The following is a 57,070-nucleotide window of genomic DNA, read 5'->3' on the forward strand; positions in this document are numbered from 1 at the left end:
GCGGTTTCAGTCCAGGCCATGTGATCCTCCGTAGTCTTGGTAAACCACAGAGAATCATAAACTCCTGAAATCGCTCAACTTAATTTTCGGTTCGGCTCTAAAAGCTATTGCGGTCGATCAAACACATTCGCTGTTTTGAAATATCGTGAGAAGCGATCCGTATACAACGAATTCAATAGTCCGTATCCGACAGGGAGCGACGCGATGTCTATTCGTACCTTCACAGCCATGGCCGGCACCGCAATGATTTTGGGCGCATCTGCCTTCGTTTTCTCATCCCCGGCAAGCGCACTGACCATGAAAGAGTGTAGCGCGAAGTATCAGGCTGCCAAAGATGCTGGAACGCTTGGCGGTGTAAAATGGAATGATTTCCGTAAATCGCAGTGTGGTGACGATGCAGCTGCAGCGCCCGCTGCTCCGGTTGTTCCGGCGAATAAAGCCGCAGCCCCTGCCAAAAATGCAGCCGCTCCTGCTGCAGATGATGCTGGCAAAGGCCTTAGCATGAAGCAGTGCAGCACAAAATATCAGGCAGCAAAAGATGCCGGTACCGATGGCGGTGTCAAGTGGAACGACTTCCGTAAGTCGGAATGTGGACCGGGTGCGGATCCGGTTGCGCTGACCACCGATGGCAATTCAGAGCCTCCTGCGCCAACTGTTGCTGCACCGCGTGGTGTGAAATTCCCGACAGCTGTTTCTGCCAAGTTCTCAAATGAATCTCCGGGCAAGGCGCGCATGCATACTTGCCTTGAGCAGTATCATGCGGCCAAGGATGCAAATGCGCTTGGCGGACTTAAGTGGGTCCAGAAGGGCGGCGGCTACTACAGCCTTTGCAATGCACGCCTGAAGGGCAATTCGTAAGTTCAGAGCTGTTCCCGCACGTTACAAACGGCGGGGACAGCCCTGTTTTTGCTCTACGCATTATTCAACGCAAAGGTTTTTCGCACTTTTGCTGGGGATACTTTATCTTAAACGGCTTTAAGTCGGTTTGAACTTGCACCGTTTTAGATGGAAGGGCCTTGCTGATCGGCAAGGCCCTTTTTTATTCGGGTGGCTGTTGCTCAGCCTCTTTTAAACCAGCCGCTCACTCCCACCACGAGCCAGCCCAGAATCAGGAGGCTCCCGCCGGTAGGCGCCGCCATCGGAAATAGCCTGTTCCCGATCATATCCCGCATAAACAGATCGCCACAGAACAGCGCCAGCCCCGCCACCAGCAATGCCGCGCCAATATTTGCGACACGGCTGTTTGGAATAATCAGTGACAAAACCAGCAGGGCAGGGGCGTGGCCGAGCAATATCGGAGCGATGGCACTTAGATGATTCTCCCCGCCATGTGCTGCACCGGCATAGGCCGCTATGGCCAGAGCACCACAAAGGCCTGCAAGTGTGCCAAACAGAATATTGCGGGGTTGGCTGCTGTTTTGGATCGACATATCATTACTCCGCTCTCAGGCTTTGTTTAAAGCGTTTCGGGCACTTGCAAGTGCAGCGGGCAATGCTGCTTCAAACATATCCAGTTGTTCATTCACCCCAACACTCACGCGAATGCAGCGATCAAGGACAGGCGCGCCGGGTTTGCGGACAAAAATGTCCCGTTCAATCAGACCATTGAGAACAGCGGTCGCAAAAGCTCCGTCATGTCCGCAATCAATGGTGACGAAATTCGTGGCTGAAGGAATAGGTTTTAGCCCCTGCTGTTCTGCGATTTTCGCTACTCGATCCCGGCCCGCATGAATCTTCCCTACGATCGCGTGCAGATAATCCTGATCTTTCAATGCAGCAATTGCAGCCGCCTGTGCAATCCGGCTGACCGCAAAATGGTCGCGGATTTTGTCAAATGACTTGATCGCATCTGCACAGCCTACAGCATAGCCGACGCGAATCCCTGCAAGTCCGTAAGCCTTGGAAAAAGTGCGCATGCGCAGGATGTTTGTGCGGTCGGTCTCAAAGGCCGGGAATGCTGAGGCTGGTCCGGTTTCGCAGTAAGCTTCATCGAGAATTAGCATTGTTGTTTCTGGGATGCGCTCGATAAATGCCTGAATATCCGCCCCGTCATGCCATGTCCCCATCGGATTGTCCGGATTGGAAATATAAAGCAGCGCCGGCTTTTCCTGATGCGCTTTATCAATAAGAGCGTCGAGGTCAGGCTTGTCAGCATTGTAAGGGACAGTCAGCAGATTTCCGCCAAAGCCCGCTACATGATAATTAAAGGTAGGATAACCACCGAGTGAATTGATGACTTTATCACCTTGTTGAACATATAGCCTGACAACAAGCCCCAGCAGCGCATCGACGCCTGCACCCGGCATGATGTTTTCAGGCTTTACCCGGTGATGAGCGGCAATTGCCTGACGAAGCGCATAGTTTTCCGGATCGCCATACTTCCAGACCTCTGAGGCTTCTTCCTGCATGGCCTGAATGACGGATGGAGCGGGGCCAAAGCTGCTTTCATTTGCACCGATGCGCGCTGTGAAAGGCTTTCCGCGCTGTAATTCCAGCGTTTCAGGCCCGGTGAAAGGAACGGTGGAGGGGAGGCTTTCAACAAGCGGCGTAAGTCGAGGCGATGCCATTTTGCTTCCGATTGATTTCTTTGTAAGTCTAAGAACGACAGAAGATGGAAACCTGTGTTCACAAACTCACGAATAATGACTTTTCCCTAGCCATATCAACTTGGATCAGTTTCTGCCAGTTGCAGACGGAAGCACAGCCGAATTATTGCAATATTTTGTCTTCGGCTTATCGGCTCTGCCAGAGCAACGAATATGCACCGCATATGATCGCTGTTTTGCTCTTCGAAAAAAAGCGCGTCATATCGCTGATACTGCGATCACAGCGCTTAAAGAATATCGCAACGCAACGGGGTCGAGCCTTTTTAACACAGTAGCCGGGCGGCTGGGCCACATCCTTCGGGCACCAAAATGAACAGGCGATCTGCTGCGTCAAGCCGTTGAGATGGGGACAGGTCCCATTCTTCGCGTCTTTCCTTGCATAGCTGGCCGTTATAGGTGTCATTTTCATTCAATGAATAGGCGTGAGCCTAACGATCAAGCTGTGATGATAACCAGAAAGAGCCTGACGCCGTTTCTAAGGCCAATGAGTGGATATCAACAGGGGGGGGCGGTTTTCGGATAGGATACGCGTTGTACTTACCCCGTTTCGTGCGTGAACCGCACCGCAGTGAGATGAGGATCGATAAGATTATGCTTGGAGCGCCGATCTGATCCAATCAAATCACCGCTCTAAGCATTTGTTTTAACGCGCATCTTTCCCGAAAGCCGTTTCACACTTTTCGGGATGCGCTCTAAAATGAAATTGGGCAGAGCACAGATCTGATTTAATCAGATCAAACCGCGCTTAGATGGTAGAAATAACTGACAAAATCGGTGCCAGTGCTTGTATCCCGACAGCCCTGAGTAAGAGCATTTCCTGTTTTGACTGAAGGGTTGGAAATGCTCTCCCTGTTTGTTTTTACGCATTATCCCACGCAGAACCGCTTCGCGCTTTTGCTGGAAACGCTCTACTGAATCTCCAGAACCTTCACACACGAATCGAGATCATGGGTTGCGAGATGGGCGTAACGCATTGTCATCTGCAAAGTTTGATGACCCAGCCACATTTGAACACGTCGAATATCGATCCCTCCGCGCACGAGACGCGATGCGCAGGTATGGCGCAAAATATGCGGAACGACCTGATCATCCGCCCCAAGGCCAACTTCAATTTTGGCATCGTTCCATACCTGGCGGAAACGAACCTGATTGAGCATCGAGAAAGGCCCTTTAAGGCGCTGTCGTTCAATCGTAGTCGCTTTGCGTGCACGGCGGGTCAAAGGAACTGTGCGGCTTCTGTTGGATTTTGTCAGCCAGAAGGTAACACGCTGATCCTGCAGGTCATTCCAGGTCAGCCCTATGGCTTCTCCGAGGCGACAGCCAGTATCGACAAGAAAAACGGCTAATCTGTAACTTTCTTCACATCGATATTTGATGGCAGCGAATAGTCGCTTTTCTTCCTCATATTCGAGAAATCGAATCCGTCCCACGCGCTCTTTTTGTCGGACAAATTCCGGCAGACTGTAAATATCCCCCATCTTGTTCGCCTTTCGCAGCAGCTTGCTCAAAGCAGCCATCTTTCTATTGATGGTTGCATTGCTGTTACCGCGCTCACGAAGCGAACCAATGACAAAGTCGAGCATTTCCTGATCGAAACCCGAAAAGCGGGTGCCTTTCAAAATCTCGTCTATCTCACCGAGAAACGATTTAACATTATACTTGTGCGATCCGTCATCCCAGAGAATGTTAATATATTTTCCTGTCAGTTCAGCCAGTGAGAATTGCTCGACAATTCTGTGTTTCTGATTTCTGACAGATGTATATTCCAGATTATAATCGACAACTGGCGAATATGTATCGCCACTATCAATCGTCGTGCCCCCAACGATGATCATAGTAGGTCCCCCATATTATTATGGAGAACACACTTAGAGAAATAACAAGTAAAGCACAAGATAAGCAAGCTAACATTAGTTGGAGACATATTACGATCCTCTAAAGACCCCATTGCCCCCTTTTTATTCGTTCCCGTAACTCTTCATTTTGTTCTATCGAAATCCCCATTTCGAAAGAACACAGGTTCAAGCACCTAAGAGCGCTTGCTTGGTAGCTGACGCCAACTTCGAGTGGTTGGCGTCAGTTCTTCATATCAGGTGACTTTTAGAAAGAACGCTGGAAGCGGATAATGCCGCCGAAAGCATCCTTGTTATAGGCGCGTCCGTCCATGAGGGCAGGGTGATCGCTATCCCAACGGGTGTAATTGACTTCTGGGGTGATGGTGAAGCCTGGAACGAGCTCATATGCAACGTTCGCAGCGATTGCGGTTTTGCCCCAGTCTTCGTAAGCGGCCTGTATGTTGAAAGTTGCTTTTTCGGTTGCGTTGAACTTCGCACCGCCCCAGACAGCCCAATTACCACCCCAGTTTCCGTACATGCCGATTGCATCCTCGTAAGAGGAATAACCGCCCTGCGCCCAGATCGAGAACTGGTCTGTGATGTTCACATCGACACGAACCTTGCCAGCCCATTCTTCTAGCAGCGAATCGTAAGCAGCAACACCGGCGATCGAACCCCAGCCCTGAGCATACTTCAGACCACCCACAACATGCGGCATGTAGTCGTCGATAACATTGGATTCCAGAAAGTCGCCGTCATTATCGAAATCGTCATTGTCAATATAGCTGCCGCCGCCCTGTTCAAGCGACAGGATTGCTGAGAAACCATTGCCACCGGAGAAGGTGTAGCTGATCAGATTTGTGCGATATACGCCTGCTGCAACAACGTCATCGTTGATGATGTCGCCGAGATAACCCGTGAAGGTGTGGAATGCCGATTCATCAAGACCAAGACGAAGGCCACCGAGCTGAATGTAAGCGAAGTTCAGCGTGTGGTCACCCTGATAGCCGTTCGTGAAGTTGAAACGGTTTTCTGTGTAGGTCTTCAGGGTGCCGAGTTCGGTTTCAGAAGCGGTTGAGGTGCGCAGCGTGAAGCGCGTGTTCTTGTTCCAGGTCTTTGAGTCGTACCCATCATACGCGTCACGGCCAGCGGCTGCATCATAACGGACATAACCGTGGATGCGCAGGCAGGTTTCGGTGCCTGGGATGTAGAAGTAGCCAGCGCCGTATGCATCGCAAACGCGGACATATTCAACTGCTTCTGGCTCTGGAGCGACGATAGCGTCTGCTGCCTGAGCGCCGGAAGCTGCAACGAGAGCTGCAGCGGAGCCGAGGAGAAGGCTCTTAATGTTCATTTCTGACCTCCAGTCAAGAATCGACTGGAACTCAATAAATGTCATTAAATCAATAACTTACAAATTTTCTACTGCGAAGATACGAGAAGACAGAAAGTTATAGAGGCTGGTAAAAAGCAGCCGCTCTCAGCTTGAAAGCTGAATTATTCGTTCTGAATGGGAACACAACCTCTATGTTGATGGCGGAGAGGATGGGATTCGAACCCACGAGACCCTTCCGGGTCTACTCCCTTAGCAGGGGAGCGCCTTCGACCACTCGGCCACCTCTCCGGTAAGGGCGAGATAGCCGGTACGCTTCATCATTTCAAGCGATTTGATAGGTGAATGGCAAATTTCACAGTAAAATTTATACTTTAATATATGCAGACGTGTTCATAAGTACGAATTTCCGGACATTCATCCATCATTTCAATGCCCGTATTGCGTGGATTCAGCATGAGGGATTTGCGCGGGTGGAATTCAGATTGTGGCGGATTCGATGCTGAGAGCTGATTTGCGACAGATTTCGATATTTATGCAGGGATTCGCTGTTTCGATTTTGCGGAATTGCTAAAAAATCCATGTTTTCAAACGTTAAGACAGATTAACCGCTGTTCATAAACACTAATAAAACCTTAATTTCCGAATTAAAGTCGGGCAATTTCGTGTCATTTCTGCAACAACGAGCTGTCATAGAGTGCCTCTGAGGACTGGTTGGCAATATTCGATGTTGAATAGAAAACGATGACGAGTATCTTCACATCCAGAAGAAGGAGCGCTTCGGGGCGACTTTTTCATCAGGGGATGGGGACAGGTTGTCCTTCAGCCAAATCAGAATGCCCAGACCCATTTTTAACTTTGACTGGAGGTCAGAAATGAACATTAAGAGCCTTCTCCTCGGCTCCGCTGCAGCTCTCGTTGCAGCTTCCGGCGCTCAGGCAGCAGACGCTATCGTCGCTCCAGAGCCAGAAGCAGTTGAATATGTCCGCGTTTGCGATGCATACGGCGCTGGCTACTTCTACATCCCAGGCACCGAAACCTGCCTGCGCATCCACGGTTATGTCCGCGCTGACGTTAAGGGCGGCGACGACGTTTACTACCGTGGCGGTGGTCTTACCCGTAACCCTGACGGCAGCACTGTTTTCGCTCAATCGGGTAAAAAAGATCGTGACACTTACGACTTCTTGACACGCTTCTCGCTGCGTCTGTCGACCGCTTCGGAAACCGAACTCGGTACTCTGAAGACCTATTCGGAAGTTCGCTTCCAGTACCAGAACGGTGCAGATTCAGGTTCGACCGGTACTCTGCGTTATGGCTATATCCAGCTCGGCGGTCTGCGCGTTGGTCTTGATGAATCCGCATTCGTAACCTTCCCTGGTTACCTCGGCGATGTCATCAACGACGACGTGATCCTTGCTGGTGGCTATCGCACCAACGCAATCAGCTACACCTTCACTGGCGGCAATGGCTTCTCGGCTATCATCGCTCTTGAACAGGGCAGCAACGGCGACGTAGACTACAATGGTATCATTGATGACTACACACCACATGTTGTTGGTGGCCTGAAGTATGCTCAGGGCTGGGGTTCGATCACTGGTGTTGCAGCTTACGACGCACGTAACGAAGAATGGGCTGGTAAAGTTCGCCTCGACGTAAACGTAACTGACCAGTTCTCCGTATGGGTAATGGGTGGCTATAAGTCCAATAACGACACCTACTACGGTTTCACAGATGCTAACGGTCAGTTCCGTGGTATCCGTGCAATCGACAGCTTCTACGGCACCTGGGGTGGCGATTGGGCTGTTTGGGGTGGCGCGAAGTTCAAGGCAACCGACAAGGCTACCTTCAACCTTCAGCTCGCTTACGAAGATGCGAAGACCTTCGCAGCAACTGCAAACGTTGCTTACGAACTGGTTCCAGGCTTCACCATTACTCCTGAAGTTTCCTACACCAAGTGGGACGACAAGCTTTCTGTCCTTAAGGGCCAGGACGCTTGGCAGGGTATGGTTCGCTTCCAGCGTTCGTTCTAATCCTAACGGATTGGTTACAGGAAACCCGGCAGCTCAGCTGCCGGGTTTTTTGTTATGTCTGTCTCTTAAATCCCGCGTAGCTCTTGCTTTTTCAGGCCTGGGGGTTTCTCTTTTGCTAAAGACAAGACACAGTTTCAGCGGAGATACTGGCTCATGTTAAAATGGTTCTGGCCAGGCGTGACGTGGACCGCGGCCCTGACCGCATTGGCGCTATGGTTCGGTACGGATCGCATTGAAGCCGATATTTCGGCACGTTCGGCGCAAGCATTGTCCTCCTATAGCTGGAGCGGTTTTGATGTCGATGGCCGTAACCTTGTGCTTAAAGGTGTGGCACCGGATCCCGAAACCCAAAGGGCGGCTATCCTCGCCTTGCGCAGTGTGCCGGGCGTTGGTGACATTTCAGATTTGACAACCGTGCTTGAGGCAGCCAGCCCATACATTTTCAAACTGACCAAAAGCGGGGAGGGAATCGTTCTATCCGGCTATATTCCCGACAATTCCATGCGTGATGCGATCATGGTTGCTGCCGAGTCGGCTGTGCAGAACGGATTGGTCGATGACGAGATGGCGCTGGCGCGGGGCGCTCAGCCGGAATTCGAAGACCGTGTTCTCTTCGCTGTTGATCTCGCCAGAAAACTCTCAAATGCGGAAATCGAAATTTCCGATACGAAACTATCGCTCAAGGGGATAGCTCTGAGCAATCAGGATTATGATGCTTTGATTGCTTTGTTGAATGCGCCGCTGGCCCTTGGATTGGAGCTTGCCGGTTCAAATATTGCAAGACCCTGATTCCAGAAAACTTTATTCGCTATGATCCCCTGTTTCTTCGCCGTACATGATTGACACCGGACCTCCGAGTGCCTTTCTGTATAAAGTGGCGGGTGTTTCGAAATGAATGTTAGGCGGACTCCATATGCTTTATCTTGCTGAGATGTTTTGGCCAGTGCTCCTGATTTCATGTGCAATCGGTGTCGCTGTCGGTTGGCTTACTGCTGGCAATTGATATAGGTCTGCGTAATTCTGGAACTGAATATCTGTGCGGGGTTTTTTGATTTGCTGCTGTGGCCATTTTGGTTGTGCGCAAAAGCGTTGAGTATGAGGGAACCTACATGCCGATGTTGATCATCCAACTGGCGATTTTGATTGCCGTTGCTTTTATAATTGGCTGCATTCTCGGACGCTTTGCCAAAGGCCGAAAGACCGTGGATACAAGCCAGGAAGACACGATCATTGCGGCGGCTCTTTCAAAGCCAGCGTTGAGTGAAAAACCTGAGCCTGTTGCAACGCCCAAGGCAGTCACAGTGGAAGAGCCTGTGAAAGATCAGGTTGAAGCTGCGGCTGAACCCGTAGACGAGACCGTTCAAACGGTGGGTTCAAAAGTCCCGGAAGCGGAGGCCGCGCAGACAGAAGAGATCACGATAGAAGATGAAATTGTAGAAGTCGGAGATCCTCATCGCCCGGAATTGCTGGATGCGCCGTTGAAAGCAGTTCCTGATGATTTGACGGCTATCCATGGCATCGGAAAATCAGTGGAAACGATGCTGCAGAAGCTTGGCGTTTTTCATTACGCGCAAATCGCTCAATGGAACTTGGATCAAGCCGCATGGATTGAGCGTCACATCGGTTTCGCCGGTCGTGTGTCGCGCGAGAACTGGATTGGGCAGGCAGCCAAACTCTTGCAATCGAATCAGCGCAGTGCCGCCAAAAAACGGGCAAAGCCTAAGAAATCCGGCGTCAAATCCAAAGCTCCCGCCCGCGCCAAGAAAACGCAAGCCTAGAGCACATCCCGAAAAGTGGGAACCGGTTTTCGGCACAGGATGCGCGTGAAAACAAAGAGATAGAGCATTTCCAATAATTCAATCAAAACAGGAAATACTCTAGCGTCGGCCATAGATAAGGTCAGTGCGAATATCCGCGCTACCTGTAAGGCGGGCTTTATAAACCTCGTAGTTTTCCATCACCCGCTGTACATAGTTGCGTGTTTCGGAAAATGGGATGCGCTCAATCCAGTCGACAACGTCTTCGATGGGCTTGCCGCGTGGATCGCCATATCGGTCCATCCATTCGATTGCCCGTCTTGGACCGGCATTATATCCGGCAAAAGTCAGCACATAAGAACCGTTAAAACGGTCGAGCTGTTCGCCGAGGAAATGCGCGCCCAGCGTTGCATTATAGGCCGCGTCATTGGTCAGTCTCTGGTCGGAATAGGCCATTCCATTGCGGGTCGCGATGCTTTTTGCGGTGGCTGGCATCAATTGCAGCAGCCCACGTGCACCGGCCTTGGAAACAGCCCCGACATTAAACTCGCTTTCCTGGCGTGCAATCGCGTAGGCCAGCGCTTTGCCGGAGCCGCTGATATTAGCATTTGCCGGAATGGCACCAATCGGATGTGACAATGCACCGACATCCAGCCCACGGAAAGCCGCAGTCTTGCCCACCCGCAGCGCGAGATAATGGTTCTTGTTGTGCTCCGCCATTACCGCGAGCAGCGCCAGCTCTCCAACGCTGTTGAGTTCTTGTGAAAGCTGCATGTAAAGAGCGTTGGCGCGATTGCCATAGCCGATCTGCTCAAGGCGCTTGATCGCCTGCACGGCAGGGCGGCCAGAGAAACGCACGCGATCTGCATCGCTTGGCCGAGGATAGGCCAGTTCGGGCGCTTTTTCGCGAAGCTTGGCTGCTGAAAGCTGTCCATAAAAGGTTGTACCAAAATGTGCAGAACGCCGATAATAATGCACTGCATCGCCGCCGGCACCTGCTTCTGCCGCACGTCCCAGCCAGTAATAGGCGCGGGAGGCGGAAATCGGACGGGATGAAATTTCGGCGATCCTGGCAAAATGCGGGGCAGCAAGTTTGGGTTGGTTGAGCGCGCGCAAAGCATACCAACCCGCATGGAATTCCGCCTCTGCGGCCATCGTGGGTGATTCTGCGGCATGGGCTGCGGCAAGCTTGTAGGCAAGCTGCGGCTTGTTAATGTCGAGAAGCTCGCGCGACAGGATACGGCGCTCTACCCACCACGCATCAGGATCAAGCAGCGACGATGCATTCTTTGGTGCTTTCAGCATCAAGTTGGTTGCTTCATCAAAACGATCGGCACGGCGCAAAAAGCGGATTTGCAGAAACATATAGGCAGGATTGGCGTGCCAGGAGCGATCCACAGCAGCAATCGCTTGCGCGGTGTTGGGTGATTTCTGTGCCAGTGCTGCATAGGCATTATAAAGCGACTGCGCCTGTGCAGGGCCAGCCAGAAGCTTTGCCGATTGCATGCGATCATTATAGAGCGCGCGCAGCAGGCGGTGCTGGTGATCATCACGCGTAAGAATGTTGGAAAATTCTTTCAGCACCCGTGTTTCATCGTCTGCGGAAAGGCGTTCACTTCTCCACCAGGGTGCGAGAAGCTGATGCGCCTTGGCGTTGCTTCCAATACTGACATAGGCGCGGGCAAGCGCGATCATGCCTTCCGTTGTCTGCGGTCGCGTGTTGTTAAACGTGGCAATCACTGTCGCAGCGGGCGCATTTTCCCGAAACAAAGCGCGCTCCGAATTGCGGCGCAGCGCCGACATGCCCGGCCAGCCTGCCAGTTCAGACGCCGCTGCCGAGATTTCACTGCTCGGAATGCCCGTGATGCCGGATGTTGCAATCGACCACGTCAGAATCTGGCGATCGAGAGAGCCTTTTGTCATGCCATTGCGATAGGCAATCGCTTCGACAATATTGTGCGCGTAAAGCGCATCAAGCCCGGCTTTCAGGGTGCCACTGATCGCGGCGGGATTTTCGCCACGGCGGAATGAAGAGGTAATGACAGGGTCTGGCGGTGCGGGGCGGGCCTTGGGCGTTACCAGATTGATCGGTGATTCATGCGACGATGTTGGTGCAAAAGGACGCGCCAGCGGGGTGGGAATATCCGTTGGGAAAGCGGATTGCGCGTAAGCGGCACTGATCTGCCCTGCTAAAAGCGAGGCAACAATCATCATTCCGCCCGAAACGAGCGCCCTTTGCTTTAATGGCTTATTTAAAGTTTTTCTACGCATGACCGAATGAGAATAGAGTGCCTGATAGCGGGCAAAATATTGTGCAAATCTGGCTTTTCTAAGCCTGATCTACCGAGAGGAGATTCTGCATAAGACTATGATGGTGATGGATGAAGCATTGGTTAATAAAAGGTTATATTTTTCTTTACGACCTAGTATTGGTTGGCCGGTTATTCGTGACCAAACAGGCACAGAAAAAAGCGGCGGGATTTTCGTAAAACTGTCACTTACGCGCTGATTTACGCTTTTCCCCCGCTTGCCGGAATTGCGCTGCGAGATTATGGTGCATCACCTCGCAGGCATTCTGGCTTATATGATCGTCGGGATGGTATTGTCGGGTTATGACTTATTTCTCAGGAGTTCACAGATGCTGAAAGGCTCGATCACTGCACTTGTCACGCCATTCGATAGTGAAGGAGCGTTCGACGAGAAAGCCTTTCGTGCCTTTGTGAACTGGCAGATTGAAGAGGGCACCAAAGGGCTCGTTCCTGTCGGCACAACGGGCGAAACACCGACCTTGTCACATGACGAGCATAAGCGCGTTATTGAGGTTTGTATTGAAGTCGCCGCTGGCCGTGTGCCGGTGATTGCGGGTGCCGGTTCCAACAATACGGTTGAAGCGATTGAGCTTGCACAGCACGCTGAAAAGGCTGGTGCAGATGCGGCTCTGGTTGTCACCCCTTATTACAACAAGCCGAACCAGCGCGGTCTTTACGAGCATTTTTCGCGTGTTGCCCGTTCGATCTCCATTCCGCTGATCATTTACAACATTCCGGGTCGTTCGATCATCGATATGACGCCTGAAACCATGGGCGCACTGGCGCGCGATCACAAAAACATCGTGGGCGTTAAGGATGCCACCGGCAAGATTGAGCGTGTTTCCGAGCAGCGCGCCACCTGCGGCAAGGATTTCATCCAGCTTTCGGGCGAGGATGCGACAGCGCTTGGTTTCAATGCGCATGGCGGTGTCGGCTGCATTTCGGTTACGTCCAATATTGCGCCGCGTCTTTGTGCAGACTTTCAGGATGCTTGTGAGGCGGGTGATTATCCAAAGGCCCTTGAATTGCAGGATCGCCTGATGCCGCTGCACAAGGCATTGTTTATTGAGCCTAACCCATCCGGTCCGAAATATGCTCTGTCGCGCCTTGGTCGCGTCGAAAATGTTCTGCGCTCGCCCATGGTCACAATTGAAGCCGCGACGGCTGAAAAGATCGATCAGGCCATGAAACATGCAGGGCTTGTCAATTAAGGCTGTTCAATTTGCCTGGTTGACTGATTTTTACGCTCTCGCCCGCGCGAGAGCGTTTTCATTTCCGGCAATGAGCATTATATGGTTGTATTATGAATAAGCCGAAAAACTCTCCCGCTCGCAAAATGGTCGCTGAAAACCGTAAAGCGCGCTACAATTTCGAAATCATCTATACGCTTGAGGCCGGTCTGGTTTTGACCGGAACTGAAGTGAAGTCGTTGCGCGCCAATCAGGCCAATATTGCTGAAAGCTACGCAAGCTTTGAGAATGGTGAATTCTGGCTGATCAATTCCTATATCCCGGAATATACACAAGGCAATCGCTTCAATCATGAGCCGCGCCGGTTGCGTAAACTGCTGATAAGCCGTCGCGAAATGTCGCGGATTTTCCAGTCCGTTTCGCGCGAAGGCATGACAGTGGTGCCGTTGAAACTCTACTTCAACGATCGCGGTCGGGCGAAACTCGAAATTGGTGTGGCGCGCGGTAAGAAGAATCACGACAAGCGTGAGACTGAAAAGCAGCGCGATTGGAACCGTGAAAAGTCGCGCCTCCTGCGTGATCGTGGCTGACGTTCACAGGTGAAGCTTTCAAAAATAAAAAGCGCCTTCAGGCGCTTTTTTCATTCAGAAAAGCACGCACATTTCTAAAAATATCCCGAAACATTGGATCAGTCAGCTTGCCGGTATTGGTATTATAGCGCGAGCAGTGATAGCTCGAAAATATCCGCAAGCCATTGATATTTGTCTCTTTGCCATGCCCGAACGGATGGCGGGACACCGGTGCGCCCATCGCACGAACCGTCGACTGATGGGCAATGGTACCCAGCGTTACAACGGCGCGCAGATTTTTAAAATGCGTGAGCAGGGGGCTGAAAAACTGACGGCAATTGTTGATTTCACTGCCAACCGGTTTGTTTTCAGGTGGCACACAGCGCACCGCATTGACAATACCGGCGTCAACAAGCCGCAGACTATCATCGGGCCGTGCTTCAAACTTGCCGCTCGCAAAGCCAAATTCGCATAGGGTGCTGTAGAGAAGTTCGCCTGCATAATCGCCGGTAAAAGGGCGCCCAGTTCGATTGGCCCCGCGCAAGCCGGGAGCAAGGCCAACGATCAGAAGCTGCACGTCATCGTCATGGGCAGGCAGAAATGGCGCAACCGGTGCGTTGTGCCATTCAGGCTCTTTGTGTCGCCATTCCTGAAGAAAAGCATGCAATCGCGGACAAATCGCACAGTTCGGTGAAGGTTCTGAAATCATAACCTTGCATGAACCGGACAATTGTCCGCGTCAATAGTTCTGATCGCAGTGCATTCCGAAAACTGTGAAATGGCTTTCGGACAAGATGCACTTTCAATCAATAATCGTAATCCTGATCATCATCCTGACGACGCTGCTGCTGCGGGCGTTCAGATGGATCGCGACCAATTTCAGACTTCAGCGAAACAAGGTCGATGAAATGATCGGCCTGGCGGCGCAATTCATCGGAAATCATTGCTGGCTGGGTTGTCAGCGTGGAAACAACGGAAACTTTGCGGCCCTTGCGCTGCAACGCTTCTGCAAGCGAGCGGAAATCACCGTCGCCCGAGAAAATCACGAAGTGATCGACAGTGTCGGTAAGCTGCATAGCATCGACGGTGAGTTCGATGTCCATATTGCCCTTGACCTTGCGGCGACCCGTTGAATCCGTAAATTCTTTGGCGGCTTTGGTAACGACCTTATAGCCGTTATAGTCAAGCCAGTCGATGAGGGGACGGATCGACGAATATTCCTGATCCTCAACCAGAGCGGTGTAATAATACGCACGCAGCAAATAACCGCGTTTCTGGAAAGCCTTCAAAAGTTTCCGGTAATCAATATCGAAACCGAGTGTCTTGGAAGCTGCATATAAATTTGCACCGTCAATAAATAGCGCAATTTTTTCACGAGAATCGAACATCGTGCAATATATCCACTCTGCGACCTACAGGGAGTGGACCTGCGACCGCGTATTCAGATTTGTTTCTTAAACGACGGGGGTATTCTTTTTTTGTACCAATGACGTTTATTGGGTTCTACGGGGATATTATAGAAAAACAAGCAACTCATGGTTGTTATTTGCTGGTGCTTAATTGCTTATGCGAGATATTTGCCTTAAGCAATCGATAATTGACTAAAATCTATTGTCTCAATCGCGTCCTGCGCCTGTATTTGTCAGACAGATTTATAAACTGTGTTAAATCCGCTGGGCGTAATAAACGGCGTCGGACAGATTATCCGCTTTTGCTTGTAATTTCGGCGCATAAGCGTTATGTGCAAGAAAAATTCCGTTAAAGTTTAGGAAATGAAAGGGACCGCCCATGGCTCGCGTCACCGTTGAGGACTGCGTAGATAAGGTCGAGAACCGTTTTGAACTGGTTCTGCTGGCCGGTCACCGTGCCCGCCAGATTTCTCAGGGCGCTCAGATCACGATCGACCGCGACAATGATAAAAACCCGGTTGTTGCCCTGCGTGAAATCGCTGACGAAACTCTTTCGCCAGATGACCTGAAAGAAGATCTTATTCATTCGCTGCAGAAGCATGTTGAGGTTGACGAGCCGGAAGCAGCAGCACCTGCTCTTCTCGCCGATGCTTCCGGTGAACTGGCTGAGGGCATTGCCGAGGCTGGAGAAGAAGACATTGTTTCCTTCGACCGTATGTCGGAAGAAGAACTGCTTGCTGGTATCGAAGGCCTCGTTGCTCCAGAAAAGAACGACGACTTCTGATTGCCTTCCAGACTACCGTATTTTGCATGCGCTGTAGCCCGGCAAGGCTATGGCGCATGTTTTTATATGCATGCAGGCAATGTACAAAATGCGTTTCAGACGAATTTAAGGGCTAATTCGTCAGGAAATTAAGGTTGTTTGCAGAAAATGGGTCGGCAAGATCGCAAATTATTATATTTTTTAGCGATTTCCGTTCAAACTGGCCGCTGAATATGTGACGGGTAGGGAGTTTGCGTAGATGATGCGCCAATATGAGCTTGTGGAGCGTGTCCAGCGATACAAGCCAGACGTGAATGAGGCGCTTCTTAATAAGGCATATGTTTATGCCATGCAGAAGCACGGCAGTCAGAAGCGCGCGTCCGGAGATCCGTATTTTTCGCATCCGCTCGAAGTCGCAGCCATTCTCACAGACATGCATCTGGATGAAGCCACAATCGCCATCGCTCTCCTGCATGACACCATCGAAGATACCACTGCCACCCGTCAGGAAATCGACCAGCTTTTTGGGCCTGAAATCGGCAAGCTTGTCGAAGGACTAACGAAGCTCAAGAAACTGGATCTGGTTTCCAAGAAGGCCGTGCAGGCTGAAAACCTGCGCAAGTTGCTGCTCGCAATCTCTGAAGATGTACGCGTACTTCTGGTGAAGCTTGCAGATCGTCTGCATAATATGCGCACACTTGGCGTCATGCGCGAAGACAAGCGCTTGCGGATTGCTGAAGAAACCATGGATATTTATGCGCCGCTTGCTGGCCGCATGGGTATGCAGGATACGCGCGAAGAGCTTGAAGAACTTGCCTTTCGCTATATCAATCCCGATGCGTGGCGCGCGGTGACAGACCGTCTTGCGGAACTTCTTGAGAAGAATCGCGGCCTTCTGCAAAAGATTGAAGAAGACCTTTCTGATATTTTTCAGAAGAACGGCATCAAGGCGACTGTCAAAAGCCGCCAGAAGAAGCCATGGTCGGTTTTCCGCAAGATGGAAACCAAGGGCCTGTCATTTGAACAGCTTTCCGATATTTTCGGTTTCCGCGTCATGGTGGAATCAACACAGGATTGCTACCGCGCACTGGGTTTGATCCACACCACATGGTCGATGGTTCCCGGACGCTTCAAAGACTATATTTCTACACCAAAGCAGAACGATTATCGTTCGCTGCATACCACAATCATCGGTCCGTCCCGGCAGCGTATTGAGTTGCAGATCCGCACGCGCATGATGGATGAAATCGCGGAATTCGGTGTTGCGGCCCATTCGATTTACAAGGATCGCGGCAGCGCCAACAATCCGCACAAGATTTCCACTGAAACCAACGCCTATGCCTGGCTGCGCCAGACCATTGAGCAGCTTTCCGAAGGTGATAACCCGGAAGAATTCCTCGAGCATACCAAGCTCGAACTCTTTCAGGATCAGGTTTTCTGTTTCACGCCAAAGGGACGTTTGATTGCGCTGCCGCGTGGCGCGACGCCGATTGATTTTGCTTACGCAGTCCATACGGATATTGGCGATAGCTGCGTGGGCGCGAAGGTCAATGGCCGCATCATGCCGCTGATGACCGAGCTTAAAAACGGCGATGAAGTGGATATCATCCGCTCCAAAGCGCAGGTGCCGCCTGCTGCATGGGAATCGCTGGTTGCAACGGGCAAGGCACGCGCTGCCATTCGCCGGGCAACGCGCTCAGCAGTCCGCAAGCAATATTCGGGCCTTGGCATGCGCATTCTTGAGCGCGCATTTGAGCGGGCTGGAAAGACTTACAGCAAAGATATTCTTAAACCGCATCTGCCGCGTCTGGCGCGTAAGGAAGTCGAAGATGTTCTGGCGGCGGTTGGTCGTGGTGAATTGCCATCCACCGATGTTGTGAAGGCAGTCTATCCTGACTATCAGGACACCCGCGTAACGACACAGAACAGCCCGGCAAAGACCGGTGAAAAGGGCTGGTTCAATATTCAGAACGCGGCAGGCATGATTTTCAAGGTGCCGGAAGGTTCTGAAGGCGCGCACGAACCGGGAGAGACCGGTGACAAGCAAAAGCGCAAGGCTGTGCCAATCCGCGGCACCAATTCTGATTTGCCGGTGCGTTTTGCCCCGGAAGGCGCTGTCCCCGGTGATCGTATCGTCGGCATCATGCAGCCGGGCGCGGGCATCACCATCTATCCGATCCAGTCGCCGGCGCTGACAGCTTATGACGATCAGCCTGAGCGCTGGATTGATGTGCGCTGGGATATTGATGAGGGGATGCATGAGCGCTTCCCGGCCCGCATTAGCGTGTCTGCGATCAACTCACCCGGATCTCTGGCTGAAATTGCGCAGATCGTGGCCGCCAATGACGCCAATATTCATAACCTCTCAATGGTGCGCACTGCACCCGATTTTACTGAAATGATCATTGATGTTGAGGTCTGGGATCTTAAACACCTCAATCGTATCATTTCGCAGTTGAAAGAAAGCGCAAGCGTCAGTGGCGCAACGCGCGTGAACGGATAAGGCACTATGAAAACCGAAGACGTCCTTGCTGTCTTCCGCGAAGCGGGAGCGATCCTTGAAGGCCATTTTATTCTGACATCTGGTCTCCGCAGCCCGATCTTCTTGCAAAAGGCGCGCGTTTTCATGCATGCCGATAAAACAGAGAAGCTCTGCAAAGCCCTCGCGGAAAAGATCAGGGCGGCTGACCTTGGCCAGATTGATTATGTGGTCGGCCCTGCAATTGGGGGGCTTATCCCTTCTTATGAAACATCGCGTCATCTCGGTGTGCCGTCGGTCTGGGTCGAGCGCGAAAATGGCACTTTCCGCCTGCGCCGCTTTGATGTGCCAAAGGGCGCGCGGGTTGTGATTGTCGAAGACATTGTCACAACGGGCCTGTCGATTCGCGAAACTATAGAATGCATGACGGCGATTGGCGTTGAGGTTGTTGCCGCTGCCTGTATTGTGGATCGATCGGCAGGTAAGGCTGATGTCGGCACCAAGCTGATCGCGCTTGCCGAATATGAAGTCCCTGCTTATGCGCCTGATGATTTGCCGCCGGAACTGGCTGCAATTCCAGCAATTAAGCCGGGTAGCCGGAATATTTGATCGTTTTTGAATATAATCTTGATTGTGTTGAGCGCAATTTTGTCGTGCGGCGAAATTGCGCTTTGCGTTATTGGCCCCACCCCCCTATTTTAGGGAAAGGGCAATCCAATGCTCATATCCCCCCTGACTAGGAATTCGTCGTGGCTGTTGTGCCTCTTATATTCGACAAAAAGCCCTCTCATCGAACAGCCTGTGGCGTCTGTGTGGACTGTGACGTCCGCCGCATGGCAGTTTGCTCTGCACTCGATGATCGCGATCTTGGTGCGCTTGAAGCCATCATGACGTCGAAAAAGCTCGGCGCCAATGAAATGCTGGTGGAAGAGGGTGATCTCAAGCGCAGGGTCTTTAGTCTGACATCAGGCATGCTGCGTATTTATACATCTCTGCCCGATGGCCGTCGCCAGATTGCGGGTTTTCTGGTGCCAGGCGATTATCTGGGGCTGGCTGACGATGACGTCTATTCACAGTCTGCCGAAGCTGTTGTTCCTTCTGTTCTTTGCGCTTTCTCGGCAAAGGAAATGGATGGGCTGATGGAGAGCTTCCCGAAGCTGAAAGAGCGTCTTTACCAGATGACACGTGAGGCATTGCGTACCGCGCGTGACAATCAGCTTGTGCTGGGGCGTCTTGCGCCGGTGGAAAAGCTTGCAAGTTTTCTTCTCGTTCTGGCCGCACGGATCGAAAAGCATGGCGGCAAGGCCAATGTGGTTCATTTGTCGATGAACCGCACCGATATCGCGGATTATCTGGGCCTGACGATTGAAACAGTCAGTCGCAGTTTTACGAAGCTGAAAACGCAAGGCCTCATTCAGTTGCTTGATGCGAATACCGTGGAAATACTTTCGCGCCGGTCGCTTGCATCTGTTGCAGGCATGGACCCTGAAAATATCTGACCCCCAACTTCTTTGTTGCAGTTTCGTTGATCCAAATCAATGAAGATTGCCCGTGTGTCCATTACATCTGATCGTACAAATTGAGGCAGCTTATTGAGGCGCTGCCCGATGATAACGAGGTGAGCAGGTGTCATTGTGGCTGGCAATACCAATATCGGCTGTCATGTGTGCGGGATTCCTTGCAGACTCATGCCGACTTGCCCGGCAGAATGCCCGTCTTCTTCAAATGCGCGTAAGGGTGGGAGAATCTCACCGGATCGTCAGGAGCGGGGAGTGCAATCACCATGCATGAAGACGCGATAAGAAGATATGCGGCGCTTGCCGTTCCTCGCTACACGTCGTTCCCGACGGCCGTGGATTTCACCCCGATTACTGCTGACAGCACCAAAAGCTGGTTGCGTCAGATCGGTCCGCGAGAGAGTGTCTCGCTTTATATCCATGTGCCCTATTGCAAAGAGATTTGTCATTACTGCGGATGCCATTCCAAAATGGCCGTCCGCGAGGATGTTATTGAAAATTTCGTGATCGCTCTTTTGAGTGAGATCGAAACGGTAGGTGCAAGCCTGACGGTGCGTCCGCAGGTGGTGCATCTACATTGGGGCGGGGGCACCCCTTCAATTCTGCATGCAGACCAGTTCAAGCGCATTGTAGCTGCACTTCGTCTGTCGTTTGATTTCCACCCGGATATGGAACATGCCATTGAACTTGATCCGCGCACGGTCAATCCTGTTCTGGTCGAGGCTCTGGCCCAGATTGGTGTCAATCGTGCGAGTCTTGGCGTGCAGGATGTCAATGCAGAGGTACAAAAGGCGATCGGTCGCATCCAGCCGATAGAAACCGTTGCAAGAGCAGTAACACTTTTGCGCGAAGCTGGCATTGATCGCCTGAATTTTGATCTGATTTATGGTCTGCCACTTCAAACTGTGGAGAGCCTTCGCGAAACCTGCGAACGTGTGGCCGAGATGAAGCCGGATCGCATCGCTTGCTTTGGGTATGCACATCTGCCGCAACGTCGCGCGAACCAGAGATTGATTGACGAAAGTAGCCTGCCGGATGCGGATGAGCGCTTTGCGCAGGCAAGCGCAGTGGCCGAGAGCTTTATTGGTTTCGGTTATAAGCCAGTCGGCATTGACCATTTTGCATTGCCGGATGATGCGCTGGCCATTGCCGCAGAAAATGGCACGTTGCATCGTAATTTCCAAGGATACACGACAGACCGGTGTCAGACGCTGATTGGCTTCGGACCATCGTCGATATCCCAATATCCGGCTGGTTATACGCAGAACATCTCCGATGTTGGGCAATATAGCAAACGTGTTGTGACCGGGGGGCTTGCAACTGTGCGTGGTTATCCGATGCACGACAATGACAGACTGCGTGCAAGCATCATTACGGCACTCATGTGCAACTTCCGGGTTGATTTGAACCTTGCTGCACCGGGCGTTGAGTTCTCGGACGAAATGGCTTTGCTGCGCCCGCTCGTTGCTGACGGGCTGGTAGAAGTGCGCGATGGTGTCATCACGGCAACAGAGGATGGAAAGCCGCTGATTCGTCTGGTTGCGGCAACCTTTGATGAGTTCCGCAGAGAGAGCGTAAACGGCTTCAGCTCCGCTGTGTAAAATATTTCAGAGCTGCCGCTGTACCGGGCCGTCAGAAGGTCAGTGGCATCAGGAGCACCGTTCGTTGGGGGATGAGCGGTGCTCCATTTTTTCATAAGGGCTAAGTTTATTGAGCTCTTTGCATCTTTGGCAGGAAGATGGTCAGAAGGCCGAGAAGCGGCAGATACGAACAAATCTGATAGACAAACTCGATGCTTGTTCTATCGGCCACGATTCCGAGCAGCGCGGCGGCAATACCGGCGATACCAAAGGCAAGGCCGAAGAACAGCCCGGATACCATGCCAACACGTCCCGGAAGCAATTCCTGTGCAAAGACGATGATTGCCGGGAAAGCTGAAGCCAAAACGAAGCCGATGATGATGGTCAGAATTGCTGTGACTTCCAGGTTTGCATAAGGCAGTGCCAGCGTGAAAGGCAGAATACCGAGGATCGAAACCCAGATCACGGTCCGGGTGCCGATCCTGTCGCCGATAGGACCGCCAATGATCGTGCCTGCCGCAACTGCACCAAGAAACAGGAACAGCAAAAGCTGCGATGCCTGTACGGTCACGCCGAAATGGCTGATAGTATAGAAGGTATAATAGCTCGTCAGGCTCGCCATATAGACATATTTGGTGAAAATCAGCAGGGCGAGGATGCCAATCGAAGCAATCACCTTGTTGCGCGGCAGCGGCAGTGTCTTATCGGCCTTTGGCTTGTGCTTATTGGCCAGATTGTGCTGATTGTACCAGTTTCCAACATACCAGAGCAGGGCCATGCCGATCAGTGCTGCAATGGAAAACCACGACACGCTGGCCTGTCCGAAAGGCAGAACAACGAAGGCCGCAAGCAATGGTCCAATGGATGAGCCGAAGTTACCGCCCACCTGAAACATTGATTGTGCAAAGCCGTGGCGACCACCCGATGCAAGACGCGCGACGCGCGCAGCTTCCGGATGAAACACAGAAGAGCCAAAGCCGATAAAGGCTGCACCCAATAACAGGAATGAGAAATGGTATGCTGTTGCGAGCAGGATCAGGCCAATCAGCGTGCACCCCATGCCGAATGGCAATGAATAAGGCATTGGACGTCGATCCGTGTAAATGCCAACGATTGGCTGTAGAATGGATGCCGTTACCTGAAAGGTGAAGGTGAGTAGGCCGATCTGCCAGAAAGACAGGCTGTAGTTGTCCTTGAGCATCGGATAGATCGCCGGAAGGAGCGACTGCATCATGTCGTTGAGAAAGTGGCCCATACTCGTGGCCAGAATAATGGCGAGAACCGTATTGTTCGCGCCGGTGCTTGTTGGCTGCTCGGCAGCACTCGTGCTCATAAGTCCTACTCCGAAGGTAATTGGGAACGGGATTCGCCCGTCAATTGGCATGTTAGGGGTGGGACCCCTATTCGTCGTTCACAAATATTTCTAAACTGATCAATTCATAATTATATTGTTTCACGCCTGCTTTCGTGATTTGGTCCATTACCTTCGAGAGTGGGCCAAAGCGGATGAAGCAAAAATTGCCAGCGGGGCGAATATTGCCTCAAAGTGAGGAACTGCAACGGTTTCATGAACAGCGCATAGCCATGCTGGAGAATTTGCACGGACCAGTCATTGCTCTGCCGACAGAATACCCCGACGGTTATTTCGTGCCTCAGCACAGCCATAGTCGCGCGCAGCTGCTGTGTGCTTCACAAGGTGTCGTTCTAGTCACCACGCAGGCCGGTCGTTGGATGATTCCCAGTGACCATGCCATTTGGATTCCCGCCGGCGTCGAACATTCTGTCGAAATCGTTGGCGATGTATTGATGCGCTCAATCTACATTGCAGTTGACGTGATTTCTGGCGTGCCTGATTATCTTCATGTGGTTGGCATGACCGATCTGATGCGCTGCCTTATCATTGATGCGACCCTTGTCGATAGCATCCCCGAGCCGGGAAGCCGAGATGCTCTGGTAATCGAACTGATCTTGAAAGATCTGCGCACTTTGCCGCAAAGGCCACTTGGTCTGCCTTTCCCGACGGATATTCGTCTGCAGAAGCTTTGCCGTGAATTCGTAAAAACACCTTCAGCGCGCGCGACAATTGATGACTGGGCGAACCGTATGGCCATGAGCAGGCGCTCATTCACCCGTCATTTTCAGCGTGAAACGGGTGTAAGCCTGTCGATATGGCGGCAGCAAGCCTGTCTTTTCGCTGCTCTTCCGCGCCTGACGGAAGGCGAGCCGGTGACAAGTGTGGCGCTTGATCTTGGCTATGACAGCGTATCTGCATTTACGACAATGTTTCGCCGTATGCTGGGCGTATCGCCGAAGTTCTATTCGCCACGTATGCATGCGGCATCGGTCGAAGGGAATGGTCGGCACCCGTCCGCATCGTTATGATAATAACAATTGTTTCGGGGCGAAGAGAGCAGTATGAGAAGCCATGTTATTTCAACGCCGAAATCCGCCGACCCGCACTGAGCGTTTCCGAACGCTGGTTTGGCCGCGCCGTTCTTTTGCCCGCTCGTTTAAATATGGCGGCAAGCGCGTGCTGCGCATCACTGCGTCACCCCACGCAGTTGCTGCGGGGCTGGCCGTTGGCGTCTTTTCAGCTTTCACGCCGTTTTTCGGTTTCCATCTGATTATAGCAATTGTTCTGGCATATTTTCTGGCTGGAAATATTGCTGCCGCAGCGCTCGGCACGACGTTGGCCAACCCGCTGACGCTGCCTTTCATTTGGGGAAGCACCTATGAGCTGGGCCGTTTTGTGATCAGTGGCGATATTGAAAGCGCACCACCTCTGCATCTGGGCCACGCGCTTCAGACAATGAAATTCGGTGAAGTGTGGACGCCACTGTTAAAGCCCATGCTTTTCGGATCGACCATTCTCGGTGCAGTTTTCGCAGTGATTGCATATTTTGCCACACGCTTTGCCGTGAAGGCATTTCGCCGCCGCAGGCTTGAGCGGCTTGCTGCAAAGCAAAATTTGGCTGTTAAGCAGGAGCCGCAGAAAATATGATTGTCGGCATTGGCAGCGATCTGATCGATATTCGCCGCGTAGAAAAGACCCTCGAAAAGCATGGTGATCGCTTTATCCAGCGTGTATTTACCGAGATTGAACAGGCAAAATCGGATGGGCGCAAACAACGCGCAGCATCTTATGCAAAGCGGTTTGCGGCGAAGGAAGCTTGCTCCAAAGCTCTTGGCACTGGCCTTTCAAACGGTGTTTTCTGGCGGGATATGGGTGTGGTCAACACATCGTCGGGCAAGCCAACCATGAAGCTTACGGGTGGTGCTGCCGAACAGTTGAAAAACATACTGCCAGAAGGGATGCGCGCTGCCATACATCTGACAATTACAGATGATTTTCCTCTCGCGCAGGCCTTCGTTATTATCGAAGCTCTACCGGAAACCGACTAATCCATATTGCCGAATAACGGCATACACCAAAACAATTGCGATTGTGACAGGTAAACTCCTGCTCATAATCGTGCGAGAAGCGGGTGATTGGATTGCCTCAGGCAATCTTAGCCGTTATTAGATCGCACATCGGCAAGCGGAGATACAATGAGCGTGTCCAGCAAAAGTGAAACTAAAAAATCAGGCGGCATTCGCGAAACCGTCAGTGTTATCGTGCAGGCACTGCTGCTGGCACTGATCATTCGCAGCCTGCTTTTCCAACCGTTTAGCATTCCGTCTGGCTCAATGCGCCCGACTTTGCTGGAAGGCGATTATCTTTTCGTATCGAAATACGCCTATGGCTATTCGCGTTACTCGCTGCCCTTTGGTTTCGATCTGTTCAACGGTCGCATCTGGGGTGCAGAACCAAAACGTGGTGACGTTGTTGTCTTCAAGCTGCCAAGCGACACCAATATTGATTACATCAAACGCGTGATTGGCCTTCCGGGTGATCGCATTCAGATGCGCGGCGGCGTTCTTTATATCAATGATGTAGCCGTTAAGCGCGAGCGCGTTGGGACAATCGACAATCCCGATGTGACCGAGGTCAACCGTCCGGTGGAGGTCTATCGCGAAACGCTGCCCAATGGCGTGAGCTACGATACGCTTGATCTTGCGCCAAATTCCATTGGCGATGACACCCGCGTGTTCGAAGTGCCTGCCGGTCATTATTTCATGATGGGTGACAATCGCGATAATTCGCTCGATAGCCGTTTTGGTGTTGGCTATGTGCCGTTTGAAAATCTGGTCGGTCGGGCGAATATTATTTTCTTCTCAATTGCTGATAAGGCAAGCCCGCTCGAAATCTGGAAATGGCCGACTGATGTTCGTTTCAGCCGTCTTTTCTCATGGGTGAGCGGAAAGCCGCACACTGCCGTAACCGGAAACTGAGATGATTTCTGCAAATAAGGCAGCATCGATCCTGGAAGAGCGCACTGGACACCGTTTTCTTAATCTGAAACGGCTTGAACGGGCGCTCACCCATTCGAGTGTGCAGGGGCCATCGCGCCCAAATTATGAACGGCTGGAATTTCTCGGTGACCGTGTATTGGGTTTGGTTGTTGCGGAAATGCTTTTCGAGTCATTTCCCGACGCGCCCGAAGGTGAGCTGTCTGTTCGCCTCAACGCGCTGGTGAATGCCGAAACCTGTGCTGCAATTGCTGATGAGATCAGACTTGCAGACCTTATCCAAACAGGTTCAGACATAAAATCTTTAAATGACAAACGCCTGCTGAATGTGCGCGCAGATGTCGTGGAAGCTTTGATCGCAACGATTTATATGGATGGCGGACTTGATGCGGCCCGCCGCTTTATAAAGCGTTATTGGCAGGGCCGCTCACTTGAGACAGGTGCTGCGCGTCGCGATGCTAAAACTGAGTTGCAGGAATGGGCGCATCAGCAGGGCAATGTGCACCCATCCTATGTTATTCTGGATCGCAGCGGCCCTGATCACGATCCTTCATTTACGGTAGAAGTGACCGTGAAGGGGTTCGCGCCTGAAACGGGTGAGGGGCGATCCAAGCGGATTGCCGAGCAAAGCGCGGCCGAAGCCATGCTTTATAGGGAATCTGTCTGGAAGCGTGATGGTTCTTCTTAATGCGGCCCTCTGCTTTTTTCTGTAAAACTCGGCTATAATCAATCAAACAACAGCAGCAATAGGCTGCTGCCTGAGCAAGGCGGTGTCGGGGGACACCTTTTTGCGATTAATTTCGTCTCAAAGGATGACTAATGAACAACCCAACCGTGCCGTCAGATGGCGCAACTGAAACCTTGCAGACCCGCTCCGGCTTTGTTGCACTTATCGGCGCGCCAAATGCCGGAAAGTCCACGCTGGTCAATCAGCTCGTGGGAACCAAGGTTTCAATCGTCACACATAAAGTGCAGACCACGCGCGCGCTGGTTCGCGGTATCTTCATTGAGAATAATGCGCAGATCGTCCTTGTCGATACACCCGGCATTTTTCGTCCAAAGCGCAGGCTCGATCGTGCCATGGTCACGACCGCATGGGGTGGCGCGAAGGATGCCGACATCATTCTGGTGATCCTTGATGCGCAGGGCAGCCTCAACGAGAATGCGGAAGCTCTTCTCGAAAGCATGGCCAATGTTCGTCAGAAGAAAGTTCTTGTACTCAATAAAGTGGACCGCGTTGATCCGCCAAAGTTGCTTGAACTGGCGCAAAAGGCAAATGAGAAGGTCGCTTTCGACCGTACATTCATGATCTCGGCGCTCAACGGTTCGGGCTGTAAGGATCTGGCAAAATTCCTGGCTGAGAGCGTTCCAAACGGTCCTTGGTATTATCCGGAAGATCAGATCTCCGATATGCCGATGCGCCAGCTTGCGGCAGAAATCACCCGTGAAAAGCTTTATCTGCGCCTGCATGAAGAACTGCCTTATTCCTCGACGGTCGAGACAGAGCGTTGGGAAGAGCGTAAGGATGGCTCGGTGCGGATTGAGCAGGTGATTTATGTCGAGCGCGAAAGCCAGAAAAAGATTGTTCTTGGCCATAAGGGCGAGACGATCAAGGCAATCGGCCAATCTGCACGCAAAGAGATCAGCGAAATCCTTGAGCAGAATGTGCATCTCTTCCTGTTTGTGAAAGTGCGCGAAAATTGGGGCAATGATCCAGAGCGTTATCGCGAAATGGGTCTGGACTTCCCAACGTAAGGTGTATCAAAAAAGCCCATGGAATGGCGCGATGAAGGCATAATTCTCGGCACGCGGCGACACGGCGAAACAAGCGCCATTGTTGAAGTGATGACGCGCGAACATGGCCGTCATATGGGTATGGTGCGTGGTGGGCGATCCCGCCGCATGCAGCCGCTGCTCCAGCCCGGCAATCACGTTGATCTGACATGGTGGGCGCGGCTGGATGAACATATGGGTTCGTTCACAATTGAGCCGCTTGGCTTTGCTGCTGCCCGCCTCATTGAAACGCCTGTTGCGCTTTATGGCATCCAGCTTGTTGCCGCGCATTTGCGGCTTTTACCCGAGCGTGATCCACAACGTGCGCTTTATGAAACGCTGCGCCTCATCATCGAGCATTTTGATGACCCACTTTCATCAGGTGAGTTGCTGTTGCGTTTTGAAGTGATGATGCTGGAAGAACTGGGCTTCGGCCTTGATCTAAAAGAGTGCGCGGCGACGGGCGTTAGTGAAAACCTGATCTATGTTTCGCCCAAATCAGGACGAGCGGTTTGTGGCGATGCGGGTGCGCCATGGGCTGACAAGATGTTGCCGCTGCCTGCATTCGTCAACAGCACATCAGTGCGTCCATCCTGCTACGACGATCTTAATGATGCATTCAGGATGACGGGTTTCTTCTTCCTGCGCCATGTGTGGGAACCACGCGCACAAACTCCGCCTGACGCGCGGGGCGGCTTTCTCAATGCAGTGTCACGAAGTCTCAACCTGCAACAGGCAGGCTGAAAACATTGCCTTCAAACGCATCTTTTCCGCGGCCTATGGCGCGAATGGCCGTGACCATGCGGCCGCCGCGACCAAGCAACTGATCAGCCAGTTCGACTAATCGGATATTGGGCGTTGCAGAGGGGGAAAGCTGGCGCAGCCTTGCTGCAAGAGCCACTTCATCGAGCGCATGATTAAGCGCCATGGCAATGATATAGGCGCTGGCAGTGGAGCGCGAAATACCTGCGTAACAATGGATTAGCAGCGGCCTTTCCCGCTCCCATGTTGTCACAAATTCAAGCAACTCTTCCACATGGTTGTGTTGTGGCATCACCAAACCATCACGCGGCTCAACAATATCGTTGAAAATGAGGCTGAGCCGCTTCATTTCGCCGGGCAGGGAAGGCACATCGCCACTGCTCAGTGTTACGATATGACTTGGCTGATGCAGCGCAATTTGCGCCTCAAGCTTTGAAAGCGGGCTGACCACGATATGCGTCATGGCTTGTTTCTTTGTGCCTGTTCCAATGTTGCAAAGCGCGCCAGAAAATCATTCTGCACGTTTTGTGTCGGGCGCGGTGTCAGATCCAGCCCTGCTGGATCAAATCCGCGCGGACGCCCAAAATACTTGATCGCTTCCGTTTCGCTAAAGCCGGCAAGGCGGGTGGCCTCAAAGAAAGCTGCGACCTGATCAGCGCGCTTGATCAGCTTTTTGAGCGAAGCTGATATGGATGCGGGCAGCGAAAAACGCACATGAATGGCGCTTTCAAGCCGCGCTTCGATCAGCTTATAGTTCCCGCCCATCACTGCCTTGAATGGCGAGATCATGTCTCCAATCACATATTCAGGCGCATCATGCAGAAGGGTTAGCATCTGCTGCTCGACGCTTGCATCAGGCACAAGCCGATTGAAAATCTGTTCCACCAGCAGGGAGTGCTGGGCGACAGAATAGGCATGCTCGCCGACGGTCTGCCCATTCCAGCGCGCCACACGCGCAAGACCATGCGCAATGTCTTCAATCTCGACATCAAGCGGTGACGGATCAAGCAGGTCGAGCCTGCGGCCAGACAACATGCGTTGCCATGCGCGGTCTTTGCCAGATGAATGATCTGCGGACGCCATTAGTCTTTGTCCGTCTCGGTGGTGGGAAATGTGAAACGTACATGCGGTGGCAGCGCGAGTGTAATTTCGCTTTCACCGGCCAGAATCGGGGTGCCGGAATCAAGCGCATCCTTCACCCGATCAATACGCACCAGTGCAAGGCCAATCCGACCCGACGAGCTGCCGAGTGTTCCAACATCGCGTCCGGCCACCGTGATTGGAGTGCCCATGGCGGGCAGGGGCATATCCGATTTGGCGACAAGCACCCGGCGGCGTGGCGTGCCGCGATGATGCATACGCGAGACGACTTCTTGTCCGATGAAACAGCCTTTTGGGAAACTCACGCCGCCCGTCTGATCGAAGTTAATGTCGTGAGGAAACACGTCATTATAAGCAAAATCGGCTTCGCCTTCGGCAATGCCATATTCGGCCCGAAGCGCCACCCATGCGCTTTCATCGCTGATTTCACCGGCCTGTCCATAAATGCGGGTCACTTTCAGCTCTTCAGGAAAGCGCGTATCGCGCTTCATTGAATCACTTTCTGAGGAAGCGGAATCATTGTGCCAGCAAACGCTGACAAGGGATTCTGGCAATTGGATAATTTCCGCTTTGGCGCGCAGGCGATAAAGCGTCATCCGCTTGGCAAAATCGGCTGCGATGCTTGCTGGCATATCGAAACGAAAACCGTTTTCTATGCGTGACACGACAAAGTCGAACATGATCTTGCCTTGCGGTGCCAGCAATGCGCCCGGTTTCAATTCATCGGCGCCAAGCATGTCGAGATTGGTCGTAATCACGGCTTGTACGAATTTTTCCGCGTCTTCGCCCGTGATGTGAACCAGTGCTCTGTTGGAAAGATTGATCAATTCCGCTACCGTCGCCATCGCTTCTTCCTTGCCTTTATCACCATCGTTACGTAAGCCGCATTGAAAAGGCTCGCAAGTCCCATTCAGCCAGCAGGAGACAACAATGGCCCAAACGTTTGATACGATCCTGAAAGGTGCAACCATCGTCAATCATGACGGTATAGGAAGCCGTGATATTGGTATTCGTAACGGGCGCATAGAGGCGATTGGTTCACTCTCCACACATTCGGCTGGCGAAGTGATTGACTGCACGGGCCTGCATATTCTGCCGGGCGTGGTCGATAGTCAGGTTCATTTTCGTGAGCCGGGGCTGGAACACAAGGAAGATCTGGAGACCGGTTCACTTGCCGCTGTTCTGGGTGGTGTGACTTCGGTTTTTGAAATGCCGAACACCAAGCCGCTGACGACTTCTGCCGAAGCGCTGGAAGACAAGATTCGTCGCGGTCGTCACCGTATGCATTGCGATTTCGCATTTTGGGTCGGCGGAACACGCGACAATGCAAAAGACGTCGCCGAGCTTGAGCGCCTTCCGGGCGCTGCCGGTATCAAGGTCTTCATGGGGTCTTCGACTGGTAACCTCTTGGTTGAGGATGATGAAGGTGTCCGGTCCATCCTCAAGAACACGCGCCGCCGTGCGGCCTTCCATTCGGAAGATGAATTCCGTTTGAAGGATCGCGAAAATCTGCGGGTTGAAGGCGATCCATCGAGCCACCCTGTGTGGCGCGATGAAATTGCTGCCCTGCAATGCACGCAACGTCTCGTGCGCATCGCACGCGAAACCGGCGCGCGCATTCATGTGCTGCATATCTCGACTGCGGAAGAAATCGACTTCTTGCAGGGCCATAAAGATGTGGCAACCTGTGAAGCCACACCCCATCACCTCACATTGTCGGCAGATGAATATGCGACCCTCGGTAATCTTATTCAGATGAACCCGCCTGTGCGCGACAAGCGCCATCGTGACGGCATCTGGAAGGGAATTGATCAGGGTATTGTCGATGTGCTCGGCTCCGACCATGCGCCACATACGCTGGAAGAAAAGCAGAAGCCTTACCCGGCATCACCGTCTGGCATGACCGGCGTTCAGACGCTGGTGCCGATCATGCTCGATCACGTCAATGCTGGTAAGCTTTCGTTGGAACGCTTTGTCGATCTGTCGAGCCACGGCCCGAACCGCATTTTTGGCATGGCGCGCAAAGGCCGCATTGCTGTTGGCTATGATGCTGATCTCACTATCGTCGATATGAAACGCCGCGAAACCATTACCCATGAGCAGGCTGGCTCTAAGGCTGGCTGGACGCCTTATCACGGCAAGACTGTCACCGGCTGGCCGGTTGGTACTTTCGTGCGCGGTATCAAGGTTATGTGGGAAGCGGAAGTGGTTAATCCGAACAAGGGCGAGCCGGTCGAGTTTTTGGAAGCTTTGCCTCACCGCTAAACGCTTATCGATTGGCGCGATCTGTCCGGTCTTTGTCCGAACTCAATCTTTCGGCTTGGGTTGTGGGCGTTAATATCTCCTTGTATAAATTTGCAAGGAGCAAAAAATGTCCGCGAATGACACCGCACTGCTGGTTATCGATGTTCAGGAATCTTTTCGACATCGCCCCTATTACCGTGATGAAGAGGTTGCCGCTTACATAGAGCGGCAGCAGGCGCTCATTGATGGTGCGAAGCGCAAGGGTATTCCCGTTGTTCAAATTTTCCATGTCGAAAATGAAGGAGCGTTTTCGGAAGCCTCAGGCTTTGTGAAGGCGCTTTCACCTCTTTCGATTGAGCCGGATGTGGTTTTCCGAAAGAGCCGCCACAGTGCGCTGGTCGGAACCGGGCTTGATGTCTGGCTTGTCGATAATGGCATTCATCATATTATCATTTCTGGCATTCGAACCGAACAATGCTGCGAGAAGACGACACGTCACGCTTCTGATCTTGGTTATAAGATTGATTTCGTCGGTGAAGCGACACTGACATTTCCCATGACGGATGGGGCTGGTCGCGAATGGAGCGCGGCTGAAATTCGTGCACGCACCGAGCTGGTACTTGCGGATCGCTTTGCAAGGATAGCAACCGTGGAACAGGCTCTTGCGGGCAGCGCAGAACGGAAAGCTGCATGAACCAAGCCGCCGACAGCCATAAAACTGTGCGGGTCTTCGTTGTCGTCCCGCCGCGCACGCTTTTGCTTGACGTGGCGGGGCCGATAGAGGTTTTGCGCAAGGCCAATCTGGAGCAAAACAAGGTGCAGTTTGAGGTGAGCTTTATTGGCCCATCCGAGACCGCGTTAAGCTCCATTGGCCTCACGCTTGCCAATATCGATCCGATGCCGGAAAATCTCCCGGATAACGCGCTGGTGGTCATATCCGGCTCGGCAGATGCGCCACTTGGATCATCAGGCGTCAATCGCGACCATGACAGCGTGCTTGAAGCGCAAATTGTGCGCTGGTTGCAGCACACAATTCGCCCCGGTATCAGAATGGTTTCAATCTGCTCTGGTGCACTTCTTGCGGCACGTGCCGGACTGCTTGAGGGCTATGACTGCACCACGCATCATATGGCGATTGATGAGCTGCATCGACTTGCACCGACCGCGCATGTTCTGCAAAACCGTTTGTTTGTCGAGGATCGCGACAGGCTGACCAGTGCGGGCATCACTGCTGGTATTGATCTGATGTTGCATATTCTGGCCGAGATGGCAGGACATGCACTGGCTTTATCCGTGGCGCGTTATCTTGTGGTTTATCTGCGTCGCAGCGGTGGCGATCCGCAGCTTTCACCATGGCTTGAAGGCCGCAATCATATGCACCCTGTTGTGCATCGCGCACAGGATGCTGTGGCTGCAAATCCAGCCGAAAACTGGTCTGTTGAAAAACTCGCTGGAGCGAGCGGGGCAAGCCCACGCAATCTGTCACGCCTGTTCAATGAACATGCGGGCATGAGTGTCACGGAGTATGCCAATCGGCTGAAAATAAGCCTTGCGCGTGAAATGCTGTTGAACTCGGCTTTGGATATGGAAAGCGTTGCCGAAAAATCCGGCTTTGCTTCAACGCGACAGTTCCGCAGAGTCTGGGAGCGGGTCTATGACTTCCCGCCCAGCCATATGCGATCTTTTGCGGCAGACAGTTGCGTTTATTGAAGAACGCGATTTTGCAGGAAGGTTCCTGCAATGATCTGTTCGCGCATTTTCTCAATAAGGTCGAGCGCGCTGTCTTCGCCAGACGAACGCATCAGCTCAGTCAAGGCTGTGGTGAAAGCAGCTTCCGCCAGAATTTCCGGCTCAATCCCTTCGGAAATGCCATCCGCCCAGGCTTCGTTCTGGTACTCAATCGCCACAAGCTTCTTTTCGCGGGCGATCATCTCGTCCAGATCGGCTGGCATATATTCCATTGGTTTCATCCCGGCTTGCGCCCTTCTGGCTTCTCAAATGATCTCTCACCGCAATAGGGAGCGCGAACACTTGCGTAGCCTGCCTATCATTTAAGATAGTGTTAACAGATTAAAACGGACTTGAATGAGGCAATTTATGCCCATCCGCAAAAGACTGAATAATTGGTTAATTCCCATAGCGCGAGATCAGCTCGTTCGACAAGTTTTCTCCCTCTTTCATGTAGCGATCAATCGCCGCAAGAGCAGAAGGTGTGCAGCGGACATAATTGTCGCTGAAAACGCGGTATCCATGGTTGAAGCTTGAAACAAGGCGCACGCGCTCGGTTTCATCGGGCTTTTCGGCGGCAAGGAGGGCGTCCATCCGTTCGCGCCATTCATTGCTGGTTTCTCCGCAAAGATTACGCAGATAGTGAAGCGAGCCAAGCACTTCCGCAATTCTGAGCATTTTGCCCTCATAAGGCGCGTCCTGAGCAGAAAAGGCCGGGGACAGAATGCCCAGCCAGAATGCAATCGCCCATATGGAAAGCCGCTTTCCCTGCACTATGATCCCCCTGAATGAAACGCAGTTTTGATGAAGAATCAGGGCCACTTCAAGGCGATCATGCGTTTAGCCCTAAACCATCTTCAGCCTCAGCGACCGATCGCGCAACGTCTAACGTGCTATCTGTCACATTGGCATGCGCCATTTCATCAATGCTTAACCAGTATATCGCTGCAGCATCGTCACCGGCCTGCTCAATGCCCGAAACATCCAAAGCGCGATAGACAGAAAGAAAATAGCTCTTCGCGTAAGCTTTGCCCTCAAGCGCCAGATCAACGGTGATGACATGGCTCAAAGAGCGAACGTTCAAAGCTGTTTCTTCTTTGAGTTCCCGAATGGCCGCTTCTTCCGGCGTTTCTCCGGCCTCAATGCTGCCACCCGGAAAAGCCAGCCAACCCTTCCATGGCTCCTTGCCGCGTTCAACCAGCAGAAAGCGGCCATCGCGGCGGCAGATGAGAGAAACACCATGGATTTGAACGGGGGCGGGGATGACGGGAATTGTAACCATACACAAGCTATGATCCGGCCAGCCGCTTTTGGCAACAGCAAACCCCACTTGACCATTTCCGCAAAAGCCTGAACATGGACACCATGTGTGGACGTTTTTCTCTGACTGCCAGCCGCGAAGAAGTTGAAGCATTGCTTGGTGCAATGATTGAGGAGGATTTTCCTCCGCGTTACAATATCGCGCCAACCCAGCCGATACTCTCTATTCTTGCCGGTGAGACGCCGCCGCCGGGAAGCAATCGCCCTGACCGTATCGGCATGTTGGTGCGTTGGGGCTTTGTGCCGTCCTGGGTCAAAGATCCCAATGACTGGAATCTGGTTTTCAATATTCGCTCTGAAACGGCGGCAGAGAAGAACTCATTCCGGGCAGCTCTTCATCATCGGCGCGCACTGATTCCGGCCTCTGGCTTCTATGAATGGCGGCGTGAGGGTAAGAACAAGGCGCAGGCCTATTGGATCAGACCGCGCAACGGCGGCATTGTGGCCTTTGGTGCGCTGGTCGAAACATGGAGCAGTGCAGATGGCTCGCAAATTGACACTGCGGGTATTCTGACGACAGGCGCGAACACATATTTGCGTCCCATCCACGAGCGCATGCCGGTGGTGGTGAAGCCGGAGGATTATGCCCGTTGGCTGAATTGCAAGACGCTACTTCCACGCGAAGTGGCTGACATCATGCGGCCCGTTCAGGATGATTTTTTCGAAGCCATTCCGGTGTCGGACAAGGTCAACAAGGTCGCCAACACATCACCTGATATACAGGAGAGGGTAGACGAAAAACTTGTGGCGTCATCGTCAGCTCAATCCAAGAGCAAGAAAAAGCCTGACGATCAGCTTTCCATGTTCTGACAATTTTTTCGTCTGCCAAAAGGCAAAGCAAATCAGCCGATCTTTTTGACCGCCAGAATTGAATGGCGCGTATTGTCACCACGTTCTTCGTTTTTTCGATTTGTCTTGCTCATCAACGCTGCAACCAGCACCGCAGGCCCGATTTCACGATATTGGTCAATGAGCTTATCTTGTCGTGGCTGCAGTTCATTTTTAGACATTGGTCCATCCTCTTCCAATTCATCCTCACTATTGTGTGATTGATTGGGACAGAATGAAGGCTGTTTGGAGCCGGTTTTATGGATTCCCGGCCAACATGCACTGATCATCCCTGAAGTTGCTGAAATGTCACAGCGTTTTTAATGGAAAGCTCTTGACGGCCAAGGCTTCGATGAGGATAAGTAACGCCATGAAAACGCCGACCACGATCATTTGTACTGGTTCGATTATTATTGGCTAGCAGCTTGCTGGCCCGGCCGTTTTCGTCTCCCCATCATAAAACAGGATGATAACGCCCCGGCCAGTCGGCTGCGGTCTTTCGTACCCGTATTTCAGGTCCTTTTGGGGAATTACAATGGCTGATGCGCCGCAACTACGTCTATACAACACCGCCACCCGCATGAAGGAGGATTTCACTCCTATCGACGCGAATAATGTGCGCATGTATGTCTGCGGACCGACTGTTTATGACTTTGCCCATATCGGCAATGCACGTCCGGTTATTGTTTTTGATGTGCTGTTTCGTCTGCTGCGCCATGTCTATGGCGCGGAAAAAGTCACTTATGCGCGCAACATCACCGATGTTGACGACAAGATCAACGCGCGCGCAGCCAGCGAATATCCTGATCTGCCGCTCAATGAAGCCATTCGCCGGGTAACGGAGGGCACAAACAGCCAGTTTCAGGCGGATATCAAGGCGCTGGCCAATCTTGAGCCGTCGAGCCAGCCGCGTGCGACGGAGCATCTTGATGATATGCGCAATATCATTGAAAAGCTGGTTGAGCGCGGTGTTGCTTATGTTGCCGATGATCATGTGCTGTTTTCGCCATCTGCAATGAATGCATTGGGCGGCGCACATTATGGTGCGCTCTCGCACCGTCCGTTCGATGAAATGCTGGCAGGCGCGCGCGTTGATGTTGCTTCTTACAAGCGCGATGAAATGGATTTCGTGCTCTGGAAACCATCGCGCAATGGTGAACCGGGCTGGCCATCGCCGGCAGGGATTGAAACACTTGGTCGTCCGGGATGGCATATCGAGTGCTCGGCTATGTCGATGGCCAAGCTGCTGGCCCCGTTTGGCGGCGGTCTGAAATGCGATGATCCGCTTAAAAATCAGTTTGATATCCATGGTGGTGGTATCGATCTCGTCTTCCCGCATCACGAGAACGAGATTGCGCAATCATGCTGCGCCTTTGGCACCGAGCGGATGGCAAGCATCTGGATGCACAACGGCTTTCTTCAGGTCGAAGGCCAGAAGATGTCAAAATCTCTCGGCAACTTCATCACCATTCGTAATGTTTTGAATGATGGCCTGCCGCAGCTTGGGTCTTGGGACGACAAGGATGCGCGCGATCGCTGGGCTGGTTTGGCTGCACGGCTTTCGATGCTGCAAACGCATTATCGCGAGCCGATCAACTGGACGGCACAGCGTCTGGCGGAATCGGCCGAGGAACTGCATCGTTGGTACGGTCTTCTTCGTGATACGGGGTTTGCAGAGCCTTCAACGCTTTCAAGGGTTGCTGAGGTCGAAGAAGCGCTGTCAGACGATCTGAACACATGGATCGCCATCACAGCGTTGCGCAAGGCATTCAAGGCTAAGGACGTTGCCGCCTTGGGCGAGGGCATGGCGCTGTTGGGCCTGTTCGACCCTTATTTTGTGACGGCGCAGGATGTGCCGGTATTTGCGAAGGCGGATGTTGATGCCGCTGACATCGAAGCGCGTATTGCCGAACGCCTGAATTTCATCGCTGGCAAGAAGTGGGCCGAAGCTGATCGTATCCGTGATGAACTTTTGGCGCAGGGCATTCAGTTGAAAGACGGCAAGCATCCTGACACCGGCGAACGCATCACGACCTGGGATGTGGTAAGTTAAGCTCTTCTATGGGGAGGAGAGGACACGATGACGCTTGATAATAAGCCGCTTTATAGCGGGGGATGCCAGTGCGGTGCGGTGCGCTTTCATGTTGAGGGCGCACTCGGCTCTGCTTCAATCTGTCATTGCCGCATGTGCCAGAAGGCCTTTGGAAGTTTTTATGCGCCGCTGGTTTCTGTGGGGGAGGCAAAACTCACCTGGACCCGTGACGAGCCGAAGCGGTTTCAGTCTTCCAATCATGTCAAGCGCGGCTTCTGCTCTGAATGCGGAACCCCGCTCACCTATGAAGCACCGGATGGTGTTGCGCTCTCCATAGGCGCTTTCGATGCACCCGAAGAGATTGAGCCGACAGTACAATGGGGTGTCGAGGTCAAGCTTCCCTATGTCGATAACCTCGCAAAATTGCCGGGTTTTGAGACCGAACGTGATCCTGAAAGTATTGAGTTCGTAAGAACTCTTGTGTCTTACCAGCATCCCGACCACGATACTGACCATTCATAGATTACCCACCGACAGGCAGGCAAAATGGCACGCGAACGCATCTATATCTACGACACGACCTTGCGGGACGGACAGCAGACACCCGGCGTTGATTTCTCTGTCGAAGACAAAAAAGCGATTGTTATTCTGCTTGAAGAACTGGGCGTTGATTATGTGGAAGGCGGCTATCCGGGTGCCAATCCAACGGATACGGCCTTCTTCAAGAACCGTCAGACCGCGAAGGCCAAATTTGCAGCTTTCGGCATGACCAAGCGCGCAGGCGTTTCGGCCTCGAACGATCCGGGACTGACCGCGCTTTTGCAGGCTTCTAGCGATGCAGTTTGTTTTGTTGCCAAAAGTTGGGATTACCATGTGCGTGTCGCACTTGGCTGCACCAATGAAGAAAATCTGGAATCGATCACATCCTCGGTAACGGCTGTGCGTATGGCTGGCCGTGAGGCGCTGGTTGATTGCGAACACTTCTTCGATGGGTATAAAGCCAATCCAGACTATGCGCTGGCTTGCGCCAAGGCTGCCTACGAGGCCGGTGCGCGCTGGGTCGTGCTTTGCGACACCAATGGCGGCACACAGCCATCGGAAGTGGCTGAAATCATCAATGTTGTGAAAGCATATGTTCCCGGCGAAAGCCTTGGCATTCATGCCCACAACGATACCGAACAGGCAGTCGCTGTTACGCTTGCTGCCATTGATGCAGGTGTGCGTCATGTGCAGGGAACACTGAACGGCATCGGCGAACGCTGCGGCAATGCAAACCTCGTTTCCCTGATCCCGACATTGGCGCTAAAGCCTTACTGGGCGGAGCGCTTTGAGCTTGGTGTGCAGCCGGATGCGCTCAAAGCGATCACCCGTATTTCGCGCGCTTTCGACGATATTCTCAATCGTGCACCGACTGAGCAGGCCCCTTACACGGGCACATCCGCTTTTGCGACCAAGGCTGGCATTCATGCGTCCGCATTGCTGAAAGACCCGCAGACTTATGAGCATGTTCCGCCGGAAAGTGTCGGAAACCGCCGTCGCGTCATGGTTTCGGATCAGGGCGGCAAGTCAAACTTCATTGCTGAACTGGAGCGCCGCGGTATTCGGGTTGCCAAGAATGATGCGCGACTGGATACGCTTATTTCGCTCGTTAAAGAGCGTGAAGCGGAAGGCTATGCCTATGAAGGCGCTGATGCGAGCTTTGAGCTTCTGGCGCGCAACATGCTTTCTCCTCAGCCGGAATTTTTCAAGGTCGATTCTTTTCGTTGCCTTGTCGAGCGCCGCTTTGATGCCAATGGCTCTTTGAAAACCGTCTCAGAGGCCGTTGTAAAAGTCGAGGTCGATGGGGAAATGCACATGTCGGTCGCCGAAGGTCATGGACCGGTCAATGCGCTTGATATTGCGCTGCGCAAGGATCTTGGCCGCTATCAGAAAGAGATTGAAGATCTCGAATTGGTGGATTTCAAGGTGCGTATCCTCAATGGCGGTACTGCAGCGATCACCCGCGTTTTGATCGAATCTGGTGATGCTACGGGCGCGCGTTGGCGCACGGTCGGTGTTTCCGACAATATCATTGATGCATCGTTTCAGGCCCTGATGGATTCAGTCAATTACAAACTGATGAAAAACCGCGCGCTTGCAGGTCTTTTGGCGGCTGAATAGGCGTCAGTCTTCACGAAGATTGATGCTTTGATCAGTTTAATTGAATGGATTTTATGGATTGATGCGCGCATAGCAAATGATATGACCCTGAATAGACAGTCTTTTTTAGGGAGTAATTATTTTATCGGAGATAGAAATGACCGAACAGACCTTATCCGGGGGGCAGCTTTCGGACGGAAGCCGTGGCTTCCTGATGGCTATAGGGGCTTATGGTCTTTGGGCAGTTCTGCCGTTCTATCTCAAGGCTTTGTCGCATTTGCCGGCCCTTGAAATCGTTGCACATCGCGTCATTTGGTCGGTTCCGGTTGCAGCCGTTCTGCTTGTGTGCATCGGACAGTTCAGAGCCATTCTGGATGCCTTGCGCAATCCGCGAATGCTTGCAATGGCGGCACTCACTGCATCGCTGATCACCATTAACTGGTCGGTGTATGTCTGGGCTGTTGCGCATGATCAGCTCATAGGAGCCGCTCTTGGATATTACATCAATCCGTTATTTAACGTGGTTCTGGGTGGATTGTTTTTGGGCGAGCGCCTGACAAAAGTTCAATATGTTGCGGTTGGCTTTGCTTTTGCAGCTGTGCTGGTGCTCACTTTAGATGCCGGTGGCTTGCCGTGGGTTTCGCTGGTTCTGCCGGTAACATTTGGTCTTTACGGCTTTTTCCGTAAGTCTTTGCCTGTGCAGCCTTTGCAGGGCTTTACGCTTGAAGTGGTTATTCTCTCCATCCCGGCCACAGCTTACATTTTCTGGCTTCTGGCCCACGGTCAGGACCATTTTTTCTCTGGCTCTGTTTACGATGTTTCGCTGCTTTTGCTCGCTGGCCCCTTCACGGCGATCCCGCTCATTCTTTATGCTGGCGGGGCGAAGCTTCTGCGTTATACGACACTTGGATTGATGCAGTACCTCACACCAACATTGCTATTCATCTTCGCAATTTTTATTTTTAATGAACCGTTCTCAACGGCACAGCTTGTGGCTTTCGTCCTGATTTGGATCGGATTAATAATTTATACGTGGTCTTCTTTCGCCAATCATCGCCGCAATCGTGTCAAAGCATGATAAATTTATCTTGAGGGATTAAAGCTTTGTTTCGGTTGATTGTGACCCTCAGAGCCTTAATTTAGCCGCGCTCTGGCCTTCTGGTTTATTTGTTAATTCAAATGAATTTCGGAGAATCGCGCTGCATGGTATTTCGTGCCGTCCACAGAGATAAGCAGATTCATGTGGTGGCGTTGCCGGATCTGATGATCCGGTCGGATAGGGCGCATGCGAAAATGGCACCGCTTTCGCCCTTTATGCTAAAGCCGTTGCAGCGGGTTCAGTTTTCTTTCAAAACGCATTATCGTGCCTGTGTGGCACTGGCGTCTGCAACCCTTATTGCGGGGGGGGGCGTTGACGCTGCTCACGAGTGGCCTTGTGCGCCATGGCCATGCGTCCCAACCTGTGATGGTTGATCCGGCGACACTTGTTCATAGCCATGCAGCCATGAAGGAAGCCAGGCTGCTTCCTCACAATGCCATCGAGGATGATCGGCGCATTGCAAAGCGCATTGATATTGCAGAAGGCAGCCATGATGGTGCAGCCACACTCTTTACCTACCAGCATGTCATCCTTGATCTGCAAAATGATGCTGCAAAAGCGCCTTTGACGCGCAATCACATGAAATCACAGGCCGAAGCCGATCCGCAAATATTGGCGCTCGCCAATCAAAAAGGTGTACCGCTCAATGTAAGCTTCGCAAGACCGGTCGATATGGCTCGGCAGAACGTCCATGAAATCGTTCTTGCACCGCAATCGCAGGAAAAATTGAGTGTTCTCATGCAAGCCGCTGGCATAGCCACACAGGATGCAGAGAACCTTCAGCAAGCCCTTGCGCGTAAAGAACTGGTGCCGGGGGACAATCTGGTATTGCTTCTCGATCAGTCGTCCAAAGCGCCTGCACGTATTCTGGTCGCAAGATTCAAGCATGGAAGCGCACCTGATTCTGTTTATGGTCGCACCGATGACGGGCTTTTCCGCTCCAATGGCAATCAGCGGCTTTTCGCACGTCTTTCTCATGATGCAATGCTAACTGCGGCCCATCCGCCCGTGAAGCTCGGTCACAACAGCTCTGTTCAATCCCGATTAATTGCAGCTGGTGTTCCCCGTGTAGTCGCGGACGATGTCAGAAAGCTCGCTCGCGAAAATAATATAGCGTTTGATAAGGGGGCGAATGCGGCGCAGAAGATTGAACTGCTTTTCCGGGAAAGCGTCGATACCCATCCGGAACTCGTTTTTGTTGAGTTTGACACAAAAGGCGAGAAAAAGCGTCTTTACAGGCACGAGGTTGAAGGAAACGCCGATTATTTCAACGAAGACGGCTCTTCAATGACCAAATATCTTATGCATAAGCCTTTGCCAAATGGCCGTTTGAATGACGGGTTTGGCTGGCGTATTCATCCGGTTCTGCATGTGCGCAAGCATCATAATGGTGTGGATTATGATGCGCCAATTGGCTCTCCAATCGTTGCAGCGGGAGACGGTGTTGTTGAACTGATTTCATCGCAAAAGGGCTATGGCAAATATGTCCGTATCCGCCATCAGGGAGGCTACAGCACAACCTATGCCCATCTTTCGGGTGAGGTCAAAGGTTTGAAAGTCGGCCAGCATGTAAAGCAGGGAGAGGTGATCGCCTATGTGGGATCAACCGGCTATTCGACCGGTCCGCACCTCTATTATGAGCTCAAGGTCGGAGATCATTATGTTGATCCACTTAAAGCGAATCTCAAGGCCGGTGAAAAGCTGACGGGTTCGTCCATGTCGAGCTTCCGTTCGGAAATCAATCACGTTGATAAGGTTTTCAAGCAAATGAGCCTGACGCCAACCATGGATGGCGACAGCAATCACACTGGACGGTAGGCGTTTGCAAGGGCTACGAATTCCTCGACGCTTAATGTTTCGGCGCGGCGTGTTCCATCAATGCCAGTCTTTTCCAGCAAGGTTGCACCGCCGACGGGCTTCAGGCTCTGACGCAGCATTTTACGGCGCTGGCCAAAGGCTGCCTGCGTAATCTGACCAAGCGCATCTGCGCGGCATGGCAGCGGATTTTCACGCGGGATAATATGCACCACCGAAGACATGACTTTTGGTGGCGGCGTGAACGCCTGTGGCGAAACATCAAACGCGATTTTCGACTGCGTGCGCCAGCCTGCCAGAACACCAAGGCGTCCATAATGATCCGTATCAGGCGCAGCCACGATTCGCTCAGCCACTTCGCGTTGAAACATCAACGTCATGGACGAATAAAACGGTGGCCATGGCTCGGTCAAAAGCCAGTTAAGCAGTAATTGTGTACCGACATTATACGGCAGGTTTGCAACGATCCGTGGCTTTGGACCGTCGGGAAACAGTGCCTTGAAATTCTGCTCCAGCGCATCACCTGAAATGATCCGCAATCGGCCCGGATAATGCGCTTCGATCTCTGAGAGCGCATCCAGACAACGCTCATCGCGTTCAATCGCCGTAACATAAGCCCCTTGTGCCAGAAGCGCGCGGGTGAGGCCGCCGGGGCCGGGGCCAACTTCAATGACCGGCTGGTCTTCAAGTGGGCCGGATTGTCGTGCAATCTTCGATGTCAGGTTCAGATCGAACAGAAAATTTTGTCCGAGCGACTTTTTGGGCATAAGATCATGGCGCTCGATGACCTCACGCAGCGGCGGAAGAGTATCTATGCTCATGATTTGCGTCCTGCCTGATTTTCTGCAAGTTCCTGCGCAAGACGAATGGCGGCAATCAGGCTGTCAGGTCGGGCAATGCTTTTTCCCGCAATGTCAAAGGCTGTGCCGTGATCGGGCGACGTGCGGATAAAGGGCAGGCCCAGCGTGACATTGACCGTTTCATCAAAGGCCAGCGCCTTGGCAGGGATCAGCGCCTGATCGTGATACATACAAATCGCCACGTCATAGGTTGCGCGTGCGGGAGCGTGAAACATCGTATCAGCTGGCAGCGGCCCCCAGGCATTGATGCCTGAAGTCTGCAATTCTTCCACGGCTGGACGGATGATCGCGTCATCTTCCTTGCCGAGTGCTCCGCCTTCACCCGCATGCGGGTTAAGACCGGAAATGGCAAGGCGAGGGGAGGCAATGCCGAAGCGGTCGGTCAGTTCCTGCGCTGTGATATAGGCCACTTCCAGAATATCATCCTTGGTCAGTAAACGTGGCACGTCCGCAAGCGGTATGTGGATCGTCACGGGCACTGCGCGCAGTTCGGGGCCGGCAAGCATCATCACCGGAATGACTGTGCGCCCCAGGTGTTTGCTCGCGAGCTCTGCGAGAAATTCCGTATGGCCGGGGTGTTGAAAACCTGCATCATAAAGCGGCTTTTTTGCAATCGGACACGTCACAACCGCAGACGTTTCGCCTGCTATTGTGAGACTTACGGCGCGCTCAATGGCTTCAAGGATACCCGCAGCATTTTCTGGCAAAGGCTTTCCGGGGCTTTCCTTGTGCCGGTTGACAAGCGGCAACACCGGCAGCTGCGTATCGAAAATCTCTACGGCCTGTGAGGGTGCCGTTATGGCTGCAACAGGCACATTCAAACCAAGAAGTTCGGCACGCGCCAAGAGCTGTTGTGGATCGGCAATTATCAGAAATGGCGGCAAAGAAAGCTCTGCGCGCTTTAGCCATGTATTCAGAGCGACGTCAGCCCCAACGCCTGAAGGGTCGCCAATGCTTATGGCGAGCGGAGGAACCGATTGAATGCGCATATGTTTTTCTCGAATTATAGAATAAGGGGGCAGAAGCCCCCTCAAATTATACTGTCATTTGGCGACTGCCAAGGCTTTAACGATTAACGATGGTTGCCTTTTCACGCAGTTCATCGACATATTTCTTGCTCAACGCTTCGGCTTTCTTCTCTTGCCCGGATGCAGAATCGGCACCTTCCATTGAGAAAACAAGCTGTGCAACGCGGTCATCGGAAACCTGACGTGTCGAGCACACTGCGAGAATTTCTACGCCTTTTTCCGTGTCATGCGGAGGTGTCGCACGATTAACGCTGGTGGCTTTTATGTCCTTGGCCCATTCGCCCGGAAGCTGCTGCTCAATAATGCGTCCCAGATCGCGCACAGTGACGTCGATCATGCCTTTGGTAAGCTGACGCGTGCTGTCGCAGCTTTGAAAACGCGAACGCAATGCATTTGCTTCCTGACGGCGCTTGCCCATTTCCGCTGGCGAACGCTTTGCGCTGGGAACAACAAAGATAACTTGCTGCAACTGATACTCGGTTGCGACCGGCTTTTTGCCACCATCCTTGAGCATGCGCTGTACCGCATCCTGCTCGCTGACCATACCCGTTGCGCGGAAACGGGCGCTGACAAGACGGCCCCAGCCCATCTGGACCATGATGTATTTTTTAAAATGGTCAGGCGTAATTCCAGCCTGATTCATAACCTGATTGAGCTGGGCGACACTCATCTTGTTTCGCGATGCAAACCCAGCATAAGCTTCGTCGACTTCCTTGTCGGAAATGTTCATGCCGCGCGTCTTCATTTCGATGCGCTTGAGCATTTCTTCCGTCAGTTCCTGACGAGCGGTCTGGTTAAGGTTGCCACCTTTGCGCTGCAACTTCAAAAAGTTGACGCGGCGTTGAATGTCACCATTGGTAATGACATTACCCGAGACAATGATCTTGGCCTCTGCTGAATTTGACGCGGCATGGGCCGGGCTCAGCATCGCAGCCGATCCAAGCGCCGTGAAGCATACGGCGGCGCCTATCATGGAGGCGAAAAGAGGTTTAGCAAACATCATCTTTCTTTCCCGGTTCCTTCAGGTCGGCAACGCAAAGCTTCGCCTGATCTTGTAACGTATCAGAGGTTCGCACGACAAAGCGACCCCAATACAAGCCAATCATATTAAGATGACTGTATAGAGGACCCAGTGCGGCGAAACAATGACCCGCGAGCATTTTACGACGTCTTTGAAGAGGCTTGGCTCAATAAAATTGATAAAAGCGCGTAGTATTCAGACCAAAAAACCGGAAGCAGTTTGGCTGCGTCCGGTTTTTCTTCTTTTAGAAGGACTGTGAACCGCTCCCAATATCGCCGAGTGTTCGGAACGATATATTGAAGCCCACACTATGCGTTGCCTTGCTTTCACCCGGATTACGCGTCTGTACGTAAGCCATCGAATAGGTAAAGCACTCATCGTCATAGGCAAGACCGGACGAGGCGCGAACCAATGTATCGGAAACCAGATCGTAGGTACCCGAACCAAACACACGCCAGTTGTCATTGACCTTGACGTTTGTGGAGCCGCTGACTTCCTGGCGCAATTCCGAATAGCCGTATGCAGGCTGCGGCGCGATATAAGCATAACGCGCGGAAACGCTCAGGCGAGACCAGTTCTGTTGGGCTTCAAGTTCACCGCGTTTGAGTGCGAGGCTGTCTTTATCAAAGCGTCCACGGGCTGCAAATGCGAGGCCGGTTGAATTCGACGTTCCAATCATGCCAACATAGTCGGAACGCGCATCCTGCAGGCCCGAATCTTCGCCGACATTGACAAAATCGCTCGTACCGAACGAGTTTAAACCGCCGAGTTGAATCGACTGACCGCCAAGGGCGTAAAGACTCCAATCGCTGTAGTCGAAGCTGCCCGAATAACGCAGCCCGAAATTGGCGCGAGTGCCCCCTTCAACGCGATCATAGCCGGAGAACTTGTCACGCGAGAAAAGATTCGTCGCATCAAACACGAAGCTCTGCGCATCTTCATTTGGAAGCTGGCCTGCATAGCGTTCATTGTTGCGCATATAGATCTGGGCAATTGGCTCCAGAATATGCGTCGAACTTGTGCTTGAGAACAGGATCGGCCAGCGCAGTTCAAGACCCGCAGTCGCCATCGCACGCAGTGCCTCAGACTTGACCACCGCATCCGTGAAACCCGCGACAGCGGGATCAAAATTCGTACTCACGTTGATCGCATCGGCGCGAAGCGCCAACAAAGGCGTAATCACGAGACCGGAATCGGTGATGATCGTGCGCTTCCACTCAACTTCGCCTGTCAGGCGGGTATTTGTGCCACTGAAACCTGGAATGCGTGGGTATGGCTGTGGAACAAACCTATCAAGAGCAGGATCATAAACCTGCGAAGCAGTGTTATTCGCGTTCTTGCGGTAAAGAACCTGCAAATTGCTGGTGAAGTTCAGCTCGCCGCCATAAACGGATTCAGGTGCTGTATAAGAATAGTCGAGGCTTGGGAAAACCCAAGGTTGCTTTGAGTGCATCTCCACATCGCTATAATCAGATGTGGCAGGATAGGATTCCTGCACGTTGAAGCGATAGAAGTTGAGGTCAAAGTAATTGCGATTATTGATGCCGCGCAGGTAAATATTGGAAACCTGTGTCTGGCTTGAATAACCTTCCAAACTATATGTGCGGCTGAAATTCCGATCAGTCTGGGCCATAATATCCCAGCCAGCCTTCCAGCGCGCATTGATGTCGAAATCACCTTTCGATGCGATCATGCCGCGATTTTTTTCTTCGCGATCAATTGTGTTTGCATCGAACTCGCCGGGCTTCATCTGGTGAATGCCCGCGATCTGGAGATTATAGGTGCCGTTCTCGAGACGATGACGCCATTCAGCCTGTGTCAGAAAACCTTGCTTTGTGTAAGCGGTGGTTGAAAGTGTCAGGTCATAATTGGGTGCAAGCGCCCAGAAATAAGCGTTCTTGATGCCGAAACCGAGCTTGTCTTTATATGCAAAGCCCGGAAACAGGAAGCCGCTCTTCCGCTTGACTGTTGGATCAGCCATCTCGAAAGCGGGGAAATAAGCGAGCGGCATTCCGAAAAGTTCAAATTTGCCGCGCTCGAAACGCACGGTTTTGGTCGCGCTGTTCCAAATGATTTTGCGTGCCTTGATCTGCCAGAGAACCGGCTTGTCAGGATTCTTTTCGCAAGCCTGACAGGCTGTGTAGACACCATTATTGAATGTGGTGATCTCGCCATTGCTGCGTTCCGCACTTTCGGCTGCAAAGCGCGTGTTGTCTGTCGTCTCAACGCGCAGACCATTGACGAAGCCATCGCGGAAACTATCCGTCACATCCAGATGATCGGAATAAATCTTGTTACCGTCGCGTTCGACGATCTCGACATTGCCTGTCGCGGTCATGCGACGGGTCTGCTGATTGTACGTTACCTGATCCGCAACGAGGCGATTGCCATCATATTCGATGCGCACCTTACCTTGAGCGGTAACAACATTGACGTCACGATCATAGACGAGCTCATCCGCCTGCAAAATCATGCGCGCATTGGGATCGCTCTGGTAATTTGCACCGAGAGCGTCCTGCGCATGAACCTGCGAAGGGAGAATTGCGACTGAAATGAAAGGTATAGCAAGGGCGCACACCAAAGCCGTCCCGCGTGCGAGACGCGAGAATGAATGGGGCAATACCATGCGGGTGTTACTCAAACCCACTAACCATCCTCCTTATGCAACAAAAAGGAGACACCAAAAAATGTCGCAATAACAACTGGAACCCAGGCAGCAACGAATGGCGGAACGAATCCCGCATTCCCGAATGCCTTCACCAAGACTGAAACGACATAAAGCATGAAGCCAGCAACAACGCCACCCAGAATCATCGCACCGGACTGACCAAAGCGCACAAATTTCAATGACACTGTTGCAGCAATGAGCGTCATTGCCATCAAGAGCGCAGGTAAGGCCAGAAGTGACTGGTATTGCATGTCAAATGCGTTTGCCGAATAACCGAAAGAACGCGCAACCTCGATCTTGTGACGCAATTGCGTAAACGGAATTGTATCGGGGGAGGCGAGCTTTTCTTCCACATATTCCGGGCGCAGCTGCGTCGGAATACTGAAGCTTTCCATTTTGCGCGGCTCTTCACCGCGCGAAAACTGTGTGACATCGGTCAGTTCCCAGTGACCGTCCATAAGCTTCGCGGTGCGCGCATCATAGCGATTGCTGATTTTCTTCTTGTCATCGAACTGAATAAAGGTCGCATCGGCAAGCGTTGCTCCGCGATCCAGAATGCTTTTGGCGCCAATAATCGTTTCGCCTTCATCGGTCTTCTGTCGAAGCCATGGATCACGCAACGCTGATACGTCCGTCACTTTGCCAGTCTTCCAGTTGGAAGCGATTTCATCGGCTTTCGAGAAACCGTAAGCGGCAAACGGATTGAGAATAAAGATCGTCGCCAGACCAAACAGCAAAGCGCCAAAACAAGCTGGCAGCAGGAACTGCCATGCCGAAACCCCGACCGAACGCGCAACGACAAGTTCATACTTACGATTGAGCGAAATCAGCGTCGCCATGGCGGAAAACAAGGCCACAAAGGGGATCATCTGCTGCATGATGAAGGGAACGCGCATTGCAGAGATCCCAAGCGCGATCCAAACGGAATAGCCCGGAAGATTTGCAAGTTTGCTGGCGTTTTCCGTGAAGTCGAGCAGCAGAGCCAGCGCGAAAATGCCGAGCAAAAAATAGAATGTAATCTGCACATAGCGGACAAAGAGGTAACGCCCAAGGGTCCAGCCAATCATGCGTGCCCTCCTGAGTTTTTACGCAGTCGGCCAAGCACACGATTATAAGTGCCGGAGGCATACCCCCTGAAGCGATCAAAGCCATCAAGAATGCGATCGTTCCACTTGTCAGGAAGCCCGATACGACGTCCCGTGAAAAGGGCAAAACCAGTCAACAGAATCACACCGAGCGGTATCAGATACATGATGAAAATATAGGTTTCGTCCTTGTCCGCACGGTCAGCCGAGAAATAGCCAGCCCAATAGACAAGCAATGCAGTGCTGATCGCCGAGAAGGACGCAGAGACACGGGCTTCGCGGTGCGAGCGCGAGTCACCGGCATAGGCAAGGGCAATCATCGCAAACACAATCGGGTAGAGCCATTCTGTCAGGCGACGATGCAATTCCGCTTTGTAACGAAGAGGACGCGTCTGCAGGATCGGATCGTTCGGATCCGGGTTAAGCAGATAGGACAGCGGACGATCCTTGGCATAAATAACAAAATCGTCGCCAGCCGATGTGAACTGGCTGAGATCAAATGCATAAGAATTGAACTTGATGATCGAAACCGTACCGTCAGAAACATCCCTGCGCTGGACTTCCCCATCCTTCATCAGCAACATGTCGCCTGCGGGCGTGGTGGCAATGTTGCCGTCTGCTGCATAGTAAATCAGATCAAGCGTCGGGTCGCGGGAATCGGCGATGAACAGACCGCCAATGCTGCCATCGGGGCGGCGCTCTGCGATCTGGATATAAAGATTATCGGCGAGTTTGCGGAAATTGCCTTCCTGTACAACGACATTGAGCATATCCGCGCTCGCATTGGCGATCATGGCTCGCATATTCATGCGCGCATAGGGATCGACGTAGTTCGCAACCAGAAACGATACGAGCGAAATAATCGCGGCGAGTATCAAAATCGGACGCATGACGGCACTGCGTGGCGCGCCCGAGGCGTTGATGACGACAAGTTCGGAATCCTGGTTCATCGTCGAAAGTGTCTGCGTAATGGCAATGATCAGCGCAAATGGCATAACCAGAGGGATTGCAGACGGAATAAGCAACGAACTGAACTGGATGATTGTCTGAATGGACTGGCCGCTGGTGGTGAGAAAATCCACACGTTGAAGCACTTGCACTGTCCACGTAATGCCCACAGCAGCACCGAGTACCGCTAAGAACATGACCGCCACGCGGCGCAGGATGTACAACTCGATCAATCTCATGGGTGGAGTTTACATCCTGGTTCCGTTGAAAAAGCCTGACCCTTAAACAGAATCGTGGCTCGAAAATTAACAGCTACACTAATTGGACTTGGCTAAAATTAGCCAAAGAAATTAGGTTAACAGATTACTAAAGTTTTTTGGTTGATACCAGCGACCGTGTCTCTAAAGCCATTGGAATAATCGACGCAACCCGTTTTCATCTATTTTCGCTGTAAGACAAGATAGGTTCATATCCAAGGCTCGCAAGTTTTTATTCGAGTTAACGCAAAACTGATTTTCATTGAACGTCACTCTTGCCGTTTCGCCATATTCGTCTCACATGAGTAAGGAAAAGTCGCGACACAATCGTGTCATCTCATGGTCTGAGTTTGTTTGGAGTTGTTATGTCGAAACGTCCTTCCATTTCTTTCAGTGAATTTTCAGCCCCCCATAAAGGCGTAAGCATCGTTCTGGTTGCCAAGGGCGGCGGCTTTTCAGAAGAAGCCGCGCAGGCCGTTGGCGGGTCAGAAAAAATTGCGCGCATCATTGAAATCTCTGGCTTTTCGGGTGCTTTGGGTAAAACTGCCGAAGCCATTGAAACGACGGAAGGCGGTATCGATAAGATCGTTTTGGTTGGTGCGGGCGACCCCGGCGAACTTGGTAATGACGACTGGGTCAAAATTGGCGGAGCCGCATTTTCGCGAATCGGCAAGGCAGAACGCGCGACACTCACGCTTGCGCTGCCGGAAACCACAATCGCTGGCGACGAAGCAGGCGATGTGGCTCTGGGCATGATTCTGCGTTCTTATGACTTCAATCGTTATAAAACCCGCAAAAATGAAGAAAACAACGAGCCAAAGCATTCTGCAAAGGTTCACATTCACGTTGCTGATGTTCATAGTGCCAAAAGAGCCCTTGAAGTTGCTGACGCCGTTGCCGATGGCGTGCTCAAAGCACGCGATCTGGTCAATGAGCCAGCCAACATTCTCGGCCCTGTCGAGTTTGCTGAGGAAGCGCAGAAGCTTGAAAAGCTTGGCGTGAAGGTCGAGGTTCTCGGCGAAAAGGAAATGAAGAAGCTCGGCATGGGCTCTTTGCTGGGGGTCGCGCAGGGCTCTGTTCGCCCACCACGTCTCGTTGTCATGGAATGGCAGGGTGCCAAAGCCAAGGAAAAGCCGGTCGCGTTTGTCGGTAAAGGCGTGGTGTTTGATACGGGCGGCATCTCGATCAAGCCTGCCGCTGGCATGGAAGAAATGAAAGGTGACATGGGCGGCGCTGCTGCTGTCACCGGATTGATGCGGGCGCTCGCAGGACGCAAGGCCAAGGTCAATGCAATCGGTGTTATTGGACTTGTCGAAAATATGCCGGATGGCAATGCGCAGCGTCCCGGCGACATTGTAACGTCAATGTCCGGCCAGACGATCGAAGTCATCAACACGGATGCCGAAGGCCGTCTCGTGCTGGCAGATGCACTTTATTACACCAATGATCGCTTCAAGCCGCAGTTCATTATCAATCTGGCGACGCTGACGGGTGCGATTCTCGTGGCGCTTGGCACACACCATGCGGGTCTGTTCTCCAATGATGATGAGCTCGCAGACCAGCTTTATGACGCTGGCCAGGCAACAGGTGAAAAGCTGTGGCGTATGCCGATGGGCAAGGAATACGACAAGATGATCGATTCCAAGTTTGCCGACATGAAAAACAGTTCGGGTCGCTACGCCGGCTCAATTACGGCAGCACAGTTCCTCAAGCGCTTTGTCGGTGATACACCTTGGGCACATCTTGATGTGGCCGGAACGGCGATGGCATCCCCAACCAACGAATACAGCCAGACCTGGGCGTCGGGCTATGGCGTTCGTCTGCTGGACCGTCTTGTGCGGGATAACTTCGAAAGCTGATTTCGATTCAGAAACAACGGTATGGGCTGAGAAGGTGAATCGCTTTCTCAGCCCCGCCAAATCCTATACAAAGAGCGCATGGCTGAAATTCTCTTTTATCACCTCACAGAATCGACGCTGGATGAAGCACTTCCGGGCCTTGTCGAACGTTCGATAACACGTGGATGGCGCGTCGTCATTCAGGCTGTGACCGAGGAACGGCGTGACGCTTTAGACAGTCTTTTGTGGACTTTCTCGGATACGTCTTTTGTGGCCCATGGCACCGATCATGAGCCGCTTGCTGAGCATCAGCCGGTCTTGCTGACCACATCGCAAGCCAATTTGAATGGCGCCACTGTCCGCTTTCTTGTGGAGGGGGCGGCGCTTGAAGATGCAAGCCCTTATGATCGGCTGGTTGTCATGTTTGATGGTCATAATCAGGAGCAGCTTGAAAATGCGCGCGCCCAGTGGAAAACTTTCAAGATGGGGAACCACGATTTGACCTATTGGCAACAGACACCGGATCGTCGTTGGGAGCGCAAAGCCTGATGCGTGCCGTCTTTATCGCAATGATTGTGGCGGGCTTCGGTTTAGCCCTCGGCTACCCATGGTATATGCGCCATTTCACAGGCGATGAGATTGGGCGCTGGCCGATTCTTGAAAGCCGTCAGGCTGGCTTCATTACACAGGAAGTTAAGCTTGAAGCGAGCGATGCACCGGTTCGTATTTTCGTGGATGCCACGCCATTGCCGGGCTATGTACCAGCTGAACGCCGTTCGGCGATAACTCTGGCTGTCAGCCGCGATGGTTTCCCAGTTCTTTCTCAGGGGTTGGATTTTGCTTCGGGCAGCAGTTCCATCAACACGGATCGTCCGCAGGATGGAAGTGTTTTGCGTCAGAGTGCAGGCGATATCGATCCTGTCTTGTCTGGCACTTATGCATTTCACGCTGTTCAGGGCAATACGGATGGTTTGCAACTCTCAAAGGCCGAACTCGTGCTGAGACGCGGTGCTGAGGAAGCGGATGAGACTTATACAACGATCGGACTCATCCTTGGTGTGCTCGGTGTCTATGCGCTGATGCGCACGCGCATTCGACGGCGGGTTGAATAGAAACTTATTCGGCCATTGCTTCTTCATATTCGGAAGACATTTCCAGCCATTTGTCTTCCGCATCGGCAAGCGCTGATTTTGCTTCGCTCATTTCCTTGTTGAGGCGTATCGCCTTCTGTGGCTCTTTCTCATAAAGGGCGGGGTCTTCCAATTGCGTGGTGAACCCTTGAATCTGTTTCTGCAGTTTCTGCATCAAGTTCTCGGTTTCCTTGATCTTTTTGAGCAAGGGCGCGAATGTCTCACGCTTCTGGGCGGCAAGCTTGCGCTGCTCTGCCTTGTTGATCTTCGGCCCTTCGTCGCGCTCTGAAACCTGTTCGCCCTTGGCATCGGCCAGAACGATCTGGCGATATTCGTCCAGATCGCCATCAAATGCCTTCACAGCCCCTTCACGCACCAGCCACAGACGTTCCATGGTTGCTTCGATCAGGTGACGGTCATGCGCAATCAGGATAACGGCGCCATTGAAGGCATTGAGCGCATGAACCAGTTCTTCACGGCTGTCGATGTCGAGATGGTTGGTCGGTTCGTCGAGGATCAGCAGGTTCGGACCATGGAAGGTTGCAAGCCCCATCAGAAGACGTGCTTTTTCACCACCAGAGAGATCTCTGGCAGGTGTCAGCATCTTTTCTGTCGAAAGCCCCATCTGGGCAACACGCGCACGCACCTTTGCTTCCGGCTCGCCCGGCATGAGCTTGCGCACATGCTCAATTGCATTGTCTTCCGGAATGAGATCATCCATCTGATGTTGCGCAAAGAACGCCACTTTCAGATTGGGCGAAAGCGTCAGCGTTCCTTTTTCCGGCTGCAACCGACCGGCAATCAGCTTGGCAAGCGTCGACTTACCGTTGCCGTTTGAACCGAGCAGTGCAATGCGGTCATCATTGTCGATACGCAGCGTCACGTTGCGCAAAACCGGCTTGCCCGGCACATAACCGACATCGGCATTATCCAATGCGATAATCGGCGAAGCGGCTTTCTTCTCTGCATCGGGAAAACGAAATGGCTGCACATTGCTTTCAACATAAAGCTCAATGGGCTTGAGCTTTTCCAGAGCCTTCATGCGCGATTGTGCCTGACGTGCCTTGGTCGCCTTGGCGCGGAACCGCTCTACAAAGGATTCCATATGCTTGCGGTGCGCTTCCTGCTTGGCATGGGCCTTTTGCTGAAGCTCCAGCATTTCGTGGCGCTGCCGTTCGAACTGATCATAATTGCCGCGCCAGAAGCTGATTTTCTTCTGGTCGAGATGCATAATTGACGATGTAGCCGAATTGAGCAGATCGCGATCATGGCTGATGATGATGACGGTGTGCGGATAACGCTTCACATAATCAACCAGCCACAACACGCCTTCAAGATCGAGATAGTTGGTCGGCTCGTCGAGCAGCAACAGATCGGGTTCGGCAAAAAGCACGGCTGCAAGCGCCACGCGCATACGCCAGCCGCCTGAGAAGGCGGAAGCGGGGCGGCGCTGTGCTTCGGCGTTGAAACCAAGACCTGACAGGATCGCGCCTGCGCGCGCTTCCGCTGAATGGGCATTGATGTCAGCAAGGCGTGTATGAATTTCAGCAATCCGGTGCGGGTCGGTTGCCGTCTCCGCCTCTTCAAGAAGCGCTGCACGTTCCTTGTCCGCTTTCATGACGATTTCAATGAGCGCATCTTCTGTGCCGGGCGCTTCCTGCGCTACTTGACCAATACGTGTATTTTTCGGCAGGGAAATACTGCCGGTCTCAGAGGCGAGATCGCCGGTGATGACACGAAACAGGGTCGATTTTCCGGTGCCGTTGCGGCCGACAAAACCTGTCTTCGAACCCGCTGGCAGCGTGATGCTGGCGTGGTCGATCAGGAGGCGTCCGGCGATTCGTACGGAGATGTCGTCAAGAATAAGCATGGTGAAAAGGCTTTTGCACGGCTTGAGATATTTCCGCAAGTATCAACTATTCGCTATCAGGCGAAACGGCGGCCCGCTTCGCTGCGCTGAAACTGAATAAGATCAAGCGATGGCGCATCCGCACGCAACCGTGTGAGTCCTGCATGGATTTGCCCACGATGGTGCGTTTGATGGTTGAAGAGATGGGCGAGTGCCGGGGCGACCCGCTGGCTGATCGTTCGCACATTGGTTGCTGTCATGTAGGTGAAGCGTCCAGCAAGTTGTTCAGCATTCATGCTTTCAACATATTTACAGATGCGCTCATCTTCAGCCTTTCGCATGGTGCGGAGCTTTATAAAATCATCAGTGATAATTGCATCAAGCTGGTTGGGATGGTCGCCTTCGCCGGTAAAGCGCTTCATCCAGATGCGGTCTGTGACCAGCAAGTGATTAAACGTGCGGTGTATCGATCCAAAATACAGGCCGAGATCTACTCGATAGTCGATGTCGCTCAGATCAGCCGCTGCTGAATAGAGCAAGTCATTGGCCCAGTGATTGTAATGAGCGAACATTAAAAAGTGCTGTTCCATGATTTTTCCCCCCGAAGGCATTTCCAGCAAAAGCGCACAGCGTCTTTGTATGAGATAACGCCAAAGACATAACGACAGAGCAGCTATTTTGCATCCCGAAAGACATATGACGCTCTGGTGAATCGAATTACCCTTCTATGCAGCCAATTTTCTGCTCTCTCAAGCTGATAAGCGCGTTGGGTGAGGCGCTCCCCCTTGGCAATCGGGCCTATCACGGTTATAGAACCCCACTTTCCGAATTTTCCATCATACAAGGTGTCATATGGCAATCGAACGTACTTTCTCCATGATCAAGCCTGATGCAACCCGCCGCAACCTGACCGGTGCGATTACTGCCAAGCTTGAAGAAGCTGGTCTGCGCGTTGTTGCTTCCAAGCGCGTCTGGATGAGCCGCCGCGAAGCTGAAGGCTTTTACGCAGTTCATAAAGAGCGTCCTTTCTTTGGTGAACTGGTCGACTCGATGTCTTCGGGTCCGACAATCGTTCAGGTTCTCGAAGGCGAAAACGCAATTGCCAAGAACCGTGAAGTCATGGGCGCAACCAACCCGGAAAACGCAGACGCTGGCACGATCCGCAAGGAATTCGCACTGTCGATCGGCGAAAACTCGGTTCATGGTTCGGACGCTCCTGAAACGGCTGCTGAAGAAATCGCTTACTGGTTCTCCGGTACAGAAATCGTCGGCTAATTCAGCATTTCCAGCAAAAGTGCAGCGCGGTTTTGCGTAGGATAATGCAATAAAGAAGTCAGATGGATTGAAAAAGCCCGGTCGCAAGACCGGGCTTATTTTATTGCGGCATTTGAGACGATCAAAGGCTCTGTGCAAGCCTTGCCAACTCGTCGCCGCTCTCATCAATCAGGACAAGTTTTCCAGAATCCAATTTGTATGAACGTGTTTTGCCGAGCACATCGAGGAACTTGCGTTCTTGATTCATCAGTGCAGGTGGGCACTGCATGTAGGTCGAACCAATTTCACCGAAAGAAATATTGCTGCCTGATATCGTTGCCTTGCTCATGAAACGGTTGCAACCGCCGGAGCCGCTCACTGTGCCATCGGAATCAACCATAAGAGTGGTCTGGGCAGTATCGATGACGCCGCCGCCCTGAATATCCTCTGCGAGCCAGTCTTTGCCTTCGATCCCGATTGCAACGGCATCGTCTGTGCCTTTACGGACCATAACGAGCTTGAGTTCGATGGGGGCTGTGACATTTTTGGGATCAACCGTGTAAC

Annotated in this window: 54 protein-coding genes, 1 tRNA gene and 1 pseudogene (1 of these 56 cut by a window edge); 31 read left to right on the plus strand and 25 right to left on the minus strand. The window is 52.4% G+C overall.

Annotated elements, in window-relative coordinates; translation table 11 throughout:
- Positions 1-204 precede the first annotated feature (204 nt).
- Entirely contained in the window at positions 205-858 is a 654-nt protein-coding gene (locus VBH83_RS06505; protein ID WP_265983237.1) for an antifreeze protein, read from the plus strand.
- 200 nt (positions 859-1,058) lie between these two features.
- On the opposite strand, the gene VBH83_RS06510 is transcribed toward VBH83_RS06505, so the two are convergent.
- The 5 genes from VBH83_RS06510 to VBH83_RS06530 form a co-directional block, all read right to left on the minus strand.
- Positions 1,059-1,430, minus strand: a complete 372-nt coding sequence (locus tag VBH83_RS06510; protein ID WP_265983238.1) for a DUF423 domain-containing protein — start codon at positions 1,428-1,430, stop codon at positions 1,059-1,061.
- A 15-nt stretch (positions 1,431-1,445) separates the two neighbouring features.
- Positions 1,446-2,567 (minus strand): pyridoxal phosphate-dependent aminotransferase, encoded by a 1,122-nt coding sequence (locus tag VBH83_RS06515; RefSeq protein ID WP_265983240.1) that lies wholly within the window; start codon positions 2,565-2,567, stop codon positions 1,446-1,448.
- 947 nt (positions 2,568-3,514) lie between these two features.
- Positions 3,515-4,441 (minus strand): site-specific integrase, encoded by a 927-nt coding sequence (locus tag VBH83_RS06520; protein WP_265983242.1) that lies wholly within the window; start codon positions 4,439-4,441, stop codon positions 3,515-3,517.
- A 265-nt stretch (positions 4,442-4,706) separates the two neighbouring features.
- Positions 4,707-5,795 carry a porin gene (locus VBH83_RS06525; RefSeq protein ID WP_265983243.1) on the minus strand — a complete coding sequence of 363 codons (1,089 nt, stop codon included), beginning with the start codon at positions 5,793-5,795 and terminating at the stop codon, positions 4,707-4,709.
- 180 nt (positions 5,796-5,975) lie between these two features.
- Positions 5,976-6,065 (minus strand) — tRNA-Ser (locus tag VBH83_RS06530).
- A 584-nt stretch (positions 6,066-6,649) separates the two neighbouring features.
- Here VBH83_RS06530 and VBH83_RS06535 point away from each other — a divergent pair.
- From VBH83_RS06535 to VBH83_RS06545, 3 genes are all read left to right on the plus strand, one after another.
- Positions 6,650-7,804, plus strand: coding sequence for a porin (locus tag VBH83_RS06535; RefSeq protein ID WP_265983245.1), 1,155 nt, complete (start codon positions 6,650-6,652; stop codon positions 7,802-7,804).
- Positions 7,805-7,957: 153 nt separating this feature from the next.
- A complete protein-coding gene (locus VBH83_RS06540) occupies positions 7,958-8,593 on the plus strand; it encodes a BON domain-containing protein (RefSeq protein WP_265983246.1) in 636 nt (211 codons plus the stop codon).
- Positions 8,594-8,913: 320 nt separating this feature from the next.
- Positions 8,914-9,582 carry an endonuclease gene (locus VBH83_RS06545; protein WP_265983247.1) on the plus strand — a complete coding sequence of 223 codons (669 nt, stop codon included), beginning with the start codon at positions 8,914-8,916 and terminating at the stop codon, positions 9,580-9,582.
- Between the two features lie 99 nt (positions 9,583-9,681).
- On the opposite strand, the gene VBH83_RS06550 is transcribed toward VBH83_RS06545, so the two are convergent.
- Entirely contained in the window at positions 9,682-11,775 is a 2,094-nt protein-coding gene (locus VBH83_RS06550; protein ID WP_265983248.1) for a lytic transglycosylase domain-containing protein, read from the minus strand.
- Positions 11,776-12,199: 424 nt separating this feature from the next.
- On the opposite strand from VBH83_RS06550, the gene dapA reads away from it, so the two are divergent.
- Positions 12,200-13,081, plus strand: a complete 882-nt coding sequence (gene dapA / locus VBH83_RS06555) for a 4-hydroxy-tetrahydrodipicolinate synthase (RefSeq protein WP_265983249.1) — start codon at positions 12,200-12,202, stop codon at positions 13,079-13,081.
- 92 nt (positions 13,082-13,173) lie between these two features.
- Positions 13,174-13,650, plus strand: a complete 477-nt coding sequence (gene smpB / locus VBH83_RS06560; protein ID WP_265983251.1) for an SsrA-binding protein SmpB — start codon at positions 13,174-13,176, stop codon at positions 13,648-13,650.
- Positions 13,651-13,687: 37 nt separating this feature from the next.
- Here smpB and VBH83_RS06565 read toward each other — a convergent pair whose 3' ends face one another.
- Positions 13,688-14,338: a uracil-DNA glycosylase gene (locus VBH83_RS06565; RefSeq protein WP_265983253.1), complete on the minus strand. Its 651-nt coding sequence runs from the start codon at positions 14,336-14,338 to the stop codon at positions 13,688-13,690.
- 97 nt (positions 14,339-14,435) lie between these two features.
- Entirely contained in the window at positions 14,436-15,017 is a 582-nt protein-coding gene (locus VBH83_RS06570) for an NYN domain-containing protein (RefSeq protein WP_265983255.1), read from the minus strand.
- A 400-nt stretch (positions 15,018-15,417) separates the two neighbouring features.
- Here VBH83_RS06570 and rpoZ point away from each other — a divergent pair, with 400 nt between their 5' ends.
- From rpoZ to hemN, 5 genes are all read left to right on the plus strand, one after another.
- Positions 15,418-15,822, plus strand: coding sequence for a DNA-directed RNA polymerase subunit omega (rpoZ, locus tag VBH83_RS06575; protein WP_265983257.1), 405 nt, complete (start codon positions 15,418-15,420; stop codon positions 15,820-15,822).
- Positions 15,823-16,060: 238 nt separating this feature from the next.
- Complete coding sequence (locus VBH83_RS06580) at positions 16,061-18,304, plus strand: bifunctional (p)ppGpp synthetase/guanosine-3',5'-bis(diphosphate) 3'-pyrophosphohydrolase (RefSeq protein WP_265983258.1); 2,244 nt, start codon at positions 16,061-16,063, stop codon at positions 18,302-18,304.
- A gap of 6 nt (positions 18,305-18,310) precedes the next feature.
- On the plus strand, positions 18,311-18,889 hold the full coding sequence (gene pyrE, locus VBH83_RS06585) for an orotate phosphoribosyltransferase (protein WP_265983259.1): 579 nt from the start codon (positions 18,311-18,313) through the stop codon (positions 18,887-18,889).
- 140 nt (positions 18,890-19,029) lie between these two features.
- Positions 19,030-19,779: a helix-turn-helix domain-containing protein gene (locus tag VBH83_RS06590; RefSeq protein ID WP_396996868.1), complete on the plus strand. Its 750-nt coding sequence runs from the start codon at positions 19,030-19,032 to the stop codon at positions 19,777-19,779.
- Positions 19,780-20,063: 284 nt separating this feature from the next.
- The gene (gene hemN / locus VBH83_RS06595) at positions 20,064-21,398 is read left to right on the plus strand and encodes an oxygen-independent coproporphyrinogen III oxidase (protein ID WP_265983260.1); all 1,335 of its coding nucleotides are present in this window, start codon (positions 20,064-20,066) and stop codon (positions 21,396-21,398) included.
- A 106-nt stretch (positions 21,399-21,504) separates the two neighbouring features.
- Here hemN and VBH83_RS06600 read toward each other — a convergent pair whose 3' ends face one another.
- On the minus strand, positions 21,505-22,710 hold the full coding sequence (locus tag VBH83_RS06600) for an MFS transporter (protein WP_265983261.1): 1,206 nt from the start codon (positions 22,708-22,710) through the stop codon (positions 21,505-21,507).
- A gap of 203 nt (positions 22,711-22,913) precedes the next feature.
- Between VBH83_RS06600 and VBH83_RS06605 the strand changes: the two genes are divergently transcribed.
- From VBH83_RS06605 to recO, 7 genes are all read left to right on the plus strand, one after another.
- Positions 22,914-23,759 (plus strand): helix-turn-helix domain-containing protein, encoded by an 846-nt coding sequence (locus tag VBH83_RS06605; RefSeq protein WP_265983262.1) that lies wholly within the window; start codon positions 22,914-22,916, stop codon positions 23,757-23,759.
- A gap of 43 nt (positions 23,760-23,802) precedes the next feature.
- Positions 23,803-24,378 carry a type IV secretion system effector BspA gene (gene bspA / locus VBH83_RS06610; RefSeq protein ID WP_265983263.1) on the plus strand — a complete coding sequence of 192 codons (576 nt, stop codon included), beginning with the start codon at positions 23,803-23,805 and terminating at the stop codon, positions 24,376-24,378.
- Positions 24,375-24,779 carry a holo-ACP synthase gene (acpS, locus tag VBH83_RS06615; protein WP_265983264.1) on the plus strand — a complete coding sequence of 135 codons (405 nt, stop codon included), beginning with the start codon at positions 24,375-24,377 and terminating at the stop codon, positions 24,777-24,779. The genes bspA and acpS overlap by 4 nt, the downstream gene beginning before the upstream one ends.
- Before the next feature lie 147 nt (positions 24,780-24,926).
- On the plus strand, positions 24,927-25,709 hold the full coding sequence (lepB, locus tag VBH83_RS06620; protein ID WP_265983265.1) for a signal peptidase I: 783 nt from the start codon (positions 24,927-24,929) through the stop codon (positions 25,707-25,709).
- Position 25,710: 1 nt separating this feature from the next.
- Positions 25,711-26,415, plus strand: coding sequence for a ribonuclease III (gene rnc, locus VBH83_RS06625; RefSeq protein ID WP_265983266.1), 705 nt, complete (start codon positions 25,711-25,713; stop codon positions 26,413-26,415).
- A gap of 131 nt (positions 26,416-26,546) precedes the next feature.
- On the plus strand, positions 26,547-27,482 hold the full coding sequence (gene era, locus VBH83_RS06630) for a GTPase Era (protein WP_265983267.1): 936 nt from the start codon (positions 26,547-26,549) through the stop codon (positions 27,480-27,482).
- 18 nt (positions 27,483-27,500) lie between these two features.
- On the plus strand, positions 27,501-28,244 hold the full coding sequence (gene recO / locus VBH83_RS06635) for a DNA repair protein RecO (protein ID WP_265983269.1): 744 nt from the start codon (positions 27,501-27,503) through the stop codon (positions 28,242-28,244).
- Here recO and VBH83_RS06640 read toward each other — a convergent pair.
- Genes VBH83_RS06640 through VBH83_RS06650 form a run of 3 tightly spaced genes read right to left on the minus strand, consistent with a single transcriptional unit; the run spans position 28,222 to position 30,208 of the window.
- A complete protein-coding gene (locus tag VBH83_RS06640) occupies positions 28,222-28,725 on the minus strand; it encodes a tyrosine phosphatase family protein (RefSeq protein WP_265983271.1) in 504 nt (167 codons plus the stop codon). The genes recO and VBH83_RS06640 overlap by 23 nt on opposite strands.
- Positions 28,722-29,345, minus strand: a complete 624-nt coding sequence (locus tag VBH83_RS06645) for an HD family hydrolase (protein ID WP_265983272.1) — start codon at positions 29,343-29,345, stop codon at positions 28,722-28,724. Before VBH83_RS06645 ends, VBH83_RS06640 begins: the two co-directional genes overlap by 4 nt.
- The gene (locus VBH83_RS06650) at positions 29,345-30,208 is read right to left on the minus strand and encodes a folate-binding protein YgfZ (RefSeq protein WP_265983273.1); all 864 of its coding nucleotides are present in this window, start codon (positions 30,206-30,208) and stop codon (positions 29,345-29,347) included. The genes VBH83_RS06645 and VBH83_RS06650 overlap by 1 nt, the downstream gene beginning before the upstream one ends.
- Positions 30,209-30,293: 85 nt before the next feature.
- Between VBH83_RS06650 and VBH83_RS06655 the strand changes: the two genes are divergently transcribed.
- The 3 genes from VBH83_RS06655 to VBH83_RS06665 all read left to right on the plus strand — a co-directional run bounded on the left by VBH83_RS06655 (position 30,294) and on the right by VBH83_RS06665 (position 33,317).
- Positions 30,294-31,628, plus strand: coding sequence for a dihydroorotase (locus VBH83_RS06655; protein WP_265983275.1), 1,335 nt, complete (start codon positions 30,294-30,296; stop codon positions 31,626-31,628).
- Between the two features lie 106 nt (positions 31,629-31,734).
- Entirely contained in the window at positions 31,735-32,301 is a 567-nt protein-coding gene (locus VBH83_RS06660) for an isochorismatase family protein (protein WP_396996874.1), read from the plus strand.
- The gene (locus VBH83_RS06665; RefSeq protein ID WP_396996876.1) at positions 32,298-33,317 is read left to right on the plus strand and encodes a GlxA family transcriptional regulator; all 1,020 of its coding nucleotides are present in this window, start codon (positions 32,298-32,300) and stop codon (positions 33,315-33,317) included. Before VBH83_RS06660 ends, VBH83_RS06665 begins: the two co-directional genes overlap by 4 nt.
- On the opposite strand, the gene VBH83_RS06670 is transcribed toward VBH83_RS06665, so the two are convergent.
- The 3 genes from VBH83_RS06670 to VBH83_RS06680 all read right to left on the minus strand — a co-directional run bounded on the left by VBH83_RS06670 (position 33,311) and on the right by VBH83_RS06680 (position 34,617).
- Entirely contained in the window at positions 33,311-33,568 is a 258-nt protein-coding gene (locus VBH83_RS06670; protein WP_265983280.1) for a hypothetical protein, read from the minus strand. The genes VBH83_RS06665 and VBH83_RS06670 overlap by 7 nt on opposite strands.
- Before the next feature lie 166 nt (positions 33,569-33,734).
- Positions 33,735-34,088: a TIGR02301 family protein gene (locus VBH83_RS06675; protein ID WP_396996952.1), complete on the minus strand. Its 354-nt coding sequence runs from the start codon at positions 34,086-34,088 to the stop codon at positions 33,735-33,737.
- Positions 34,089-34,167: 79 nt separating this feature from the next.
- Complete coding sequence (locus tag VBH83_RS06680) at positions 34,168-34,617, minus strand: NUDIX hydrolase (RefSeq protein ID WP_396996954.1); 450 nt, start codon at positions 34,615-34,617, stop codon at positions 34,168-34,170.
- 83 nt (positions 34,618-34,700) lie between these two features.
- On the opposite strand from VBH83_RS06680, the gene VBH83_RS06685 reads away from it, so the two are divergent.
- Positions 34,701-35,465 carry an SOS response-associated peptidase gene (locus tag VBH83_RS06685; RefSeq protein ID WP_265983867.1) on the plus strand — a complete coding sequence of 255 codons (765 nt, stop codon included), beginning with the start codon at positions 34,701-34,703 and terminating at the stop codon, positions 35,463-35,465.
- Between the two features lie 32 nt (positions 35,466-35,497).
- Here VBH83_RS06685 and VBH83_RS06690 read toward each other — a convergent pair whose 3' ends face one another.
- Entirely contained in the window at positions 35,498-35,665 is a 168-nt protein-coding gene (locus VBH83_RS06690; protein WP_265983281.1) for a hydrolase, read from the minus strand.
- Between the two features lie 353 nt (positions 35,666-36,018).
- Here VBH83_RS06690 and cysS point away from each other — a divergent pair, with 353 nt between their 5' ends.
- From cysS to VBH83_RS06715, 5 genes and pseudogenes are all read left to right on the plus strand, one after another.
- Positions 36,019-37,536 carry a cysteine--tRNA ligase gene (cysS, locus tag VBH83_RS06695; protein ID WP_265983283.1) on the plus strand — a complete coding sequence of 506 codons (1,518 nt, stop codon included), beginning with the start codon at positions 36,019-36,021 and terminating at the stop codon, positions 37,534-37,536.
- A 27-nt stretch (positions 37,537-37,563) separates the two neighbouring features.
- Complete coding sequence (locus tag VBH83_RS06700) at positions 37,564-38,037, plus strand: GFA family protein (protein WP_265983284.1); 474 nt, start codon at positions 37,564-37,566, stop codon at positions 38,035-38,037.
- A gap of 24 nt (positions 38,038-38,061) precedes the next feature.
- Positions 38,062-39,675 carry a citramalate synthase gene (cimA, locus tag VBH83_RS06705; protein WP_265983285.1) on the plus strand — a complete coding sequence of 538 codons (1,614 nt, stop codon included), beginning with the start codon at positions 38,062-38,064 and terminating at the stop codon, positions 39,673-39,675.
- Between the two features lie 136 nt (positions 39,676-39,811).
- Positions 39,812-40,732, plus strand: a complete 921-nt coding sequence (rarD, locus tag VBH83_RS06710) for an EamA family transporter RarD (protein ID WP_265983286.1) — start codon at positions 39,812-39,814, stop codon at positions 40,730-40,732.
- Positions 40,733-40,857: 125 nt separating this feature from the next.
- Positions 40,858-42,571, plus strand: a pseudogene (locus VBH83_RS06715) (M23 family metallopeptidase).
- Here VBH83_RS06715 and rsmA read toward each other — a convergent pair.
- The 6 genes from rsmA to lptF all read right to left on the minus strand — a co-directional run bounded on the left by rsmA (position 42,556) and on the right by lptF (position 50,417).
- A complete protein-coding gene (rsmA, locus tag VBH83_RS06720; protein ID WP_396996880.1) occupies positions 42,556-43,389 on the minus strand; it encodes a 16S rRNA (adenine(1518)-N(6)/adenine(1519)-N(6))-dimethyltransferase RsmA in 834 nt (277 codons plus the stop codon). The pseudogene VBH83_RS06715 and the gene rsmA overlap by 16 nt on opposite strands.
- On the minus strand, positions 43,386-44,417 hold the full coding sequence (gene pdxA / locus VBH83_RS06725) for a 4-hydroxythreonine-4-phosphate dehydrogenase PdxA (protein ID WP_265983290.1): 1,032 nt from the start codon (positions 44,415-44,417) through the stop codon (positions 43,386-43,388). The genes rsmA and pdxA overlap by 4 nt, the downstream gene beginning before the upstream one ends.
- Before the next feature lie 76 nt (positions 44,418-44,493).
- Positions 44,494-45,459, minus strand: a complete 966-nt coding sequence (locus tag VBH83_RS06730) for a peptidylprolyl isomerase (RefSeq protein WP_265983292.1) — start codon at positions 45,457-45,459, stop codon at positions 44,494-44,496.
- 262 nt (positions 45,460-45,721) lie between these two features.
- The gene (locus tag VBH83_RS06735) at positions 45,722-48,103 is read right to left on the minus strand and encodes an LPS-assembly protein LptD (protein WP_396996957.1); all 2,382 of its coding nucleotides are present in this window, start codon (positions 48,101-48,103) and stop codon (positions 45,722-45,724) included.
- A 20-nt stretch (positions 48,104-48,123) separates the two neighbouring features.
- Positions 48,124-49,212 (minus strand): LPS export ABC transporter permease LptG, encoded by a 1,089-nt coding sequence (gene lptG, locus VBH83_RS06740; protein ID WP_396996883.1) that lies wholly within the window; start codon positions 49,210-49,212, stop codon positions 48,124-48,126.
- A complete protein-coding gene (lptF, locus tag VBH83_RS06745; RefSeq protein WP_396996885.1) occupies positions 49,209-50,417 on the minus strand; it encodes an LPS export ABC transporter permease LptF in 1,209 nt (402 codons plus the stop codon). Before lptF ends, lptG begins: the two co-directional genes overlap by 4 nt.
- A gap of 383 nt (positions 50,418-50,800) precedes the next feature.
- Here lptF and VBH83_RS06750 point away from each other — a divergent pair, with 383 nt between their 5' ends.
- The 3 genes from VBH83_RS06750 (at position 50,801) to bspB (ending at position 53,385) form a co-directional block, all read left to right on the plus strand.
- On the plus strand, positions 50,801-52,294 hold the full coding sequence (locus VBH83_RS06750; protein WP_265983297.1) for a leucyl aminopeptidase: 1,494 nt from the start codon (positions 50,801-50,803) through the stop codon (positions 52,292-52,294).
- Between the two features lie 78 nt (positions 52,295-52,372).
- Positions 52,373-52,822, plus strand: a complete 450-nt coding sequence (locus tag VBH83_RS06755) for a DNA polymerase III subunit chi (protein WP_396996887.1) — start codon at positions 52,373-52,375, stop codon at positions 52,820-52,822.
- The gene (bspB, locus tag VBH83_RS06760; RefSeq protein WP_396996889.1) at positions 52,822-53,385 is read left to right on the plus strand and encodes a type IV secretion system effector BspB; all 564 of its coding nucleotides are present in this window, start codon (positions 52,822-52,824) and stop codon (positions 53,383-53,385) included. The genes VBH83_RS06755 and bspB overlap by 1 nt, the downstream gene beginning before the upstream one ends.
- Before the next feature lie 4 nt (positions 53,386-53,389).
- Here the strand turns inward: bspB and VBH83_RS06765 are convergent, their stop codons facing one another.
- Both VBH83_RS06765 and VBH83_RS06770 read right to left on the minus strand, forming a co-directional pair.
- Complete coding sequence (locus tag VBH83_RS06765) at positions 53,390-55,273, minus strand: ABC-F family ATP-binding cassette domain-containing protein (protein ID WP_265983301.1); 1,884 nt, start codon at positions 55,271-55,273, stop codon at positions 53,390-53,392.
- Between the two features lie 56 nt (positions 55,274-55,329).
- Positions 55,330-55,842 (minus strand): DinB family protein, encoded by a 513-nt coding sequence (locus VBH83_RS06770; protein WP_265983303.1) that lies wholly within the window; start codon positions 55,840-55,842, stop codon positions 55,330-55,332.
- 262 nt (positions 55,843-56,104) lie between these two features.
- On the opposite strand from VBH83_RS06770, the gene ndk reads away from it, so the two are divergent.
- Positions 56,105-56,527 (plus strand): nucleoside-diphosphate kinase, encoded by a 423-nt coding sequence (gene ndk, locus VBH83_RS06775; RefSeq protein WP_265983304.1) that lies wholly within the window; start codon positions 56,105-56,107, stop codon positions 56,525-56,527.
- A 121-nt stretch (positions 56,528-56,648) separates the two neighbouring features.
- On the opposite strand, the gene VBH83_RS06780 is transcribed toward ndk, so the two are convergent.
- On the minus strand, positions 56,649-57,070 hold the 3' portion of the coding sequence (locus VBH83_RS06780) for an META domain-containing protein (protein ID WP_396996892.1). 382 nt of this gene lie beyond the right edge of the window; the window shows 422 of its 804 coding nt (coding positions 383-804); its start codon lies off the right edge, out of view; it ends in the stop codon at positions 56,649-56,651.

Origin of the sequence: Ochrobactrum sp. S1502_03 (genome assembly GCF_044435015.1) — a bacterium.
GTDB classification, from domain to species: Bacteria; Pseudomonadota; Alphaproteobacteria; order Rhizobiales; family Rhizobiaceae; genus Brucella; species Brucella chromiisoli.

Bases quoted from the DNA above. Each gene is read 5' to 3' on its own strand.
- smpB (WP_265983251.1), top strand. From the start codon at position 13,174: ATGAATAAGCCGAAAAACTCTCCCGCTCGCAAAATGGTCGCTGAAAAC.
- VBH83_RS06685 (WP_265983867.1), top strand. From the start codon at position 34,701: ATGTGTGGACGTTTTTCTCTGACTGCCAGCCGCGAAGAAGTTGAAGCA.
- recO (WP_265983269.1), top strand. From the start codon at position 27,501: ATGGAATGGCGCGATGAAGGCATAATTCTCGGCACGCGGCGACACGGC.
- cysS (WP_265983283.1), top strand. From the start codon at position 36,019: ATGGCTGATGCGCCGCAACTACGTCTATACAACACCGCCACCCGCATG.
- hemN (WP_265983260.1), top strand. From the start codon at position 20,064: ATGCATGAAGACGCGATAAGAAGATATGCGGCGCTTGCCGTTCCTCGC.
- rpoZ (WP_265983257.1), top strand. From the start codon at position 15,418: ATGGCTCGCGTCACCGTTGAGGACTGCGTAGATAAGGTCGAGAACCGT.
- VBH83_RS06765 (WP_265983301.1), bottom strand. From the start codon at position 55,273: ATGCTTATTCTTGACGACATCTCCGTACGAATCGCCGGACGCCTCCTG.
- VBH83_RS06540 (WP_265983246.1), top strand. From the start codon at position 7,958: ATGTTAAAATGGTTCTGGCCAGGCGTGACGTGGACCGCGGCCCTGACC.
- VBH83_RS06545 (WP_265983247.1), top strand. From the start codon at position 8,914: ATGCCGATGTTGATCATCCAACTGGCGATTTTGATTGCCGTTGCTTTT.
- pyrE (WP_265983259.1), top strand. From the start codon at position 18,311: ATGAAAACCGAAGACGTCCTTGCTGTCTTCCGCGAAGCGGGAGCGATC.
- VBH83_RS06735 (WP_396996957.1), bottom strand. From the start codon at position 48,103: ATGGTATTGCCCCATTCATTCTCGCGTCTCGCACGCGGGACGGCTTTG.
- VBH83_RS06520 (WP_265983242.1), bottom strand. From the start codon at position 4,441: ATGATCATCGTTGGGGGCACGACGATTGATAGTGGCGATACATATTCG.
- VBH83_RS06650 (WP_265983273.1), bottom strand. From the start codon at position 30,208: ATGGCGACGGTAGCGGAATTGATCAATCTTTCCAACAGAGCACTGGTT.
- VBH83_RS06755 (WP_396996887.1), top strand. From the start codon at position 52,373: ATGGCTGAAATTCTCTTTTATCACCTCACAGAATCGACGCTGGATGAA.
- VBH83_RS06515 (WP_265983240.1), bottom strand. From the start codon at position 2,567: ATGGCATCGCCTCGACTTACGCCGCTTGTTGAAAGCCTCCCCTCCACC.
- VBH83_RS06670 (WP_265983280.1), bottom strand. From the start codon at position 33,568: ATGGAATATATGCCAGCCGATCTGGACGAGATGATCGCCCGCGAAAAG.
- ndk (WP_265983304.1), top strand. From the start codon at position 56,105: ATGGCAATCGAACGTACTTTCTCCATGATCAAGCCTGATGCAACCCGC.
- bspB (WP_396996889.1), top strand. From the start codon at position 52,822: ATGCGTGCCGTCTTTATCGCAATGATTGTGGCGGGCTTCGGTTTAGCC.
- VBH83_RS06730 (WP_265983292.1), bottom strand. From the start codon at position 45,459: ATGATGTTTGCTAAACCTCTTTTCGCCTCCATGATAGGCGCCGCCGTA.
- rsmA (WP_396996880.1), bottom strand. From the start codon at position 43,389: ATGAGCATAGATACTCTTCCGCCGCTGCGTGAGGTCATCGAGCGCCAT.
- VBH83_RS06565 (WP_265983253.1), bottom strand. From the start codon at position 14,338: ATGATTTCAGAACCTTCACCGAACTGTGCGATTTGTCCGCGATTGCAT.
- rarD (WP_265983286.1), top strand. From the start codon at position 39,812: ATGACCGAACAGACCTTATCCGGGGGGCAGCTTTCGGACGGAAGCCGT.
- era (WP_265983267.1), top strand. From the start codon at position 26,547: ATGAACAACCCAACCGTGCCGTCAGATGGCGCAACTGAAACCTTGCAG.
- rnc (WP_265983266.1), top strand. From the start codon at position 25,711: ATGATTTCTGCAAATAAGGCAGCATCGATCCTGGAAGAGCGCACTGGA.
- bspA (WP_265983263.1), top strand. From the start codon at position 23,803: ATGTTATTTCAACGCCGAAATCCGCCGACCCGCACTGAGCGTTTCCGA.
- VBH83_RS06645 (WP_265983272.1), bottom strand. From the start codon at position 29,345: ATGGCGTCCGCAGATCATTCATCTGGCAAAGACCGCGCATGGCAACGC.
- VBH83_RS06700 (WP_265983284.1), top strand. From the start codon at position 37,564: ATGACGCTTGATAATAAGCCGCTTTATAGCGGGGGATGCCAGTGCGGT.
- dapA (WP_265983249.1), top strand. From the start codon at position 12,200: ATGCTGAAAGGCTCGATCACTGCACTTGTCACGCCATTCGATAGTGAA.
- VBH83_RS06640 (WP_265983271.1), bottom strand. From the start codon at position 28,725: ATGACGCATATCGTGGTCAGCCCGCTTTCAAAGCTTGAGGCGCAAATT.
- VBH83_RS06570 (WP_265983255.1), bottom strand. From the start codon at position 15,017: ATGTTCGATTCTCGTGAAAAAATTGCGCTATTTATTGACGGTGCAAAT.
- cimA (WP_265983285.1), top strand. From the start codon at position 38,062: ATGGCACGCGAACGCATCTATATCTACGACACGACCTTGCGGGACGGA.
- pdxA (WP_265983290.1), bottom strand. From the start codon at position 44,417: ATGCGCATTCAATCGGTTCCTCCGCTCGCCATAAGCATTGGCGACCCT.
- VBH83_RS06525 (WP_265983243.1), bottom strand. From the start codon at position 5,795: ATGAACATTAAGAGCCTTCTCCTCGGCTCCGCTGCAGCTCTCGTTGCA.
- lptG (WP_396996883.1), bottom strand. From the start codon at position 49,212: ATGATTGGCTGGACCCTTGGGCGTTACCTCTTTGTCCGCTATGTGCAG.
- VBH83_RS06660 (WP_396996874.1), top strand. From the start codon at position 31,735: ATGTCCGCGAATGACACCGCACTGCTGGTTATCGATGTTCAGGAATCT.
- VBH83_RS06535 (WP_265983245.1), top strand. From the start codon at position 6,650: ATGAACATTAAGAGCCTTCTCCTCGGCTCCGCTGCAGCTCTCGTTGCA.
- VBH83_RS06550 (WP_265983248.1), bottom strand. From the start codon at position 11,775: ATGATGATTGTTGCCTCGCTTTTAGCAGGGCAGATCAGTGCCGCTTAC.
- VBH83_RS06750 (WP_265983297.1), top strand. From the start codon at position 50,801: ATGTCGAAACGTCCTTCCATTTCTTTCAGTGAATTTTCAGCCCCCCAT.
- VBH83_RS06580 (WP_265983258.1), top strand. From the start codon at position 16,061: ATGATGCGCCAATATGAGCTTGTGGAGCGTGTCCAGCGATACAAGCCA.
- VBH83_RS06510 (WP_265983238.1), bottom strand. From the start codon at position 1,430: ATGTCGATCCAAAACAGCAGCCAACCCCGCAATATTCTGTTTGGCACA.
- lptF (WP_396996885.1), bottom strand. From the start codon at position 50,417: ATGAGATTGATCGAGTTGTACATCCTGCGCCGCGTGGCGGTCATGTTC.
- lepB (WP_265983265.1), top strand. From the start codon at position 24,927: ATGAGCGTGTCCAGCAAAAGTGAAACTAAAAAATCAGGCGGCATTCGC.
- VBH83_RS06655 (WP_265983275.1), top strand. From the start codon at position 30,294: ATGGCCCAAACGTTTGATACGATCCTGAAAGGTGCAACCATCGTCAAT.
- VBH83_RS06600 (WP_265983261.1), bottom strand. From the start codon at position 22,710: ATGAGCACGAGTGCTGCCGAGCAGCCAACAAGCACCGGCGCGAACAAT.
- acpS (WP_265983264.1), top strand. From the start codon at position 24,375: ATGATTGTCGGCATTGGCAGCGATCTGATCGATATTCGCCGCGTAGAA.
- VBH83_RS06680 (WP_396996954.1), bottom strand. From the start codon at position 34,617: ATGGTTACAATTCCCGTCATCCCCGCCCCCGTTCAAATCCATGGTGTT.
- VBH83_RS06665 (WP_396996876.1), top strand. From the start codon at position 32,298: ATGAACCAAGCCGCCGACAGCCATAAAACTGTGCGGGTCTTCGTTGTC.
- VBH83_RS06505 (WP_265983237.1), top strand. From the start codon at position 205: ATGTCTATTCGTACCTTCACAGCCATGGCCGGCACCGCAATGATTTTG.
- VBH83_RS06690 (WP_265983281.1), bottom strand. From the start codon at position 35,665: ATGTCTAAAAATGAACTGCAGCCACGACAAGATAAGCTCATTGACCAA.
- VBH83_RS06770 (WP_265983303.1), bottom strand. From the start codon at position 55,842: ATGGAACAGCACTTTTTAATGTTCGCTCATTACAATCACTGGGCCAAT.